The organism is Corynebacterium lujinxingii, assembly GCF_014490555.1.
Taxonomy (GTDB): Bacteria; Actinomycetota; Actinomycetes; order Mycobacteriales; family Mycobacteriaceae; genus Corynebacterium; species Corynebacterium lujinxingii.
In genome coordinates this window covers 395320-450645 of sequence record NZ_CP061032.1, presented here as the reverse complement: position 1 = coordinate 450645, position 55326 = coordinate 395320, and the positions used below count along the sequence as shown (strand labels likewise).

The window sequence follows — 55326 nt, the reverse complement described above, 5'->3', positions numbered from 1 at the left end:
GTCCGACATGAGTTCGTCGTAACGCGCGCGCAGCGGGGTGGTAAACGCCTCAAGCGCTTCGGCGGTGTCCACCTTGAGCGCGCCGTAGCCCTGGCCCTCGTAGCCGGTGACGAGGTCGTCGATAGGCTTGCCCGTCAGCGCCGACTGGATGACCAGCAGGTTGGACACGCCCGGCTTGTTTTCCTTGTCGTACGCGATTACACCGTCGTTGTCGGTGACGGCGGAGCGGATGCGCTTCGCGGAGGTCTTCGGTGCGTCGAGAAGATTCACGATGCCCTTCGGGTTCGCGCCGGACTTGGACATCTTCGACGTCGGCTCCTGCAGGTCGTAGATCTTCGCCGCGCCTTCGACGATCATCCCCTCCGGCACCGTGAACGTTGTGCCGTAGCGGGAGTTGAACCGCTCCGCCAGCGTGCGGGTCAGCTCCAGGTGCTGGCGCTGGTCCTCGCCCACCGGCACGACCTGCGGGGAATACAGCAAGATGTCAGCCGCCATGAGCACCGGGTAGGTAAACAGTCCTACCGAGGTTCGGTCCTGGCCCTGCTTGGCGGACTTGTCCTTGAACTGCGTCATGCGGCTGGCCTCGCCGAAGCCGGTCAGGCACTGCAGCACCCAGGTCAACTCGGCGTGCTCCGGCACGTGCGACTGCACGAACAAGGTGGAGCGCTCCGGGTCGATGCCCAGCGCGATCAGCTGCGCGCAGCCGGCGAGCGTGCGGTTTCTCAGTTCTTCCGGGTCCTGGTCCACGGTAATCGCGTGCAGGTCCGGGATGAAGTAGAAGGCGTCGTAGCCGTCCTGCAGGCCGATCCATTGCTTCAGGGCCCCAAGGTAGTTCCCCAGGTGGTAGGAGTCGGCAGTGGGCTGGATTCCGGAAAGCACGCGTTGCATGGGGTTCATAGTAGTGGGCCGGTCCGGGGAGGGAACCGGTGGCATCGCATGGACGGGTGTCTCTTTAACCGTCTCGAACGTCCAAAGACAAGACCGAATCAAAGAATGGCACGACGATCTGAGGTGGGCTGTTGAGTTAAGCACGTCCGGCAATGAGACCGCCGTTCTTACCGGTACTAATCGTCCTCGCGGCTATCGAGGACCTTCCATTTCTTACACCAAATCAGAATGTGCTTATCGACGCGGTTCTTATGACCGGGTTCGCCCACTACGATGAAACCAGCGAAAGGAGTAGCGATGACTGTGAGTAACCGTCCGAGACTCGAGCAAAAAGCCGAGGAAACTCGACCCCCTAGCGGTCAAATCGCCATCGCAAAGCTGATCCTCAAACGGGATCGTGAAGGAAGAGGCAACATCAAAGTCACAGACGAAATGCGTCGCGTCGCATCATTCGACCTCTGACCGTCGTAGCTGACGAGTAGCTTTCATGCCCTAACCGGATTCACCCGGCACGTCGAGATATTAAGGGTTGACGCGCCGGGTTTTCACGTTCTATGGTTACCCACATGAGTGGTAAACCCATATACCTAAAGATCGCGGATGAGCTACGCGACCTCATCGGCGCAGGCACCCTCGCCCCCGGCGGCCGAGTGCCGTCTACCAACGAGCTCTCCGCCTACCACTCTGTAAATCCCACCACTTCCGCCAAAGCGCTCACCGAACTTTTCAACGAGGGGCTGCTGGAGAAACGTCGCGGGCTCGGAATGTTTGTCCTGGAAAGTGCCCGTGAGCAGGTGCTGCGTACGCGTCGTGAAGCATTCGTCCGCGATTTTGTCCAACCGTTTGTCTATGAGGCCAACCAGCTCGGCATTACTACCGAGGAGATGACCGCAATGATTGAAAAGGAGCGTGCCCAATGAACCCCGGCTTCTACGCGCTGGTCGGTCCGAATGCCGCCGGCAAAACCCACTACCTCCACACGCTCGTGGGCCCGCACGCCGCGTTTGTACCGGCTGGTGCAGACGCGAAGTTTGCGGGCACGACCGTGGACGATCACCTGCGCGCAGTCACGGCGGTCCACCCACACGTCGATCTCGACTTTCCCAACGCCCGTATCAAGGACCTCTCGGTTGGGCAGCGCCGTCTCCTCACCATTGAGGTAGCACTGGCCATGGGCAAGGATCTGCTGCTTCTGGACGAACCTTTTGACGGCATCGACACCAGCACCCGCAAACGTATTCGCCAGCGACTGATCGACTACATCGCAGGGAACCCACAGCGCAGCGTGGTGATGGCCTCGCACCGCCCCGAGGACTTCACTGGTTTGGCCACCCATGTCATGCAGGTGTTCGATCATGAGGTCTCACGCCCTGTCCCACTCGACGCCGCCCGCCTGTGCTTTCCAACGGTCACCGGCCCCACCGCCAAGATTGAAGAACTCTCCGCCCGCTTCTCCGTTGCCGAGTCAGCGAGCCTCGGGCCGATGACACGCGTCACTTTCGCCGAACCTATTGGAGAGGACGACATCCACCTGCCCATCGAATACCCAGACGATCCCGAACTCATCGACCTCCTCGCGACGGAAAGGCCCGAACGATGAAACTCTTCCTCAGCCCCTTCAAACCAGCGATGTACTTGGGCGTCTTTCTCGTCCTCTGCATTGCCGTTCCCCTTGGACGTTTCGAGTTTGGCGACGGCGGCCTGTGGACCATGGCGGGCGCTGCCGTGCTGTGGATCCTGTTCGCGATCGGGGGATCAAACTGGCCAGCAATGAACCAGCTGGGCACAAGTTTCACCCGGTGGATGAACTCAGCAGTGCTGACAGCGGTTGTGGCGGCAGTCGTACTAGCGCCACTCACTACTGCGTCAGCCGTGTACCACCAAGCGAAAAGCCCGTATTACGTGTGGTACGACCCGTTCATTGTTACCAACGGACAACCGATGCCCTGGATCGACGGCAACGGGGAACCGTATTTCGTTGAAGGCGCTGCACAAGACCTGTCATCCGTGACGGCAACGGCCCTGCTCCACTTCGTCGTCTTCTTTACGATGGCACTGGTCGGGGTGGCTATCGGCCTTGCTCGGGGCACCCGCATGCAGTGGTTCATGCTCTGCAGCATTTTCGTGGGTGGTTTCGTTGGCACCTTTGCGGGCGTTTTTAGTGCGGACGTGCTGGCCCCTTCTAACCCCGCCACCCCCAACATCATCCTTCTAACGGCGGCGGGGCTAGTCGTTTTGGCGGCCAGCGCAATCGTGTTCGCTCGAACCCGCCGTTTCGTGCGATGAGCGGGCTCGATCGGTTCATTCGAACCTACCGCTCCACCCACTCGGAGCGCAGCAGCCCGTGGCGGGAGCAGGCAGCCTCCCACGACATGGGCGAAATTTTCACCACCATGCGCCGGCCGCACAGCGGGCAGATGCGCGGCGCGTCGTAAGGCCTGGCTGGGTCGAGCGGCCAGGCGATCTCGCCGGAGAGCACGGCTTCGGCGAGTTCGTCGTTGTCCGGAATCTTCATTACAGCGACTTGATGGTGTCGTAGAGCACCCCGTGGCCGGAGTCGACCTTCTCGCCCACCGGGGTAATGCCCAAGTTCACGCCCGGGGTTGCGCCTTCCATCACACGGTCAACCGCGTCGCGGTCCTTTTCCATCGGGCGGCCGAAGGTGGTCAGGTAGTTGCCGCCGATGATGGCGTTGGCGCCGCCTTGGAGGCCGGCTTCGGTGCCGTCGTCGCCAAGCGCAAGCTCCGTGCCGCCGGCGAAACGCAGCTGGGTCGACGGCATGGCCAGGCGGAACGCGGCGACGGCGCGCAGTGCCTCGCCCTGCGGGACGAGCGGGCGGTCGGCGAACGGGGTGCCCGGGCGCGGGTCGAGGAAGTTCATCGGGACCTCGTGCGGCTGGATCTCGGCCAACTGGACGGCGAACTCGGCGCGCTGTTCGATGGTCTCACCCAGGCCTATGATGCCGCCGCAGCAGGTCTCCATGCCCTCTGCCAGCACGTTCTCCAGCGTGTCCTTGCGCTCCTGCCAGGTGTGGGTGGTGACCACGTTGGGGAAGAAGGACTCCGCGGTTTCGAAGTTGTGGTTGTAGCGCGACACGCCCATCTCAGCCAGTTGGTGGGCCTGATCCCGGGTGAGGATACCCAGGGAGGCGGAGATGGAAATGTCCACCTCGTCCTGGATGGCGGTGACAGCCTCGGCGACCTGGTCGAGCAGCTGCTGGGTCGGCCCCTTGACGGCGGCGACGATGCAGAACTCGGAGGCGCCCATCTTCTCGGACTGCTTGGCGGCCTCGACAAGTTCGGCGATGTCGAGGGTGACAGCGCGCACCGGCGATTCGAACAAGCCCGACTGGGAGCAGAAGTGGCAGTCCTCGGGGCAGCCGCCAGTTTTCAGAGAGATGATGCCCTCAAGCGAGACGTCGACGCCACAGTGCTTGATGCGCACCTGGTGGGCGAGGTCGAGCAGTTCCGGCAGTCGCTCGTCTTCGATGTTGAGGATCTGGACGAGTTCGTCCTTATTCAGACCTTCGCCGTTTTCCAGCGCTTTTTCGCGGGCGATGTCAAGGATGTCGGTCATTTCGGGGCTCTCCGTTCACGTCGGTCACGTCGCAATTGGGCATCAGTCTAGCGCGCGCCTGAACGGTGTTCAGTAGGACCCGCTAATTCACCGGATCGCCGATCTCGTCCTCCACCGGAACCCCCTCCAGCCCGTGCAGCGCCCACTTGTCGCCGTCCTGGACAAAACTCAGCACTTCGCCAGTGACGTCGCGGATTTTAGTGTGGTCGCCGAGACACAGATCGATGTGGGCCCGGTCGTAGGTCTCCGACAAGATCATGTTGTCGTTGCGCTGGTAGACGATCGCATTGACGTCGTCGCCAAGCGTGTCCACCACATCGGAGCCGAACACGTCGCGCACCCGCTGCGCATCGGCGGTGCACACCGTGAACACACCGCTTGCCGAGGGATAAACCGCCTTCAGGCGCACCTCCGCACTCCCCGACTCGCCCTCGAGCACCTGCTCTAGCGCGCCCTGCTCCGACGCGCAGCCCGCCAACATCCCCACGGCCACAACGCCGCATAGCACACGTTTCATACCCATCATTTGTACTCCACCAGCAGCGGCGAGTGGTCCGACCAACGCTGTTCCACCGTCGGCGCCTTGTCCACCCACGTGCGTTCGGCGCGCGCGAGCATCGCCTCGGTCGCTGCCTGGACGTCGATGCGCCAGCCAGCGTTGTTGTTGAACGCCTGCCCGCGGAACGTCCACCACGTGTACGGCGCGTCATCGGGGTGCAGCCTGCGCGCCACGTCGAACCACTTCGGAGCACTAGTTGCTTGACGACGACCCCCTGCCGCGTACTCCACAGCCCCCGCCCAAACTTCTGCGTCCTTCACATCCGCGTCCTGGGGCTCCTTGTCGGGGAAGCAGCCGAACACCGCATCCATGAATGCGCGCTCGTGTGGCAGGAACCCGGACTTTTTCCGGTTCGTCTTCCAGTTCTTCAGGTCCTCCCGGCGATGGCAGATGTTCCAATCGCCGCCGATGACCATGTTCGGGTACTGGTCTGCCCACTGCGCAAGCCGCGGCTCGAACTGGTCTAAGAAACGGTATTTCTCATCCTGCTTCGGCGTGTCCGCGGCACCGGAGGGGAGGTAGAGGGAGGCGACGCGGGTGTCGTCGTCAAGCGAAGCTGCGATGAAACGCCCGGCGTCCTCGAACTCGGGAATGCCCATCTCGACGTTGTGCAGCGGGGTACGCGACAGGATGCCCACACCGGCGCGGCCCTTCGCGCCTGGAGTCTCGGCGGGTGCGACCGCGAGGTGCCAGCCGGCCTCCAACGCCGGGGCGAGGGCGGTGCGCGCCTGGTCGCCGGTCGCGCGGACTTCCTGCATGAGGACGACATCGGCCGGCGTCTCATTCAGCCAGGCGAGCATGCCCAGGTTGTCCTCGTTGCGGATCTTCGTGGCGGCGCGGATGCCGTTAACGTTCACAGATGCGATGGTGAGGCTCATGGCACAAGACCCTACCTATCGCCGGACAGGCCTCGTGCTTGGCGGTACGCTGGTGGGTTGAAGTCAGGAACCTTACAAAAAAGGAGCATTATGGCGAAGATCATTTGGACCCGCACCGACGAAGCGCCGCTGCTGGCCACCTACTCCCTGAAGCCGATCGTGGAGGCCTTCGCTTCCCGCGCCGGCATCGACGTGGATACCGCCGACATTTCGCTCGCCGGCCGCATCCTCGCACAGTTCCCGGACCGCCTCGGCGACAAGAAGGTCGACGACGCGCTGGCACAGCTCGGTGAGCTGGCCAAGACCCCGGAAGCCAACATCATCAAGCTGCCGAACATCTCTGCTTCCCTGGTGCAGCTGAAGAAGGCCATCGCCGAGCTGCAGGCCGCCGGCTTCGACATCCCGGATTACGAGGATGCGCAGGATAAGTACGACGCCGTGAAGGGCTCCGCGGTGAACCCGGTGCTGCGCGAGGGCAACTCCGACCGCCGCGCCCCGGAGGCCGTGAAGAACTTCACCAAGAAGCACCCGCACTCCATGGGCGAGTGGTCCTCCGACTCCAAGACAAACGTGGCGACGATGGACGCTGGCGACTTCCGCCACAACGAGAAGTCCGTCATCATGCCGTCCGAAGACACCTTGACCATCAAGCTGGTCAAGGCCGACGGCGGCGAGGAGGTGCTCAAGGACGGCCTCAAGGTTGAGAAGGGCGAGGTCATCGACGGCACCTACATGTCCGCTCGCGCTTTGGATGAATTCCTGCTGGACGCCGTGAAGCGCGCCAAGGACGAAGACGTGCTCTTCTCCGCCCACCTGAAGGCCACCATGATGAAGGTCTCCGACCCGATCATCTTCGGCCACGTCGTGCGCGCGTACTTCAAGGACGTCTACGACAAGTACGGCGAGGAGCTGCTCGCAGCTGGCCTGGACGGCGAGAACGGCCTCGGCGCGATTTACGAGGGCCTGTCTGAGCTGGAAAACGGCGAGGAGATCCGCGCCGCCTTCGACCAGGCCCTGCAGGACGGCCCGGCCCTGGCGCAGGTGAACTCCGCCAAGGGCATCACCAACCTGCACGTCCCGTCGGATGTGATCATCGACGCGTCCATGCCGGCGATGATCCGCACCTCCGGCCACATGTGGAACGCCGACGACCAGGAGCAGGACACCCTGGCCGTCATCCCGGATTCCTCCTACGCCGGCGTGTACCAGACGGTTATCGACGACTGCCGCGAAAACGGCGCCTACGACCCGACCACCATGGGCACCGTCCCGAACGTCGGCCTTATGGCGAAGAAGGCAGAGGAGTACGGCTCCCACGACAAGACCTTCAAGATCCCGGCCGACGGCAAGGTCCAGGTCGTCAACTCCGCCGGCGACGTGCTGATCGAGCACGACGTCGAGGCCGGCGACATCTGGCGCGCATGCCAGACCAAGGACGCCCCGATCCAGGACTGGGTCAAGCTGGCCGTCAACCGCGCACGCCTGTCCGGCATGAAGACCATCTTCTGGCTGGATGAGGAGCGCGCCCACGACCGCAACCTGATCGAGCTTGTTCAGAAGTACCTGGCCGATCACGACACCGAGGGCTTGGACATTTCCATCATGTCCCCGGTCGAGGCCACCCGCGAGTCCGTCGAGCGCATCCGTCGCGGCGAGGACACCATCTCCGTGACCGGCAACGTGCTGCGCGACTACAACACCGACCTGTTCCCGATCCTCGAGCTGGGCACCTCCGCGAAGATGCTCTCCGTGGTCCCGCTGATGGCTGGCGGTGGCCTGTTCGAGACCGGTGCCGGCGGCTCCGCCCCGAAGCACGTCCAGCAGGTCGAGGAGGAAAACCACCTGCGTTGGGACTCCCTCGGCGAGTACCTCGCACTTGCCGAGTCCTTCCGCCACGAGAAGAACACCAACGGCAACGACAAGGCAGGCGTCCTCGCCGCCGCGCTGGACAAGGCCACCGAGAAGCTTCTCGACGAAGGCAAGTCCCCGTCCCGCAAGGTCAACGAAATCGACGACCGCGGCTCCCACTTCTGGCTCTCCCTGTACTGGGCAGAGGCACTGGCAGCCCAGACCGACGACGCCGAGCTGGCTTCCGTGTTCGAGCCAATCGCCAAGGACCTGCGCGACAATGCCGAGACCATTGACAAGGAGCTCTTGGACGCCCAGGGCAACTCCGCCGATCTCGGCGGCTACTACTGGCCGGACGAGGAGAAGACCTCCGCGGTCATGCGCCCGTCCGCGACCTTCAACAAGATCATCGACGCACTGGAGAAGTAACTCGCTGATCTGAGACCGGTCGGTGCCGGGGTTTCGCACCCCGGCACCGGACGGTTTTGTAGTCCTACACTCTCGGTCCCGTCCCTCCGTCGCCCAAATGTGAGGGGCAGGATGTGGTCCTAGAGAAGATGTGAGGGGCAAGATGTGAGGGGGTCGCCGTTCGCCGTCGAGGGGCATTCCTGACTACTCGACCCCCTCACATCTTGCCCCTCACAAGTAGAGCGGGCTCACATCCTGCCCCTCACATCTAGCCCAACATCACTGCGCGATGCGTTCTCCGACAAGTACGGCGCCGGCCAACGCGGCCCGGACCTCGGCGATGAACTTTTCCGGATGCTTCCGCAGGAACGACGGCGAGAACCGAAGGAATACATACCCTTTGTTGCCGATCCGCTTTTGACGATGACGCTCGGCGCGAAGCACTTCGTCGACGTCGTTGCCTTCGTATTTGATCTCCCCGTCGATCTCGATGATCAGCCAGCCTTTCACCAACAGGTCGGCGTAATACCGTTCGATTTGGGCCTGTGCGACGACGGGGCCAATGCCTGCTTCGATCAAGAGTGCCCTGGCCAGGGACTCGTACGGCGAATCTGAGTTGTCGATCGCATGCTCCAAACACCGCCGGGCCACCGCAATGCCCTTCGCCCTGCCCATCCGCCGGATTGCTTGTTCGATGTCACTGCGGTTCTTCCCACGCCGCAGCAGGTAGTCGGCGGCAATGAGCCCTTCGACAAAACCGTGGTGCCGGGCGATGTCGATGAAGGTGCGGATTGGGTTGGTCACGCGGTGGCCTTCGTAGACCAATTGTTCGTCGGCACGCAACGGCGAGTGATGGAACTTGTAGCGGCCACTTTGCCTGCGTTCTTTAGAAGATCCACGTGAAGGCAACGCCACCTCCACCCGCTCCTCCCCGGCGGAGATGACCCACATGCCCAACTTCCGCGCGGCGGAGCGTCCCACGAGCACGGCGCTTGCGCTGGTCATGGCGGCTGCTTCGACGCGCAGCCACTGTCTGTCGTGGTATGCGAGCCCCGCCCATTCGTCCGCGGGAAACCAGATCACCGGATCCAGTTCCACAAAATCGCCGTCGGGGAAGGACCCGTGTGTGAGCCGTCGCGTATCGACGACCAACTCCCGCAACGCTTCCTTCCTCGCGTCCCATCCGTCCAGCACGTCCTGTTTTTCTCTGTCGATCCCCATGCGTATTCAGACGCGCGAAACCCGCACACGGTTCCCAAACGGTTTTTATTCACTTAAACGCCAAGGCCACACCACACCACTAGACCGCTTGGTACACAACTGCAGACCAAGCGGACTAGATTGCGGTGCATGGCGAATCATAATCACCCCTACCCGCCCGTGGAGCTGGCTCCGGAAGGACAACTCGCCACCGTCGCGATCGGCGACCTCGCCACCGAGGCGGGCGCGGTGGTCGTCGATACGCACATCGCTTATCGACGATGGGGCACACCGAAAGGCGACCTCGACGGCAAGAACAACATCATCATCGTCGAGCACGCGCTCACGGGAGGAACGGAAGCCAACGACTGGTGGTGCGAGGCGATCGGCCCGGGCAAGGCGTTGGACACCGACGAGTGGTGCGTGATCTGCACCAACGCGCTGGGATCCTGCTACGGGTCGACTGGCCCGGCGAGCGAGCACCCGGACGGCGGGGTGTGGGGCTCGCGATTCCCGGCGGTGTCGATACGCGACATGGTGCACGCCGAGCACGCGTTTTTGGATGCGCTCGGTATCGGCCGGGTCCACGCCATCATCGGCGGATCGATGGGCGGGGCCCGCGTGCTGGAGTGGACGCTGCTCTATCCCGAGCAGGTGGACTACGCGCTGGTGCTGGCGGTGTCCGCACGCGCGAGTGCGTGGCAAATCGGTATCCAGACTGCGCAGATCACCTCGATCACCCAGGACCCGGACTGGCAGGGCGGCGATTATCACGGCAGTGGCCGGACACCGGATGCGGGGCTCGCGGCGGCGCGGCGCATCGCACACTTGACGTACCGCGGCGAGTTGGAGATCGACGAGCGATTCGGCACTAGCTCACAATCCGGCGAGAACCCCCTCGGCGCATTTCGGGAGGACGGGCAGCGTTTCGCCGTGCAGTCCTACCTCGAGCATCAGGGCACAAAGCTGACCAAGCGTTTCGACGCCGCCTCGTACGTCATCCTCACCGAAGCGTTAAACCGCCACGACCTAGGTCGCGGGCGCGGCGGGCTAAACAAGGCGCTGGCATCGTCGACTGTGCCGACGATGATCGTCGGGGTTGATACCGACATTCTCTACCCCTACCACCAGCAGGAACACCTCTCGCGTAACCTGGGCAACCTGCTCGCGATGGCGAAGTTGTCCTCCCCGGTGGGTCACGACGCGTTTCTTGTCGAGGCGCGCCAGATGGACCGGATCCTGCGTAACTTCATCACCCTCACCCACGAAACGCCGTCCGCGCGCGAGGTGGCTGCGGAACGCGGCGCCTACGACATTTAAGACCCCAGCGCGTCCACCGACCAGGACAGCCACATCATGGCCGCCCCGAGGACGGTGGTGAATAAGGCGTCGAAACGCTTGGAACGCACGGCCACCAGGCCGATCACCTTGGAGTCGCACATCAGGCGCACCAGGGTGAGCCACAGCATCGCCGCGCCGAGGGTGAACGTGGCGCGGCGCCAGTGCTCGGTGGCGGCATAGACGCCGGAGAGCACGAACGCGACGAGAAACACCCCGGCCATGGCGCGTTGCGCCCACAGCGGCAGCATGGACGGCGCGAGGCCGCGGTCGTGGGGGTTGTCCAGCGTCAAGCCGGACGGAGGGTTAAGCAAGTTGCTCCGCCTGGCGCTCGGCGCTTTCCACAATGTTGCGCACCAAGAACGTGCGGGTCATCGGGCCGACACCGCCCGGGTTCGGGGAAACCCAGCCGGCCTTCTCCCACACGTCCGGGTGCAGGTCGCCGACGGTTTTGCCGTCGACGCGGGAGACTCCGACGTCGAGAAGCGCGGCGCCCTCCTTGATCATGTCTGCAGTGATCATGTGCGGCTTGCCGGCGGCGGCGATAACCACGTCGGCGCGTCGGGTCTCCGCGGCCAGGTCCTTGGTGCCGGTGTGGCACAACACGGTGGTGGCGTTGACGTCGCGGGTGGTGAGCATCAGCGAGATCGGGCGGCCCACGGTCACGCCCCGGCCGATCACGCACACGATCGCGCCGTTCAGATCAACACCGAAGCGTTCCAGCAGCTTGATGGAGCCGTTCGGGGTGCACGGCAGGGGCGCGGGCTCGTTGAGGACCAATTTGCCCAGGTTGACCGGGTGCAGGCCGTCGGCGTCCTTGGCCGGGTCGATCAGTTCCAGAATGCGGTTTTCATCCAGGTGCTTCGGCAGCGGCAGTTGGACGATGTAGCCGGTGACGGAATCGTCGGTGTTGAGGTCGTCGATAAGCGCCTCGAGCTCTTCTTGAGTGCAGTCGCCAGGCAGTTCCTTCATGATGGACGCGATGCCGAGTTCTTCGCAGTCCTTGTGCTTCATGCGCACGTAGTTCTGGCTGGCGGGGTCTTCGCCGACGAGCACTGTCGCCAGGCCCGGGGTGATGCCCTGTTCTTTCAGCCGCGCAACGCGTTCGCGCAGGTCCGCGAAAATCTCCTCGCGGTAGAGTTTTCCGTCCAGTTTGATCGCAGTCACAGCTCCAATCCTAGACTGTCAGGCGTGCTCCACCTGATCTACGACAACCCGGCCATCGGCGGCAACGCCGGCGCAGCGATCCGCCTGGCCGCGAACACCGGCGCGCAACTGCACTTTGTCGAGCCGCTCGGCTTCAACTTCGACGACAAACACCTCAAACGCGCAGGGCTGGACTACCACGACCTGGCGGACGTGATCATCCACCCGAACATCGACGCCTGCTTCGACGCCATCCCCGATTCACGCATCTTCGCGTTCACCGCGCACACCGAGCACCACTACCACGAGGTGTCGTATCAGGACGGCGACGCGCTGCTGTTCGGCAACGAGGCCACCGGCATCCCCGAGGAGCACCTCGCCCACCCGCGGATCACGCGCGAGGTGCGCATCCCCATGCTGCCGGCGCGGCGCAGCATGAACCTGACCAACTCCGCGTCAGTCGCCGTCTACGAGGCGTGGCGCCAGCTCGGCTTCGTCGGCGGGATCTAGATACTCGCGTACCGATTCCAGACGATCCGCAACCAACAGCCGGACATCTTCGTCCGTGACCTCAGATGAGCCGACAGCGACCAAGAATCCCTCTTCGTTTCTCACGATTCTTGCGACCATGAGGACAGTTTAAGATGCCTGCTTCCAACTGAACAGTGGTAAGCGAACACTGCTTACGCCATCTACAAACGGGGGTAATAGTGAGTAATTTTGGCCAGCCCTCGGCTGTTAATATATATTCAAATTCAACGGTCCCCCTGCAAAGCCTCTCCACGATGCGCCACCAGGGGTCCTTTTCTTATAAAGCGAGCGAGAATATTGAGCATCAAGCCATATCTGACGACTCCCGAGCAAAAGGCTGCTCTAATAAAACAGAAGGGGTACTTCGGCAACGTTCCGCTTACCGATGACCAAACTTCCTCACTCGACCATATTAATTTCCATTACTTTCTTGGCTACGCCAAAAACTATGGAATGCTGCAACGCAGAGGGATTTACTCTGGCGCCCCCAATCCGCAAGATGTTTTCGACTTGATCGATATTGACAGACAGATCTCGGCGCTGCTTTTCAGCCTGATTAGAGATGCCGAGCTTCACTTACGCAACCTCACCGTTCAGTGTTTTTGCGAAGAAAACAGCCCTACTAGCTACTTGAACGAGGAGCGATTGCAGCCGTTATCGCGGGAATACACGGCTAGAGATGTTGTCGCAGGAATTCTTAAAGAACTCTACCGCTACGACGAAGACTACGTAGTTGAGAAGATCAAACTGCGTGCCGCAGAAATGGGGGTCGAGCCCCCACGCCGATACACCGCGGCAGACCACGACAAATGTCTAGAACTCGTAAGCGATATTGAACTTTGGGGTGCGATTGATGCATTCACTTTGGGTCAGCTAGGAAAATTCATCATGGCAAGCGACGCGCACACTGAAAGTGCCGCGAATCGAACTTGGCGGAAGATTGCGAGGGCGATGGAGATTAATGCTGGTGTCTTCTCGACCGGTGTTGAGTCACTAGCGGTCACTCGAAATCTGATTTGTCATCATGCGCGTTTATGGATGCGCCCAGCCAACAACTCGCCGAAAAAGCCCAAAGTTTTTAACAAAGATCTAAGATCTGTAGACCCGAAATCCCAGCTGATGGCATTCGCCAACATCGCACTTTTCCAGGTTCCATCGCGACGTCAAACTGCAATGGATCAAATCCTTGGCATCGTAAATTCCAATCCTCTCTACCGGTACGGAATCACGCAAACATCTCACAAAGAGCGAGGGAACACCGTGCTTTCTTGACCCTCTGAACTTACCTTAGTCTCACTCGCCGTCTACGAGGCGTGGCGCCAGCTCGGCTTCGTCGGCGGGATCTGACAACGGCGGAAGTTTGCGGGCGCGTAGCTTATCGACGACCTCCCGCGCCGCACCTTCCTCCATATCCCGACACGCCACGCGAAACGCCCCCGGGACCAGGTGCAGGTCCACATCCGCGATGCCGAGTTGGCGCTGCAGCGGGCCCTGTTCGTAGCTGAGTTCCTGGACGTGCGGGATGTCCACCATCTGGTACCACCGGCCTATGCGCCCCGCCGTCGCCGCGATCGCACCGTTGCGGACGGTCACCGTCTGTCGCTTCCAATCGATCGGCGAGACCCACCGGGCGCTGCGTGGAGAACGGTATTGCGCACTGTTCAGGTCGGTGAGTTCGTCGCCGGTCATGGGCCCGATCGCATCCACGACCGCCTTCGCCTGCTCCCACGTGCCCACCGGCAGGATCTTCGACGTGCCGGTCTGCTTGTTGCGCTCCGAGCCGTAGCCCGCCACCACCACGGACACCGTCCACCATCCGAACAGTCGCCAGAACATCGGCTGGCGCAACTGCACCGCGTGGATGCGGGTGCGGGGCATTGCTTGCCGACGACGATTCGCCAGCCCGTACGTCAAATGAAACACCTGCCCATCCTGCGTGGCCGTAAACCGCCACGACTGGTCGATGGTTCGCCAGATCCGGGGCAAAAATCCCACCACCACAGGGACGATCGCCGCCGCCGACAGGTCCGTCCACAGCGGGATCGTCGCCCACACGATGGTGAACAGCGTCGACATCTGGAACGCGGTGCCCACCAAAGAACGGTGGATTGGGATGGGTGGGACGAGCTCGCCGGTGCTGGGGTCGTCGTCAAGCAACTGTTTCGTGGGGCCGCCAATGCGGGCAAGGAGCTGACGGCGCACTTGTTCCGCCTCGTCGCGCGGCAGGTACGTGATGTCGATGGCGGAATCCGCGGTGCCGGCGGCCTCGATGCGCACCGACGCGAGGCCGAAGATGCGTGGGGCGAACGACTCGATGACGTCGACGGCCTGGACGCGGTCGTAGCGCGCCGAACGCACCTGGTTGGTCAGCACGCCCTTGCGCGTTTCCACTTCTTCGTCGCCGATTTTGAAGCCGCTGCGCCGCCACCAAATCTGCGACACCGCGAAAATCACCGCCAGCGCTGCCACAACCCCGCCGATGCCCCACGCGATCTGTGCTACCCCGACGTTTTCGCGCTGCACCCAGTGGTAGATCGGCATGGTGAAGTTGAACACGGCAATCGTGGCTAGGGCCAGCAGAAACGTCCACACACGAAGCAGCGGAGTCAGGCGATGGACGTGGCGGTAGCCCTCCATACCGGGGATCGTCGACACGCTTGTGCTCACAGGCCGCTCATCCGCTCGCGGGCCTTGACGGCCAGGCGGTCACGCAACGCATCCGCGTCACTTTCCAGCAGGCCTGGCAAATCCGAATTCGACGAACTCGACGCCGTATGCACCTTCAACTCCTTCAGCCCCAGAGAGCGCGAAATCGGGCCCGACTCCACATCCACAAACTGGATACGCCCGTATGGAATCACCGTGATGGTGTGGAACATCTTGCCGGTGCTCAGCACCAACTCGTTATCCGTCTCCAGCCAGCCCATGTTGTGCACCTGGAACGGGATGAGGAAAAACCGCCAAATGAAAAACACCGCGAAAATGCCCAACGGGATGAGAAAACCCCAGCCCCACTCCCGGTAGCACAGGTAGAGCCCGCCACAGACGATGACGAACCAAATGGCGTTGCTGACCAACTTCGGCCACATCAACTTCGGGGAGACCTTGTTCATCGTCTCTACCGAGGTGGGCAGGGGTTGGGGCGGGTTTTGCTGCTGTGGGTTCTGCTGTTGCGGGTTCTGCTGCTCAGGGGGCGCATCTGACATGGCGATTACGCTACCAGCCGGTTTTCATTTCGCCGTTGGTGTCGGCGGGGATAGCGGTGGCGGCTGGGTGTGCCGGGTCTGACCGAGGATGCTTACTTACTTACTTACTGCAGGATGATTACTCCTCGACATGGGATCTTCAGCGGGGTCCACTCGAGCAATAAGCGTTTAGAAGTAAGCATCCAGCCTGGTTTCCGGCCCCAGATGCGAAGGGCAGGATGTGAGCCGCCGCTACTTGTGAGGGGAAGGATGTGAAGGGGTCGCCATCGCCGAAAAACGGCCGGCACAGCGACGGCGGACCCCTCACATCCTGACCCTCACACGTAGAAACGGAGCGAAAAGGGAAATCGCTCTACCTGCTGGCAATTGAGCCACCCCGGGTAGTTACTGGCGTTACTCCCGCCTTCCCCTCTGGGGATTGGCGGTTTTTTGATCAAACGGGGTAGGGGAATTGAGGGTTAAGGGTCAAAAAGTGTGTCTGGCTCGGCGTGTCGCGGGGCAGAATGGGCGGGATGCGTCAAGGGGCTTCCACTTTCGTGGCAGTAAAATTGACGGTAGCCTAGTTTCGTGGAATGCCATCAAATTTTCCTCCGGCCAGAATATAGCCATCCAAGTTCCTTGTGGCCTTCTAAAGAACTAGTACTTACCGGTTCCGAAGGAAGGGGCTACTATCTTCCCGCGGATTTAGGCATAGAACCTGCTTTGGGAAACGAGATCCTTGAGTGGACGAGAGAATTTGGATTAAATTTCATCGAGGAACCTGACAGCTTTCGCGAGCGACCTAAGTGGAAAGAAGAATTCGATCGGTTTCGGTGGTACGACAAGGGTTGGGACATCACGTATAAGTTGAGGGAGGAGTTCCCAGCGGTGCAGATCGTCCCTCAATTTTCTCATTTCGTTTTTTCCATCAATGAAAGACGAGAAAATCTCGGAAAAAGCCCCATCTGCTTTCCGGGAGAAAACCTTACAGGTCACGTATCCGTAAGGGATATTGGAAAAAAATAGCTAACCCCCCTCACTCGTGCGTCGCCCGTTCACTGGCGCCATAGATCTAGTTGCGACGAACCGAAGAGCGAACCAGCCATACCCCGCTTGCTTGTATCACGGCCTCGTAAAGCACACCGCGCAGAGTTAGCGGTATCGGAGCGTCTTTCGGTGGTGAAGGCGCCACAGGTTTTACACCGCCACCGAGCGCGGTTGGCAGAGGTCTTTCCGTTGCGTTTCATCTCGCCGCCGCACACCTGGCAGCGAGGTCGATTCTTCGGCATTGATCAAGCCAACACCGGCTGTTACCACACACTGCTGTCACACCCCGGTATTTCGCCGCCATGGGGCAGATATAAGCCCCAGGAGCATATACTTTCCGGAAAACCCCTGATCATCTCAAACAAATCGACGAATCCAGACACACATTTTGTCGCTTAACCCGGAATTGGCTATGTGGAACAGAACGGCGCTTCGACCGCCGAGAAAATCCATGTCGTCATCGATTACGAGAATGCACGGCGGCTCGCGCCCGTCACCGGAAGTCCCGCGACCCGCGCGAGAGCAGCTCCCCCATCGCCAGCGGCTCCAGCCGATCCGCCACCACAGACACCGCCCCGGACGCGTTCTGCACGATCCCGCGCACAACCAGTGCTTTGGCGGTGCGGGCCAACACCCGCTGCTTGTTCCACAGCCCGACGGAGATGACCACGTTGATCAGCCCGGTCTCGTCCTCCATCCCCAAGAAGGTCACCCCACCCGCAGTCGCCGGGTGCTGACGGTGGGTGATCACGCCGGCCACGCGCACGCGGGTGCCGTCTTCCACGCCATGTAACAGCTCCGCGGCCGGCACCACGCCCTGCGCCGACAACGCGGAGCGCACCATCTCCACCGGCATGAGCCCGGGCGTGACACCGGTGGCCACCACGTCGGCGGCCATCAACTCGAACGGGTTCATGCCCGGCAGCGACGGCGCCACCACCGACGACAACCCCGGCAGCATGCCCTCGCGCTCGGTGGCAGCCACGCCCGCCTGCCACAGTGCTTGACGACGAGACACTGCAAAGCAATCCAGCGCCCCCGCCCGCGCCAGCGCCTCGACGTGCTCCACGGAGAGGTCAGCCCGGCGGGACAGGTCGGCGATGTCGGCAAACGGCGCGGACTGTTCAACCCGCGAAGCCGCGTTCACGCCTAAGCCCCGCACCAGGTTCAGCCCCATGCGGATGGTGGAGGAATCGATGCAGCGTGCCTCGCACCCGGAGTTGTTCACGCACACCGGCAGCACCTCCACCCCGTGCCGGCGGGCATCCTGGATGAGCGACTGCGGGGAGTAAAACCCCATCGGCTGCGCGCGTAAGAGCCCCACGCAGAACTCGGCCGGGTAGTGGCACTTGAACCACGCGGAGAAGTACACCAGCGAGGCAAACGACTGCGAGTGCGATTCCGGGAACCCGTAGGCGGCAAAGGCCACGATCTTCTGCCAGAGCCCCTCGGCGACGTCCGAGTCAATCTGGTTGGTGCGCCAACAGCCCTCGAAAAACCGCGACTTCAACGCCGCCATCCGCGCCGGTGAACGCTTCGATCCCATCGCTCGCCGCAGCGCATCCGCCTCGCGGCCGGAAAAGCCGGCGGCGTCGACGCAGATCTGCATGAGCTGCTCCTGAAACAGCGGGATGCCAAGCGTCTTGCCCAGGGACTTCTCCAGCACAGGGTGGTCGTAGGTCACCGGCTCCAACCCGTCGCGACGCCTCAGGTACGGGTGTACCGACCCGCCCTGGATCGGGCCCGGCCTGATCAGGGCCACCTCCACCACCAGGTCGAAAAACCGCCGCGGCTTGAGCCGGGGCAGGGTGCCCATCTGCGCGCGGGATTCCACCTGGAACACGCCGACGGAATCGGCGCGGCAGAGCATGTCGTACACGTGGTCGTCGTCAAGCGAAAGCTCCCACAGGCGCACTGTGCGGCCGGTGGTTTCCTCCACCAGATCCACCATGTGGTGCAGCGCTTCGAGCATGCCGAGGCCCAGCAGGTCGAACTTGACCAGCCCGGCCGAGGCGCAGTCGTCCTTGTCCCACTGCACCACCGAACGATCCGCCATGCGTGCCCACTCCACGGGCACCACGTCCGCGATGGGGCGGTCGCAAATCACCATGCCACCAGAGTGGATGCCCAGATGTCGCGGCTGGCCTTTGAACTGGGCGGCTAACTGTTGCACGGCCTCGGGCGGGTCGGAAAGCCCCTTCGACCAGCTGTCGGCGGCTCCTTGGGCGAACCCCAGCGCGCGGGCGGCGTCGCGCACCGCCCCCTTGGTCCGGTACGTGATCACATTCGCCACCTGCGCCGCGTTGTCGCGGCCATAACGCGAGTAGACGTACTGGATGACCTCCTCGCGCCGGCCGGATTCGATATCCAGGTCGATATCGGGCGGGCCGTCGCGGTCGGGCGACAAGAACCGCTCGAACAGCAGCCCCGCCTCAATCGGCTCCACATTGGTGATCCCCAGAGCGAAGCACACCGCAGAGTTCGCCGCGCTCCCCCGCCCCTGGCACATGATGTTTTGCGCGGAGCAAAACGAGACCAGGTCGTAAATGATGAGGAAATACCCGGGGAAGTTCAGCTCCTCAATCACGCCGAGTTCGTAGCGGATCTGCACCAACGCTTGACGACGAACCCCCGCCTCCCGCGACGCATACCTCACCTGCGCGCTCGCCAACGTGAGGTTTCTCAGGTGCTCCATCTCGCTGCGCCCGTCCGGGGTGGGATAGCGCGGCAACTCCGGCGCGACCAGGTCGAGGGTGAACGCACACGCGCGGGCAAGTTCCACGCTGTAGTCCAGCATCGACTCGCAGCCGGGCAGCATCTGCGCGAGCTGTTCGCCGGAGCGCAGCCAGTTCGCCCCCATCGGGTGCAAATCCCGGTGCGCCTGGGCGAGCACCTCCCGACGTGCCAGCGCCCGCTTCGCCGCCGCCAGCCGTGCCTGGTCCCGGGTGGCGGCCGCAGGCATGGCGGTCACCACGGCCGGCAGGTGGTCGAAACGGTCGAGCAACGCGTGTCTATCTGTATCCTCGGGCGTCATAGATACCTCGTATTCGCGCACGACATTGCCCTCACCGAACGCATCGACCAGGTGATCGATTTCATCCGCCCACGCCCACCCGGCGAGTACGACGCAGGTGCCGCCCAACTCCGCGCCGATCAACTCCAGCGGCGGGTAGGCCACTTTATCCTTCTCACGCGTGGCCATGTGCGCGTCCGCCATGAGGTGACTGAGCCGTTTGTAACCTTCCGGCCCGCGGGCGATGACGGGCAGCACCCTGTCGTCCAGTGTTAGCTCCGCGCCGAAGACGGTGTCGATCCCAGCAGCCGCGGCAGCCTCGGCGAACTTCACCGCACCGTAAAACCCGTCGCGGTCCAGCAGCCCGACCGCGCTCAATCCCAGTTCAGCGGCGCGAGCCACGAGGTCCTCTGGTTCGCTCGCCCCGCCGAGGAAGCTGTACGACGACACCGCGTGCAACTCTGCAAACGGGACCGTCGCTTGCCGACGACGCACCACCAGCACCTCCCGAGACACCGGCCCATAGGCCCCACCCGCCAGTGTGCCGGTGTGTCCGATCGGCACCGGCTCCGGGCCGGGGCGCCCGGAGAGGATGCGCTCGAGCCGCGACCACGACAGCGACGCTCCCCCGTTGAATCTCATGGCCGAAACGCTAACACAATTCGAAACTGTGTTCCACCCTTAGAACAGGTCGGCAAACTGCTTTGTACTAAAAAATAGACTAAGCGGTACACGGGGTGATAGATTTTCACCCGTCATACATTCCCTATACACAAGGAGACCCCCATGCGTATCAAGCGCACCCTCGCAACCGTGGCCGCAGCCGCTCTGGCGACCACCGGCCTGGTCGCCTGCTCCAACGAATCTGAGGACAACGCCACCACTACCGCCGCAGAGGGCGAGAACACCACCATCAAGATCGGCACCACCGAGGCCGACCAGGAAGCGTGGACGGTGTTTAAAGACCTCGCGGCCGACAACGGCATCGAGCTCGACATCGTGCAGTTCTCCGACTACTCCCCGGTCAACGAGGCACTCGCACAGGGCGAGCTGGACGTGAACAAGTTCCAGCACATCAAGTACCTCGCCGAGTACAACCAGTCCGCGGGCAAGGACCTGCGCGTCGTCGGCTCCACCGAGATCGTCCCGCTGGCGCTGTTCTGGAAGGACCACGACTCCCTCGACGGCATTGAGGGCGAGTCCGTCGCCATCCCGAACGACCCGTCCAACCAGGGCCGCGCCATCAACGTGCTGGTCCAGGCTGGCCTGCTCACCCTGAGCGACAACGTCGCGGATGAGCTGGCGCCGACCCCGTCGGACATCGACAAGGACGCCTCCAAGGTCACCGTCACCCCGGTCGACGCGTCCCAGACGCCGAACGCCTACAACGAGGGTCGCCCGGCGATCATCAACAACACCTGGCTGGACCGCGCCGGCATCGAGCCGGGCCTGGCCGTGTTCGAAGACGACCCGAACTCCGAGGAGGCCGAGCCGTACATCAACGTCTTCGCGGCCCGCTCCGAGGACATTGACGACGAAACCCTGAACAAGCTGGTCGAGCTCTGGCAGACCCCGGAGGTCGAGGAAGCCGTGGCAAAGGACTCCAAGGGCACCTCGGTTCCGGTCTACCGCGACAAGAGCGAGCTCAACGACATCCTCGACCGTCTGCAGGACAAGTAAGAAAAGGACCGCGTGAATATGCGTACCAAGCGTTACCTGGCGGCAGTGGCCGCCACCGCCCTCGCGGCGACGTCGTTGGTGGCTTGCTCGTCGGAGACGGATTCGTCGGCAAGCAATGGCGACGGCGATGCCGTGACCGTCAAGATCGGCACCACCGACGCCGACCAGAAGGCCTGGAGCGTGTTCGCTGACGAGGCGCAGAAGGCTGGCATCGATCTGGACATCATGCGGTTCACCGAGTACCCGCAGGTCAACCCGGCGCAGGTCGAGGGCCAGATTGAGATCTCGAAGTTCCAGACCATCAACTACCAGGCCCAGTACAACGCCACCGCCGGCGAGGACCTGCGCATCATCGGCTCCGGCGAGATCAACATCCTCGGCCTGTACTGGAAGGATCACGACTCCCTCGACGGCATCGAGGGCACCGAGGTCGCCATCCCGAACGACCCGTCCAACCAGGGCCGCGCCATCAACGTGCTGGTCCAGGCCGGCTTGGTCAAGGTGCGCGAAGGCGCGCCGAAGCTGATGCCGACCCCGGCGGACATCGACAAGGAGGCCTCCAAGGTCGAGGTCGTCGCAGTCGACGCCTCCCAGACGCCGAACGCCTACAACGAGGGCCGCCCGGCGATCATCAACAACAACTGGCTGGCGCGCGCGGGCATCGACCCGGCCTCCTCCGTGGCCGCGGACGACCCGAACTCGGAGCTGGCGGAGCCGTACATCAACGTCTTCACCGTCTCTGGTGATGACCTGGACAACGAGACGTACGCCAAGCTGGTCGACGTCTGGCAGTCTGAGGAAGTCACCGCGGCGCTCAACGAGGACTCCAACGGCACCGCCGTGCAGGTCCAGCGCTCCAAGGAGGACCTCAACGAGATCCTCGACCGACTCGTGGAGGAGTACAAGTAGATGGCAACAACCGGCACCCGGATTGAGTTCCGGAACGTTTCCAAGGTTTTCAAGAGCAAAGAGCGCGAGGTCAAGGCCGTCGACGACGTCACCCTGACCGTCGAGCCAGGTGAAATCCTCGGCGTCATCGGCTATTCGGGTGCTGGCAAGTCCACGCTTGTCCGCCTCATCAACGGCCTCGACATGCCCACCTCGGGCGAATTGCTTCTCGACGGCACCAACGTCGTCGGCATGTCCGAGCGCAAACTGCGCGACATCCGCCGCAACGTCGGCATGATCTTCCAGCAGTTCAACCTCTTTTCCTCCCGCACCGCCGCCGGCAACATCGAATACCCGCTGAAGCTGGCCGGTGTGGAGAAAAAGGAGCGCGCCCGCCGCGTCGAGGAACTCCTCGAGTTCGTCGGCCTCTCCGAGCGCGGCTCGAACTACCCGGAGCAGCTCTCCGGCGGCCAGAAGCAGCGCGTCGGCATCGCCCGCGCGCTGGCGACCAACCCGTCGCTTCTGCTTGCCGACGAAGCCACCTCCGCCCTCGACCCCGAGACCACCCAAGAGGTGCTCGCGGTCCTGCGCCGCGTCAACGAGGAGCTCGGCATCACCATCGTGGTGATCACCCACGAGATGGATGTCATCCGCTCCATCGCCGACAAGGTCGCCGTGATGGAGGACGGCCGCGTGGTGGAGTACGGCAGCGTCTACGACGTGTTCGCCGACCCGCAGACCGACGTGGCCAAGCGCTTCGCAGCCACCAGCCTGCGCAACCGCCCCGACGAGGTCGAGCGTGCCGAACTGCTGGCGAAACCCGGCCGCCTGTTCACCGTGGACCTCACCGAGGATTCTGGCTTCTTCGGCGCCGCCGAGGCCGCGCGCGAGCGTGGTGTGGCGATCGAGCCGGTGCACGCCGGCATCACCACCTTGCAGGAGCGTTCCTTCGGCAAGATGACGGTGCGCCTCAACGGCGACAACGCCGCCATCAACCAGTTTTTGTCCACGCTGCAGGCCACCACCGAGATTGAGGAGATCACCCGATGACTTCAGGCACCACCGAGTTCCTGCTCGCCGAGCCGAACTGGGACAACCTCGGCCCCACCTTCCTCGAGGCAATCGGCGACACCTTGTGGATGGTCGCGATCACCATGGTCGTCGGCGGCTTCTTCGGCCTGCTGCTGGGCATGCTTCTCTACACCACCCGCCCGGGCGGCATCCTGCGTAACAACGTGGTCTACACCCTGGTCAACGTGGCGGTGAACTTCTTTAGGCCCATCCCGTTCATCATCATGATCGCGATGCTCTACCCGCTGACCCTCGAGGTCGTGGGCACGACCATCGGCCGCGCCGCGGCAACCTTCGTGATGTGCTTCTCCGCCACCTTCACCGTGGCCCGCATCGTGGAGCAAAACCTGGTGGCCATCGACCCCGGTGTGATCGAGGCTGCGCGCTCCATGGGCGCAGGCCCCTGGAAGATCATCACCTCCGTGATCCTGCCGGAGGCGCTGGGTCCCTTGATCCTGGGCTACACCTTCATCTTCATCGCAGTGATCGACATGTCCGCCATGGCCGGCTACATCGGCGGCGGCGGTGTGGGCGACTTCGCCATCGTCTACGGCTACCGCGCCTTCGAACCCCAGGTCACCTGGGCGGCCGTGCTGGTCATCGTCGTCATCGTGCAGCTCGCTCAGTTCCTGGGCAACTGGCTGTCGAAGAAGGTCATGCGCCGGTAAGTTCGGGTGCCATGAAGGTAGCGGCGTTCGACTTCGATGGCACTCTCCACCACCCTCCCCACGGGTTCGATCCCGCGGGCATCGCCGCGATAGATGCCTGGCGTCAAGCCGGGCATCTTGCCATTTCTGCCACCGGCCGCTCCCGTACGGCTCTTGCCCGCGGCATGGCTGGCAGCGGGCTTGAGTTCGATTATCAGGTGCTGTCCAACGGCGCGTCCGCCACCGACGGCGCGAACCGCGAACTCATCTTCGGGCACGAAATCTCCGGGGACATTTTGCGCGCCGTACTCGCTGAGTTTGGCCACCGCGACGGCCTCGCCATCTTCGGCACCACGCTCGGCCACACTGACGGTGTCTTCGCCAACACCACCGCCCGCACCCACTCATTCACCGCGCACTTCGCGCCCATGCGTATCGACGACATCCCCCACCACCAGTTCGCCGTCATCCCCCTTTGGGTCCCCGACGATGCCGGCTTGCGTGCCGAGGTCGTTTCCTGGGCCACCACGCTCGGCTCGGTCGAGGTCGCCCAAAACCAGGACTACATCGACTTGATGGCGCCGGGGCGGTCAAAAGGCTCCGGGATCCAGGAGCTCTTCGGCGTACTCGGCATCGACCGGGCGGACGTGGAGCTCTACACCTTCGGCGATTCCTGGAACGACCTCACAATGCACGCTTTTGCCGACCACTCACATTCGTTCCGCCACTCGCCTGCCGACGTGCAGGCGGCGACCGACCACGTCATCGGGTCGGTATCGGAGGTGTTGGGCGGGTACATGTGACCCGCCCGGGCGGATCTGCTAGTTGCTCCTTACAACCAACTAGCAGATCAACCGTCCAACTTCTCCGTTTCCCCAGATCGCGTTGAACATTGCTTTCAACAACGCGCGAATCTGCTAGTTACTCCTTACATCAACTAGCAGATCTCGCCCGAGCAGATCAGGCCCGGCGCACCTCGACGGCCACCCAGGCCTCGCCGTCCTTCGGCTCCTTGCCACAGGAATCCACAATGCCGGAGACCGGGCGCCGCTCCAGCGTGACCGTGTACGCCGCGTCGGAGGCGGTGACTTGAACGGTGGCGGTGGTGTCGTCGATACGCGCGGGGGCCACGTCGAACTCCCCGTAGCGCGCGCCGGCGATCTCGGTGGCCACGGCGATCTCGGCGGCCTGCTCCACCGGGCCGAGGGTGCCGCGCCCGCGGTTGCCGGGCACGAAGTAGCGGCCGCGGGTGGCGGCTGCGAGCATCGCGTCGGTGGCCTCGACGTTCATGCGTCCGAAACTGTACGCCCACGGCATGAGCAGCATCGTCGGTGCGAAGCGGTGGCCCTTGATGTGCGAGGTTTCCCACACCACGTCGTTGCCAGGGCCGAACGGGTGGCGCTTGTGCAGCTCGTTGACCACGGGGCGGCCCTTGACCGCGCAGCACACGTCGCGCTTGGCGTGGGTACAGATCAGCAGCAGGGGACGCTCGCGGGTGTCCGCGCCGTTTTTGCCGGGCCCAGAAAGGTCGAGGTCCAAAATCGCCTCGGGCCCGTCGACGTGGAGAACCTCCGTGACGCCTTCGTCGGCGAAGACGAGATAGAGGTGGTGGTCGTCGATATCGCGCCCCTCCCTTGTTGGGTGGCGGATGAGCAGGATCGATGCGTCGTATTCGTCGAGGTGCGCGGCGATGTTCGGCGTGAGTTCGCTACCAAGCGCGTTATCGCCCAACACGTCCCGCGGCCATGCTTCCGGCCACTCGAAGAGGACGTAGGTGGAGCCGGGTTTCGCGGTTCCCGGAAGCGGTTCGACCTCAACATCTGAGCAGGGCAATTGTTGCATGCGCACCACCTTAGCTAAGTGTGCCCTAACCTCTTGGACGGTCATCCAGGTTGTAACAGTTGTGTAACTAATTCTGTTTTCGCCCGTTTGCGTTTGGCCTTGCCCGACCTGCTGGATACGGTGGCTGAATGCTTCGAATTTCCGGTTCCCTTCGTGCGACGCTTGCGGGCGTGTGCTTGGCGACGATCGCCACCTGCACCGCCTGCAGCATCCCCGGCGGTGGAACCGACGAGACGGTGGCCAGCAGCCTGTCGGGTGGCGGGCAACGCGTGGAGCCGCTCGGCACGGCTGACCCGTCGCCGAAGTCGTTGCGCCCGTCCGCCCCGTCGGAACTGGTGGTCACCGGTGTGCGCGTCGGTGCCCACGAGGGTTTCGACCGCGTGGTGGTGGACCTGGAGGGCACCGGCGACCCGGGCTGGTTTGTCGACTACACCTCCACCCCGATGCAGGAGACTGTCGCCCAGCCGCTGAAGGTGGCGGGCAACGCGTTTTTGAACATCAACGTCGACGGCACCGTCTACCCGTTTGAACTCGGCAAAGACCCGGACGTGCCGGTAAAGATGGCGGGCGATACCGGCAACGTCATCGACGTCATCAGCGCCGGCACCTACGAGGGCCGCAGCCAGGTCGTGGTCGGCCTGCGCTCCGCCCTGCCCTACTCGGTGCAGGTGCTCGAGGACCCGAAGCGCGTGGTCGTCGACATCGTTCAGAACTAGTGCAGAACTAGTGCAGAACTAATACACCGCCTCCACGCGCCAGCTGCGGCGGCTCCACACGAGCAGCCACCCGGTCACAGCGCCGTCGGGCCCACCTTCGCGGCCGACGACCTGCATGCGCGCGAGCCTTCCCGCGGGTATGTCGCTTTGCGTCCACCATCCCTCGTCCACGGGCCAGGGCCCTGCCCACCCGGTGACCAGGAAGCGCCGCTCACCCCATGCCATCGCGTACGGGGCTGCCGAGAGCAGGGCCTCGGCGGTGACGATGATGGGCTGCGCGGTGTCGTCGATAAGCGAAATGCGCGAGGCCGGGTGGTCGATGCCGCCGCCGAGGCGCGCGGGCAGTGGCGCGGGGATGGCGCCGGGCCACGCATGCGTATCTGCAGATGGCCCCGCCTCCCCGAACGGCACCATCTGCACCCGCTCTGCCACGCCGCGCCCGCCGACGAGCCGCGGCTGGACGACGGCTTCGATGCCGAGCTGGGACTGGACGCGCTCCACCACGCGGCGGGCGGTGTCGGTGGATGCGCCGTCGGCCCATAATTCGCCGACGGGTTCAGGCGCGGCGAGTTCGAGTGGTTCGAGGATGAGACTTGTGATTTCGCCGGCGCCGCCGCCGGTGAGCCAGCCGTCGAGTTGCCAGCGCACGCGGTCGGCGGTGGCGGCCTCGGTCAGCGCTTCGCGGGTGCGCCAGACGCGCTCGACGCGGGTACCGTCGCCGAGTTCCGCCGTCACTTTCAGCCGCAGGCAGTTGTGGCCGGCCTCTTTGAGCCGCTCGTGCAGGCTTGCGGCGAGGGCGCGGGCGGCAAACGCGGCGGCGTCGACACGCTCGATGGGATCCTCCGGGGTGATCGCCACGGCGAGGTCCTCCACCGGGATCTCGGGGGCGACCCGGCGGTCCGGCGCGGCCGCGGCGATGCGGTGGATGAGCATGCCGGGCTGGCCGAAGCGAGTGGTCATCGCCGCCGGGGGCAGCGACGCCAACTGGCCGAGGGTGGCAATGCCCAACTGTCCCAGCGCCTTGACGGTGCCGGTGTCCGCGCCGAGCGCCTCCTCGGCGACGAGCACACCGAGCGACTGCGTTTCCAGAAACGCTTTCGACTCCCCCGGCGCCACCACCTGCGACGAGCGTGCCGCGATCACGGCGGTGGCGATCTCGTCGGCGGCGCCGGCGAGGGCGTCGATGCCGCGGCGCGAGGCGGCGTCGATAAGCATCTCGAGAGCTTTGTCCTCGCTGCCGTGAAATTTCCCGGCCGCAGCCAAGTCAGCGACGATGAGCCCCGGGCGCAGTACCTCCACACTTGCCGCGACGTCGTCGAGCCCCGCCGCAAGGGCTGCGAACATGCGCCCGTCGCGGTCCGGGTTGTCGTCCACCACCGTCAACTCCGGGGCGGCGGCCTGGGCGTTGCGCACCTTCATCCCGCGGCGCACACCGACCTCGCGGGCACCCTGCGAGCACACCTTGATGCGGTGGTGCGCAGCGATGGCGACAGGCTCCGCCAACTCGTCGCCGGACTCCAATTTCACCGCCTGCACGGGCCAGTCCGGAAACCACAGCGCGGCGGTCCTCATGTGACCAGCCTCAACTTCCGCGGTTGCACACCAACGCCCAGCGTGACCCGCGCACTTGCCGGGCGGTACCCCTTGGTCTCGGCTCGCACGTCGAAGTCGATGCCGGTGATCCGCCCGGTACCCCGCCCGATGCCGTGGAACTGCGCGAGCGTGCCCGCAACCGTCAGCGCCGGCGAGGGCACCGCAACGTTGACGCACACAAGTGCGGCCTGGCCTTTTCTGATCCGGGCCAGCAGGGGCCGCGCACGCACCGGGGTGAGTTGCAGCGCGGTGCGGGTGCGCAGCACCACCAGGTCCAACCCCTCGGCGAGAACACCGGCGACAGAGAGGTCGTCGATGCCCGGCTCCGGCACCGCAACCACCCGCTCGAGCGCATCGGCGGCGACGGCGGCGTACGACAGCTCCGGCCAGCCCACCACCCCCGCGCAGCCGCCGGCACCCACCACCTGGCCGAGCAGCTCGACGACGAGCGCAGGCGTGTCGCTGACGTGCGTGACCGCCCGGCGCGGCAATCCGCCGTTCGGCAACACAGTCGAAAGACCACCGCCCACAGTGAGCGTTTCTGTATCGGCCGCAACCTCCTGCGGCACTTCCCCACCGAGCGCGGCCATGCGGGCGCGCAGGTCAGCGATCTGCTCGGCACGGGTCGGCTGAGCAGGCACTTCACCCGCTCCCCGCAGGTCCTCTACTGCCGTTGCAGTCGCTCGAATAGGTGTTCCACTCACGCCAAGTAGTATGCACCTCGGGTACGACACAGGCAACGTCAATGGTCGAACATATTTTCGCACACTGCGGGGTGGGTGAGACCTGGTAACGTCCCTCACCATGATCCCCATCAGCGCATCCGACGTCCAAAACCGCGTCACCCCGATCCCCACGCCCGCAGTCGTGCGTGCGGTTGGATCCGCCGGCGTGGGCGGATCGATCGGTGTGATGGTCTCGCAAGCGCCGCTGGGTATCAAGGCGGTTGTGGCGCTTATCTGCGTCGTGGCCGCCGTCACGGCCACGCTCGCACACCCCTACCGCAAGCAGCTCAAGGCGTTTGCGGAGGCGCACAACGTGGCCAGGGTGCCGTCGTTAAGCATGATGCTCCCGCCCATGCTGTGGTGGTTGGCGCTCATGCTCGCACCGCTCGTCGGGTGGTCCGCGGTGGCCTCGCTGCTTACCGGCATCCTCGCAGCAGGTGCCGCATGGCTGCTGTACCCGCACGTCGACGGCACGCGTCGGCTCGCGTACGCATAATGGGGCCCATGGCTAGCAACACATCCCTGCGGCACATGTGGCAAACCCGCCCGCGGCGCATCCCAAAAGACCAGGGCGGCAAAGCCGTGTTCGGCGGCGTGTGCACCGGCTTCGGCGCGCGCTACGGCCACGATCCGGTCGCGGTGCGCATCGCGTTCGTCCTCACCGGATTCGTCTTCGGCGGCGGCATCTTCGCCTACCTGCTGTGCTGGTTGCTCATGCCGCGCATCGGCGAGACAGCAAGCCCTGGCAGGGCCATCATGGTGCCGAAAAACACCCTCACCCCCGCCGAGCGCAAGGACCGCCGTACGGCGTGGTGGCTCATCCTCGGGCCGATCATCTTCGTGCCCACCGCGCACGAGGCTGGCGACAGCCGCATCACCCTCGGCGGCTTCGTCGTCTTCCTGCTGCTCTGGTTCGTCGCCTACGCCAGCCACCCCGAGCCGCCGCAGTCGCTTGACGACGACCTCGTGTGGCGCAACAACCAAACCAGGAGGTAACACCCAGTGGGAGCATCGATCGCCATTGTCGGCGCAGGCCCACGCGGCATTTCGATCACCGAACGCATCGCCGCCTTTCTCAACGAGCGCGGCGGTCAACCGCTCACCCTGCACATCATCGACGACGCCCAACTCGGCGCCGGCCGCATCTGGGACACCACCCAAACGCGCACGCTGTGCATGAACACCCTCGCCGGCGCCGTGACCTTGTTCACCGAGCCTGGTGCGACCGTCACCGCCCCCGTACTCCAGGGCCCGACCATGTTTGAGTGGCTGCAAACCCCGGACGCGCCGGAGTCATTCGCCGAGGAAATCCGCGACACCCGCCCCGAGTCCAACCCGTCGCGCGCCCTGTACGGCGAGTACTTGCGCTGGGTGTGGAAGGTCGCGCTCGCACAACTCCCCGACAACGTGGAAGTGATCGAGCACCACGCCCGCGCAGTGTCGCTCGAAGGGGACGCACTTTTGCTTGACGACGACACCGTCATCCACGTCGACGCTACCGTGCTGGCCACCGGCTGGGTCGTGCCCGCCCCATCGCCAGAACAGGAGAAGTTCGCCGCATCCGGCCTCACGTACATCCCCGCCGACAATCCGGTGGAGCAGGATGTGTCCCGCATCGGCGCCGGCGAACGACTGCTGGTACGCGGCATGGGCATGGGCTTTTTCGACCTCATGGCGCTGACCACCATCAACCGGGGCGGGCGGTTCGTCGAGGACGCCTCGACCCGCTCTGGCCTGCACTACGAGGCGTCCGGCGAGGAGCCACATTTCGTGGTCACCTCCGGGCGCGGCTACCCCTACCTGCCGAAGTCGGAGTACCACTCGCTGCCGCCGAAGGCCGACCTGTCGCGCCTGCGCGCAGCCATCGAAGTCTCCACCGCACCGGTGTCCTTCGGCCGCGACCTGTGGCCCGCGCTCGCCCGCGACGCCTACGCCGAGTACTACCGGGTCCTCGCCCGCGTGCGCCCGGAAGCACTGAAGGCGCCGCTCGACGAGATCCTCGCCGCCATCGACGCCGCGGACCTGAGCGCAGCTGCCAGCGCCGATGACATCGCACCGGTCGCCCGCGCGCTCACCGACACCACCGCGAACCTTTCCGACGAGCCGTTCGACATGGCGTTCTGGATCGACCCGCTCGCCGGCACGGCGGACCTGACGCTCGACGAGTTGCAGCGGCACATCACCGACGACATGGCGCGGGATATCGACGAGGCCGTCGCCGCCTGGGACTCCCCACTCAAGGCCGGGCTGTGGGCGATCTCCGCTGGCCGCAAGCCGAGCGCGATCGCCACGGAAAACGACCGCGGGCCCCGCGAACGGGCACTGTCGCAGTACATGGCGTTCGGGCAGATGGTCGGCTCGGGCCCACCGCTGTTCCGCACCCGCGAGCTGCTCGCGCTTGCCGACGCGGGCCTGGTGACATTTGTGGGCCCTGCGCCGGTCGTCGATACGAGCGACGACGAATACGTGGCCACCAGCCACGGGCGCACCACCACCGCCACCGCGCTTGCCGACGCCTTCCTGCCCTCCCCCGACATCCGCAACGCCGTCGACCCGCTGAGCCGCTCGCTTATCGACGCCGCCCGCGTCCGCCCGTTTAACTGCACCGCCTCCCCGGAAACCGACGACGCCACCCGCCGCGCCGTCCACCCCGACGGCACGTTGGATGCGCGCTTGCACATCGTCGGCATCCCGACTGGCTCGCAGTGGGCGGACACGACGATCTCGCCGATGCCGGGCACTGACCCGCTCATGCTGCAGGAAACGGATAAAACGGCGCTATCGCTGCTCACCCAGGCGGGCGTGCTCTAGCCCAAATCCCGCGCCACCGCCCACCTGGTGAGCTGGTGGCGGTTGGAGGTCTGTGTCTTGCGCAGGATGTTCGACGCGTGCGTCTCCACCGTCTTCACAGAGATGAACAGCCGCTCGGCGATCTCCTTGTACATGTAGCCGCGCGCGAGCAGCCGCAGCACCTCGAGCTCGCGGCGAGTCAGCGAATCCACCGCTGGGTCGTCCTCCTCCACCACCGGCCCGGAGGCGAAGGCGTCGAGGACGAACCCGGCCAGCCGGGGCGAGAAGTACGCGTCCCCGCCGCGCACCCGCTCAATCGCCTCTGCAAGCTCGGCGCCTGCGATGTTCTTGGTCACGTACCCGCGCGCACCGGCACGGATCAGGGCAATGACGTCTTCGGCGGCGTCGGAAACACTCAGCGCCAGATACGCCGGGCCGGGCGCCCGCTTGAGCACGGCCAGTCCGCCGCCGTCGGGCATGTGCACGTCTAAAAGCACCACGTCCGGGCGCGTGCGCTCGATCCCACGCACCGCCTCAGCAACCGTGCCGGCCTCACCGACGACCTCGAGCTGGCCGCTTGCGGCAGCCAGCTCCGCTTTCACCCCGGCACGGAACACGGAGTGATCGTCCACCAAGAACACACTCGTCATAGCTCTAACGCTATCTCCACCTCTGAGCCATCGCCTATCGACGACACCACGTGCACCTCTCCCCCAACCCGCCGAACGCGGCCCACGATGGAGTCGCGCAAACCGTGCCGATCGGCCGGGATGGCGTCCGGATCGAAACCGGCACCGCGGTCGCGCACAAACACCTCGAGCCTGCCCGCGAGATGCTCCGCGTAAACGTCGATGGTGTCCACACCGGCGTGCTTGGCGGCGTTGACCATTGCCTCCCTCGCGGCCAGCACGATCGCCTCGGTGCGTTCGTCGAAGGCGACATCCTCGCCCACCGTGACCGGTTGGATGACTACGCGGAAGGCGTCCTCCACTTCGCCGGCCGCTTTCTGCAGGGCGGCGAAGGTGGTGGTGTGGTTGGGCACGGAGTCGTCGAAAAGCCAGGCCCGCAGCTCGCGCTCCTGGGCGCGCGCGAGGCGGGCGACCTCATCCGCATCGCCCGCCTGCTTCTGTATCAGCGCGAGGGTCTGCAGCACCGAATCGTGCAAGCGTGAGGCAATCTCCGCGCGCTGGTCCGCGACCGCCTTCGCCTCCCGCTCCGCGACGAGCGAATTGGCCAGCTTGGCTATCAGCGGCACAACCAGCACCGCCACACCCACCACCGTGACCAGCACGGAGACCACCACGCCGCCAACCCCGGCGCTTTCGCCCACAAACGCCACTGCCAGCACCCCGGCCATAACCAGCAGCGCACCCAACATCAGCGCGGCGATGTTGCCCCACGACCCCGTGCCGCGGTCGTAGGCCTGCAGCGCAATCACCGCCCCGACAATGAGCACGCCGAGCACAAACACCACCGTGGCGCCCGCGCCCGAGGACAGCTGCAGCGCAATAAGCGCGCCTGCAAACCCGAGCACCACTAGCGCAAGATCCATCGTCCCCGGGCGCTGGCGCTGCGCCCCACTGTCGTCCAGGGGCGTAAACATCCACAAACCGGCGTAGAGCAGCGCGCCGAACCCGCCCGCGAAACTCGCCGCGACGAAGAACAGGCGCATCCATTTGTCCTCCACCCCCAGGTGGTCGGCCACACCGGAGGCCACGCCGGCCACAACGCGGCGGGAGCGGTTCCGGGTCAGCCGGGGATACAACGCAGACATAACGCCCATCGTTGCACGGGTGCGCCTGAGGGCACATCGGGGGAAACCCTGAAACGAAAAATCAGGGTCGTTCCCGATACCGCGGCCCGCGCTCCCGCGGGAGGATGGAGCCATGGAAAACAACACACTCACGCAGATGTGGGAGACCCGCCCGCCCCGCATCCCGGAGGACCAGGGCGGCAAGGCCGTCATCGGCGGCGTCTGCGAAGGCATTGGCGCCCGCTTCCACATCGACCCCACGTTTGTCCGCGTAGTTTTCGTCGCGCTCTCGCTCGCGTTCGGTGGCGGCATCTTTCTTTACCTGCTGTGCTGGATCAATATGCCCCGCTTCGGGCTGACCCGCAGCCCGTGGTCCGCGATCATCACCCCGAAACAGCAGCTGACCGCAGCGGAGATAAAGGATCGCGACACCGGCTGGTGGCTGCTGCTCGGGCTGTTCCTGTTTCTACCGTCCGTTTCCGTCGCAGGTGATCTGCGGGCAGTGCTGGTCACGTTCATCCTCTTCGCCGCCGGCTGGTACTTCCTGCACCAGCGCCAGCCCGAGCCGCCGGCTGGGTTGCTGGTGGGCGAGCCGGAGGAGGCCCGTACAAGCAACCGCCCCGCTGTGGACACCTCCCACCTGACGGTGCCCGAAGGACACGAACACCCCGGCCAGCGCCCGCCCGCCTGGGACCCGCTCGGCGCCGCGCCGGAGCTGTGGCACCTGCCGGAGCCGAGCGAACCGGCGCCGCAGCAGGCGAAGAAACGTAACTGGTTCTGGATCCCCGTCACGGTCGTGCTCACAATACTGACCATGGTTGCACTGTCGTTCATCAGCGAATGGAGGGTCGGCAACTACGGCAAATTCGGCAGCGCAGATATCACCGTGTCGGACATCGACCACCTCCCCGACCTCGACGGGTTTATCGGGGAAACACGCCTCGACCTGTCCGAACTGGAACCGCTTGACACGCCGCGGACGGTGGAGATCAGCAACGTCGCCGGCAACGTCGAGATCATCCTGCCGGACAACGTCCCGGTCGACGTCAACTGCAAGGTCTCCTTCGGCGACACCGCATGCCCCGACGACACGCAAAACGCGGACACAGACGGCGAACTGCTCACGCTCAACGTGACGCAGCGCGCCGGATCCGTGTCCGCGTTCTACGCCCGCGACAACCCGGGCGCAAGGGAGTGACTTACTCCCACTCGATGGTGGCCGGCGGCTTGGACGTCACGTCCAGCACCACACGATTGACGTCGGCGACCTCGTTGGTGATGCGGGTAGAGATCACTTCGAGGGTGTCGTACGGGATGCGCACCCAGTCCGCGGTCATGGCGTCCTCGGACGCGACCGGGCGCAGCACGATCGGGTGGCCGTAGGTGCGGCCGTCGCCCTGCACACCGACGGAGCGGACGTCGGCAAGCAGCACGACCGGGCACTGCCAGATCTGCTCGTCCAGGCCGGCCTTGGTCAGCTCCTCGCGGGCAATGGCGTCGGCGGCGCGCAGGGTCTCCAGGCGCTCCTCGGTGACCTCGCCGATGATGCGGATACCCAAGCCCGGGCCCGGGAACGGCTGGCGGTTCACAATCTCCTCCGGCAGGCCCAACTCGCGGCCGACCGCGCGGACCTCGTCCTTGAACAGAAGACGCAGCGGCTCGACCAGCTCGAACTCCACGTCGTCCGGCAGGCCGCCGACGTTGTGGTGGCTCTTGATGTTCGCGGTGCCGGTGCCGCCGCCGGACTCCACCACATCCGGGTAGAGGGTGCCCTGAACCAGGTAGTCCACCTGCTGGCCCTCGAGCACACCGGCGACGGCGCGCTCGAAGGAGCGGATGAACTCCGCGCCGATGGCCTTTCGCTTCGCCTCCGGCTCCGTCACGCCCGACAGTTTGTCCAAAAACGCCTTGCGCTCGTCGACTGTGACCAGCTTCGCGCCGGTGGCTGCGACGAAGTCGTTTTCCACCTGCTCGCGCTCGCCCTGACGCAGCAGGCCGTGGTCCACAAACACGCAGGTGAGCCGGTCGCCGATGGCGCGCTGCACGAGCGCTGCTGCCACGGCAGAGTCGACACCGCCGGACAGACCGCAAATGGCGTGGCCGTCGCCGACTTGGTTGCGGACGTCGTCGATAAGCTGCTCCGCGATGTTGGACGCGGTCCAGTTTTGCTCCAGCCCGGCGATCTCGGTGAGGAAGCGGGTGAGCACCTCCTGGCCGTGCGGCGAGTGCATCACCTCCGGGTGGTACTGCACGCCGGCGAACTTGCGGGAGGTGTCCTCGAACGCCGCCACTGGCGCGCCCGGGGTCGAGGAGGTGACCTCGAAACCTGCCGGTGCCTCTGTGACCGAATCGCCGTGCGACATCCACACCGGGTGCTCGTCGAGACCCGCGTGCAGCACTCCGCCACTCACCGTCATCGCGGTGCGACCGTACTCACGCGCACCGGTCTTGGCTACCTTGCCGCCGAGCGCCTGGGTCATGATCTGGAAGCCGTAGCAGATGCCGAAAATCGGCAGGCCGAGCTCGAAAATCTCCGGGTCCAACTGCGGAGCATCCTCGGCGTACACCGAAGACGGGCCACCGGAGAGCACCAGCGCCTGCGGGTCCTTCTCCCGGACCTCAGCGGCGGTAATGGTCGACGGCACGACCTCAGAGAACACGTTCGCCTCGCGCACACGGCGGGCGATCAACTGCGCGTACTGCGCACCAAAATCAACGACAAGAACAGGGCGTGTTTGAGCGGTAGTCACAGCGCCAAATAGTAGCTGACCGAACCCTGACAGCTAAAAAACCGTCGCCGCTCGGTCAATCAGGCTAGGGCGCCTCTAGCGCACCGCGGCGCTGAGCCGGTCGAGGGCTGCGCGCACCTCGTCGGTCGACGGGGCCTGCGCAAGCTTCTCGGCGGAGCGCTGCAGCTGCGCAATCGACGCGTCCGCGGCCTCCATCGCCTTGTTGACCTGCTCGACGAGCGGGGTGACTTCCTCACCCATCGCAGACTCGTTGGTGTTCTGCGACCAGCGGCGAATCATCTCCAGCGGAATCTTCGTCAGCTCGGAAATCGAGTTGACCTTCAGCTCCACACGACGACGGAACGACGAGTGCAGGAACACGGCGTCGTCCATGTGGCGCACGTCCTCCTCGAGGGCGTCGACAAGCAACTGCATCGATTCCAGCGCACCCGACTCGGTGGAGAATTGCGCGGTCTGCGCGGTGTGGAGGCGCGCAAGAGCGATCGCCATACGCGCGTTCGCGGTCTTGGCGAAGAGCTCCTCGGCGACCTCGGCGAGCGACTGCGCGTTTTCGTCGATAATGCCACGCATCGTCGCCCACACCTGCAGCGGAGCGAGCAGCAGCGTGCGGGAAGCGCCCTCGGTGACCACGTTTTCCATCTCGGCCTTGACGTTGTTGGTCACCGCGTTCTCCTCGACGAGCGTTTCACTCGCCTTGCGGAGCTCCTCTGCGGCTTCCTTAATCTCCGTCTGGGTGGTCATGAAGGTGTCCAGCTCGCGGTAGAGGGCGGAGGCGGCGTCGTAAATATCGCCGGAGCCCTCCGGCAGCGTGAAGCCGGCGTCCTCGCGCGCCTGCACCTCGTTAGGCAGCACTTCGCGGATGAACGCATCGTAGTCCGGCAGCAGCTCAGCCAACTTCTCGGCGCCGGCGACGGCGCGCTCGCGGCGGCCCACGCCGTTCGCCTTCGCCTCGTGCTCAACGGCGTTAGCCTCTTGGTACAGTTCACCGGCCGCGGCGAAGGCGTCCGTCATCGGACGGGTACGCACAGACAGGTAGCCACCGTTCGGCAGCGGAGTCACAGTGGCGAGCACGTCGTAAGCAGAGCCGCTCTTTGCCCTGTTGCGCACGTACCCGGCGAATGGGCGACCGTCCTCGATCGTGTCCCACATCAACTTGAACGTCGCTCCCGGCATCTCATCGTGACGGATGAGATTGTGGGGCTTCCCGATCATTTCTTCGGCCGAATACTGCGCGTAGTCGATGAACACGTTGTTCACATGAGTCATCACACCCTTCGCATCGGTCACCGAAAAGAAGATGTCGTTGACATCAACTTCGTGGGATGGCCCTTTGGGGGCGTCGCGAAGAATGGTTACACGGCTAGGCATAGGTCGAATTCATCCAGTTTCTTAGTCGCGGATTGCCAAGTCGGCTTTCTGGAAAGCTTTGATGTCAGTATACCCACACTTTGCCATCATTCTCTTCAGACCTCCGACAATGTTGAGCCCACCGTACGGAACGCTCGACGGGCCGAACAACACCGTCTCCAGTGCGGTGTCGGTGCTGACAACCGGATCCTTGCTCACATCACCGCGAGGGAAGCGGGGGTGGGCGGCCTGTGCCTCCCAGTACACGCCGTTCGCCGCTGCTTCAGACGCCTGCGCCAAGTTGCGGCCGAGCATGACAGCATCCGCGCCGCACGCGATAGCAAGAGCGATGCTGTCAGCGTCCCAGATGGGCACATCCGCGAGAACATGCACGTAGCGTCCGCCAGTCTCATCCAGGTAGTCGCGGCGGGCGGCCGCCACATCTGCGATAGCCGTCGCAGCCGGGACATTCACCACGGTGCTCGAGGAACCAGAGCCCACAATCACGCCGGCCACTCCGGAGCGCATCAGGTGGGTTGCCGTGGAGTAGTCGTACACCCCGCCCGCGATCACCGGCACGTCCAGTGAGCCGACGAACTCCTTCAGGTTCAGCGGCTCACCACCCTGCTGCACGTGTTCGGCGGAGATGATGGAGCCCTGGATGAACAGGATCTCCGCACCAGCCGCAATGACAACCGGGGCCAACTCGCGCGCGTTCTGCGGGCTGACCCGCACAGCGACGGTCACACCGGAGTCGCGCACCTGCGCGATGCGCTCGGAAAGCAGATCGGTATCCAGATCCGCGGCATGTAGCTCCTGCAGGGTGCGCAAGGAGCGCTCACCAGAGTCGACGAACTCCTGGTACTTCTCCTCCGAGTCGATGCCCCAGTGGTCCTGGCACGAGTCCACGACCTTCTTCACCGCGGCCTCGAAGTCGGCGTGCCGGCCCCACAGCCCTTCGGCGTCGATCACGCCGAGGCCGCCCTGTTTGCCCATCTCGATGACGAACTCGGGGCTGGCCAGAGCGTCGGTCGGATGGGACACGAGCGGGATATCGAAGGTGTAGGCGTCGATGTTCCAAGTGGTGTCCACGTCCTGCGAGGAACGGGTGCGCCGCTTGGGCACGATCGAAAGGTCGCCTAGGTCGTAGGCCTTGCGGGCCTCGCGGCCGATGCCAATTTCCACGTAGTCGCGCATGCTGGTCCTCTACTGGCGGTAGTTCGGTGCCTCGACGGTCTGCGTGATGTCGTGCGGGTGGGACTCGCGCAGGCCGGCAGCGGTGATTTGAACGAACTGCTTGGTCTGCAGCTCCTCGATTGAGGAAGCGCCGGTGTAGCCCATGGCCGCGCGCAGGCCTCCGACGATTTGGTGGGTGATGGAATCGAGCTCGCCACGGAACGGCACGCGGCCCTCGACACCTTCCGGCACCAGCTTGTCCTCGCTAGTCACGTCGGCCTGGAAGTAGCGGTCCTTGGAGAAGGAGCGCTTCTCCCCCGTCAGGCCGCGGCCCTGCATGGCACCCATCGAGCCCATGCCGCGGTAGCGCTTGTACTGCTTGCCGCCCACGACGACGATGTCGCCCGGGGCCTCGGCGGTGCCTGCGAGCATGGAGCCGAGCATGACGGTCGACGCGCCGGCGGCCAGGGCCTTGGCCACGTCGCCGGAGAACTGCATACCGCCGTCGGCGATGATCGGCACGCCCGCGGCCTTTGCTGGCACGGACGCTTCGAGGATGGAGGTAATCTGCGGCGCGCCCACACCTGCGACGACGCGGGTGGTGCAGATGGAGCCTGGGCCGATGCCGACCTTGATGGCGTCGGCGCCGGCGTCGATCATCGCCTTCGCGGCGCTGCGGGTGGCCAGGTTGCCGCCGACGACGTCGACACGGTCACCGAAGTCCTTCTTCACGCGCGAGACCATCTCGAGCACGCGGTTGTTGTGGGCGTGCGCGGAGTCGACGACGAGCGCGTCAACACCCGCCTCGACGAGCAAGCCGGCGCGCTCGAACGCGTCCTCGCCGGTGCCCACACCTGCGGCGACGAGCAGGCGGCCGTCGGCGTCCTTGGACGCGTTCGGGTACTGCTCGCTCTTCACGAAGTCCTTCACGGTAATCAGGCCCGCGAGCTTGCCCTCGGCGGTGACGATCGGCAGCTTCTCCACCTTGTTAGACGACAGCAGCGCAAGTGCTTCCTGCTTGTCCACGCCCTCTTCCGCCACGACGAGCGGCATCGGGGTCATGACCTCGGCGACCTTACGGCCGAAGTCCGGCTCGAAGCGCATGTCGCGGTTGGTGATGATGCCAACCAGACGCTCATTGTCGTCGACCACCGGAAGACCGGAGATGCGGAAGCGGGCGCAGAGCGCGTCGACGTCGTCAAGCGTCATGTCCGGGGTTGCGGTAACCGGGTTGGTCACCATGCCGGACTCGGAGCGCTTCACCACGTCCACGTGCTCGGCCTGGTCCTGAGCGCTCAAGTTGCGGTGCAGCACGCCGATTCCGCCCTGGCGCGCCATCGCGATAGCCATGCGCGACTCAGTGACGGTGTCCATCGCGGCCGAAATGATCGGCATGCCGAGACGGATGTTGCGGGTGAACTGCGACTCCGTGCTCACCTCAGACGGGACAATGTGGGACTCGGCCGGCAGCAGCAAAACGTCGTCGAACGTCAGCCCCCGCAACGCGACCTTGTCGGGATCGTCTCCACCAGTCCATACACGTGCCTCAGACATCGACAAGTTCTCCTCTCCCGCGCGGATGTTTTCCGCAATGATATAACGTCGCGCAAAACGCGGTCTATGCGGGGATTGGGGCGGGATTGGCCTTGTCTGCGGGGGCTTAATAGGCTGAGGGGCGTGAATTTCGACGACATGATGCCGCTGGATCCGTTCGCGGACGACCCCAACGATCCAGCCTCCTTCATCGACGACGATGAGGTTGTGGAGCCCCTATCCGCCCAGGAGCGCGTCGCCGTCATCCAGGACCTTTCCCATGTCCGCGACGCGAAGCGCTTGCTCAAGCCGCGCGGAATTTTGGGCATCCACTTCCTCTGCGAGGATTGCGACCAGTTGCACTATTACGACTGGGAGATCATGGAGCAGAACATGATCGCAACGCTCAACGGCGAGTTACCGCCGGTCCACGAGCCGAGCGCCGAGCCGAACATCGACGCCTACGTGCCGTGGGATTACGCGATGGGCTACCTCGACGGGCTCGAGGGCCGCTAGAGCATTCCGCTTGCCGACGACCCCATGTCGGCCCCAGCCGCCCCCTGCTGAGGCGCACCCTCGGCAGCCGACGGCACACGGTTGCCGCCGTACTCCACCGCCGTCTGATCCGGCGCCGGCTGCTGCTCGCTTGGCTGCGGCGCGGTCGCTGGAGATGTCGCGCTCGGTGCCGGGCTGGACTGCCGCGAACTCGACTGGACCGCACTGGACGGCACCGGGCTGGATTGGGCAGCGCTCGGTTGCGGCGTAGGCTGCTGTGCCGAAGGCTGCTGCGACGCTACGGTGCCCGGCGCCGGGTTGGCCGGGGCTGGGCTGCTCGGCTGCTCGTGCGGCCGCGTTGTCACCTCGGGCACCTCGCTCACGGTGGTCGTCGCGGTCACCGTGCGCGGCGCCGGGGTGGCGTGGGCGCCACCGTGGCGCGACTCGCGGATCTTGATGTTTGCCAGCAGACCACGCGCCTGCTCGAGCAGTTCGCGAGCCGCGGCCTCATCGCCGCTTTCGTTGGCCGCTTCCAACTCGTCGAGCGTGGTCGCAAGTTCCACCATCGTCGTCTCGTTCGACGAGTTTTCCGCGCTGAGCACCGCGGCACCGGTGCCCAAGATGACCGTCGACGCGGCAGCCGCGCCGACCAGACCGGCAACCCATGGGTTGGAGGTGGGGCGACGGCGCGCGCGGGCCTGGTCAAGGGAGGCCACCGTCGCCGGTTCCTGCACAACCGCAGGCGGCGCCGGCATCGGACGGTCGACGTCGTCTTTCAGCGCGAGCAGCGCCGCCGCGAGCGGGTCGGTGCCGCCGCTGGGGTCCACCCCGCGCGCCAACTCGTCGATAAGTGCGTCATCGCGCGCGTAATCATCCGGAAACGCTTCGCCGAATTCACGCTTCATCGCCCGAATGACCTCCTTCCAACTTCTCCCGTAACTTGGCCAGCGCACGGTGCTGCGCCACGCGCACTGCACCAGGTGTACTGCCCACCACTTCTGCCGTTTCTTCCGCCGAGAGGCCCACGAATACCCGCAGGATGATGATGTCGCGGGCCTTGTCATTTAATGAATCGAGAAGTTGGCGCACTTCGTTACTTCCCGCAGTTACCAGCGCCGCGTCCTCCGGCGTGAACGCGGAAACCTCGTGCTCAGGCACCTCGTCCGTCGGTGTCGTCTTATCGCGCACCATACTGCGGTGCGCGTCCGCCACCTTGTTGAACGCGATGCCGTAGACGAACGCCATAAACGGCCGGCCGGTGTCCACGTAGCGGTCAATGGAGGTGGCCACCGCTAGGCAGATCTCCTGGGCGACATCCTCCGCGGTGGGCATCCGGCCGCCGCCGATGCGCGCGCGACAGTACCGCAGCACGCGCGGATGGACGACCGCGATGATGCGCTTAAGCGCCCGCTGGTCCCCCGCCGCGGCATGCGGAACGAGCGCGGCGAGTTCGTCCTCGCCGTCGCCAGGTTCTGCGCTGGGGTTGGCATTCACAAGCAAACACTATAAACGCACCGGCTGGTTCCAACGCGACACCGATGTTTTGCCAGGAATTCACCCTCCCGTAACCATCGAGGTACACGCAGCGTGCGCGATATATTTTCACGCCTTTTGACGTTTGTAAACGATGCGGTAACTCACGGGCAACCCGGCGTTAACCCAACGCGTCCACACTGCTTGTCGGTTACACGTCCGAGATCACCCACAAGGAGCTCTCCTCAATGTCTTTGCCGCATCAACTCCCCGGGCCGAACGCCGACTTTTGGGACTGGCAGCTGCACAGCGCGTGCCGGGGGGAGGCGTCCGAGATCTTCTACCACCCGGACGGGGAGCGTGGCCGCGCCCGCACCCAGCGCGAGAACCGAGCCAAGGCCATCTGCTTCGAGTGCCCGGTGCTCTCCCAGTGCCGCGAGCACGCCCTGCGCGTCGCCGAGCCGTACGGCATCTGGGGCGGCATGAGCGAGTCCGAACGCTCCGCCGTGCTGCGCGGCGCGGCCGGCGGTATGAAGGTCGCCGCGGCTTCCGCTAAGTAGCAAAAAATGCCCCGTCGTTGCGGGGCATTTTTGCGTGATGACGACGCCTAGTGGGCGTGGCCGTCCTCTTCCTCTTCTTCCGGCTTGGTCACCACGGACGCCTCCGTGGTCAGCACCATGCGGGCCACCGACGCCGCGTTGACCACAGCGTTGTGGGTCACCTTCACCGGGTCGATGATGCCCTGCTCGATGAGGTTGCCGTACTCGAGCGTGGCGGCGTTGAAGCCCTCACCGTTGCTCATCTCGGCAACCTTGGAGACGACAACCGCGCCGTCGAGGCCGGCGTTGTCGGCGATCCAGAAGGCGGGCTTGGACAGCGCGCGGGACACGGCCAGCACGCCGATCTTCTGCTCACCCTCGAAGCCTTCGGCGAACTCCTCGAGCTGCTTGGCAATCTGCACGAGCGCTGAACCGCCGCCTGCGATGATGCCTTCTTCCGCCGCCGCGCGGGCGGCGTTGATGGCGTCCTCGACACGCAGCTTGCGCTCGTTCTGCTCGGTTTCGGTAGCCGCGCCGACGCGCAGCACGGCAACACCGCCGGAGAGCTTCGCCAGACGCTCCTCGGCCTTTTCCTTGTCCCAGGTGGAGTCGGTGGTGGCGATCTCGCGGCGGATCTGCTCGCGGCGCTCCTCCACTGCCTCGGCGGTGCCGGCGCCGTCGACGATGACGGTGTCGTCCTTCGTCGTCGTCACGCGACGTGCGGAGCCGAGGTGCTCCAGGGTGGCGTCCTTCAAGTTGACACCGACCTCCGGGTCGATGACGGTCGCGTTGGTGACCACGGCGAGGTCGTCCATGAACGCCTTACGGCGCTCGCCGAAGTACGGCGACTTCACGGCGACAACCTTGATCACCTTGCGGATCGAGTTGACTACGAGCGCCTGCAGCGCCTCGCCCTCGATGTCTTCGGCGACGACAAACAGCGGCACCGACTCGGACGCGACCTGCTCCAGAAGCGGCAGGAAGTCCGGCAGCGAGGAGATCTTGCCGCGTACGAGCAGCACGCGGGCATCCTCGAGCACGGCCTGGCCGGCGTCCGGATCCGTCATGAAGTACGGGGAGAGGAATCCCTTGTCAAAGGAGATGCCCTCGGTCAGGTCCACGTAGGAGTCGATGGACTGGGACTCCTCGACGGTGAGCACACCGTCCTTGCCCACTTTGTCCATGGCGCCGGCGACCATCTCGCCGACCTCCGGGTCGCGAGACGACACGGTGGCCACGTTCGCGATCTCGGTGGAGGACTGCACGTCGGTGGCGCGGTTTTTCAGCTCCTCGACGGTCTTTTCGGCCGCGGCGAGGATGCCCTTGTTCAGCTCGATCGGGTTCGCGCCGGCTGCGACGTTGCGCAGGCCCTCGGCGACGAGCGCCTGGGCGAGCAGCGTCGCGGTGGTGGTGCCGTCGCCGGCGATGTCGTTCGTCTTGACTGCGACGGACTTCACCAGCTGCGCGCCGAGATTCTCAAACGGATCCTCGAGGTCGATGTCTCGCGCGATGGTCACGCCGTCGTTGGTGACGGTCGGCCCACCCCAGGACTTCGACAGCACAACGTTGCGGCCGCGGGGGCCCAGGGTGACCTTCACCGCGTCGGCGAGCGTGTCCACGCCGCGCTGGATGCCCTCGCGAGCTTCCTGATCAAATGCGATGAGTTTTGCCATAGCGGTGCTTACTTCTCGACGACGGCCAGCAGGTCACGAGCGGACAGCAGCAGGTACTCCTCGCCGCTGTACTTCAGCTCGGTGCCGCCGTACTTGGAGAAGATGACGGTGTCGCCCTCCTTGACGTCCACGGCGACACGGTTGCCGTTGTCGTCCAGGCGGCCCGGGCCGACAGCGATGACGACGGCCTCCTGCGGCTTCTCAGCGGCAGAATCCGGGATAACCAGGCCGGAGGCGGTGGTGGTCTCAGCCTCGGCGATCTGGACGAGGACCTTGTCCTCCAGCGGCTTGATGTTGACGTTTGCCATGATCAAAAACCTTTCATTGGTGAATGATTCAACAGTTCAGGTCTGAAGAGGCGCAGCCGTCGTCGCGGGTGAACAACTGTGCTTCACACAACCTGCTTTGGCACTCTACCCCCGAGAGTGCCAGTCAACAACAAGGGCGCGGTTTAACGGTTTTTCACCGCGTTACGCCACAGTTCGAACTCCTCGGCGTTGTCCGTGCGGTAGTTCTCCACGGCGCGAATGGCCTGGATAACGGCGTCGATGGTGCGCTCGTCGACACTGTGGCCCTCACGGGAGGCGAAAATGACCGGGCCGGAAATCGCGCGCGTCGGATCGGTGAGGAACTCCGGGTTGTCGGTCTCCGCAGTGTTGCGCGCCAACGATGCCACCGGGTTCGGCTCCTCGCCCTGCTCCAGCGCGTCCGGGCGGAAGATGGCGTGGAAGCGGTTGCCCTCCTGATCGAAAGCGACGTCGACGACATCGTCGGCCACCCCGCCCAGCAATTCGCGGGCGGAGTTCTCGTCGAACACGATGCGCTTGTACGACAGATCCGGGTTGACCAGGAACCCGAAACGCTCGCGGTCGGCCTGATCTTGGTTGAACTGCTCGGTGGTCACGTAGGTTCCTTTCATCACGGCGGATTACCGGTGCTCAATGTATCCGCAACCACGCGTTCCCGCGCGCCGAGCGAATCAGACCAGCGGAACCTCGACCTCCAGCGAGGTGTCCGTGGCGGCGCCGAATCCGGACGGCTGCGCGCCCTCATGAATCAACTGGCCGGCAAGCGCTGCGATCATCACCCCGTTGTCGGTGCAGAGGTTGAACCGGGGTACGCGCAGTTCGATGCCGCGCTCGTCGCAACGCTGTTGCGCCAAATCGCGCAACCGGCTGTTCGCTGCCACACCACCGCCGAGCAGCAGCGTGTTCGCGCCGGTGTCTTCGCAGGCCATGACCGCTTTCGCGGTGAGCACGTCGCAGACCGCCTCCTGGAACGAGGCGCACACGTTCTCCAGCGAGATCACGCGGCCGTCGCGCTCGGCGGCTTCGACGTGGCGCGCGACCGCGGTTTTTAAGCCCGAAAACGAGAAGTTGTAGCGGTGCTCGCCGCGCAGGTCCTCCGCGCGCGACAGGGCCCGTGGGAAACGCACGGCCTGAGGGTTCCCCTGCGCCGCTAGCTTATCGACGACCGGCCCACCCGGATACCCCAACCCGAGCAGACGGGCGACTTTGTCGTAGGCCTCGCCGGCGGCGTCGTCAAGCGTGGTGCCCAGTTCCTTCATCGGTTTGCCCACGGCATCGACCTCGAGGATCTGGGTGTGCCCGCCGGAGACCAGCAGCGCGATGGAGTGCGGCAGCGGGTCGCCGTCGAGGTTCGCCACCGCGACATGCCCGCCCAAGTGGTTCACGCCGTAAAACGGCACGCCCCAAGCCGCGGCATACGCCTTCGCCGCCGAGGCGCCGACGAGCAGTGCGCCCGCCAGGCCCGGCCCGATCGTGGCCGCGACGGCGTCCGGCTTCTCAATCCCCGCATCCGCCAGCGCCTTCTCCATCACCTGCGGCATCGACTCCAGGTGCGCGCGCGAGGCGATCTCCGGCACCACGCCGCCGAAGCGGGCGTGCTGCTCCATGGAGGAGGCGACGACATCGGCGAGGATGTCCATCGTGCCGTCTTCGTGAAGCTCGATAATGCCCACGCCGGTTTCGTCGCACGAGGACTCAACGCCTAAGACGATCATTGCTCTGCAGTCCTTTCGCTCTTGCGCGGGCGCGTCATCGTGTACGCGTCCATCCCGGAGGCCTGATAGTAGTTCTTGCGCACACCGGCGGTGAAAAACCCGAAGTCCTCGTACAACGCGATCGCAGCGGCGTTATCCACGCGCACCTCGAGATACACCGGCCCGTCGAGCAGGTCCGCGGTATGCATCATCTGGTCCATCAGCGCGCGGCCGAGTCCCCTGCCCTGCTGTGCGGGCGCAACACCGATGGTGTGGACCTCGAACTCGGGGTCGTCGCGCGGGCCCAGCACGGCAAGGCCCGCGTACCCGAGCATGTTCGCGCCGTCGAACGCGCCGAGGTAAAACGTGTAGGGCGCGCCGATCTCGGAACGGAACGCGGCCTCGGACCACGGGCTGTCGCCGGCGAATAAGACGGCTTCGATCGCGGCGGCCGCGGGGGCGTCGGCAAGCGTGAGTTCCCGAAACGCCGTCATGGCAGCGCGGGCGACTTCGGCGCCTGCTTCGGCGGCACCGCATCCGGGCGGCGCAGATACAACGGCACGAGTGGCTCCGGTGCCTGGTCGAGGCGCGCTACGGCCACCAGTCCCGCAGGCTGCGGCGCCTGGTAGGTGCTCTCAGCGGCGTCGACCGCGACCTCGATGTTGTCGGGCACACTCAGCACGTCGACCGCATCTACCGGCAGGTCCGCCGGCTTGCACACCTCAGGCCCGGCAACACGGGCGCCGTCGGTGTAGCGCGCCCAGTACACCTCGCGGCGGCGCGCATCCGTGACCACGAGCGCGTCCCCGGCAAGGCCTGCGCCCACCGCGTCGTGGGTGCACACCCCGTGCACCGGGATGGAAAGCGCCTGGCCGAGCGCGGACGCGGTGGCCATACCGACGCGCAGGCCCGTAAACGGCCCGGGCCCGCAACCGACGACGATCGCGCCGAGGTCAGCGAAGGTGCGGCCGGTGTCGTCGAGAAGCGACTGCACCGTGGGCACCAACTGCTCGTTGTGCGCGCGGGTCGCCGTGACTGCCTCGGCGAGCGTGTCACCAGTGGCGGTGTCCACGACGCCGGCGACCAGGTCAGTGGTCGCCGTGTCGATGGCGAGGACAAGCATTACTGGCCCATCCCAAGCACCCAGCGGCCCTGGTCGACGTGGAACGGCATCGCCGTGTTCAGCGGGAACGTCTCCGACTGCGGCACGGTGCAGATATCCACCTTGTCCAGGTCGACCGGGTCGATGGTGGCGGCGTCGCCCTGTGCCGGGATGAGCAGGACGTAGCCCAATTCGCCGTCGAGGTTCACGTCCTCGTCGGCAAGCTCGAAGGCCTGCTTCTTCGCGTCCACCAACTCGGCCGGCTCACCAGGGCACAGGGTGGTGTAGCCGAGGTAGGCCTCCGGGTCGTACACCTTCGCCGGGTCCACCAACTGCGCTGCCACCGCGTCGCCGCCGGGGCGGGTCTGCAGCAGCGACTTCGTCAGCGAGTTCGTCGGCTTGACCTCGTTGTACGCCTCAGAACCACGGGAGAGCGGAATGAAGATGATGGCGGCGAGGATGACCAACCACAACACCGCCGCGAGAATGATCCAACCACGGGCTTTGCTTGTCGTCTTCAGCATGCGGTTAAGCCTACATCCCGTCCACGACACGCCAGGAGATAATGCGCCCCTCCGTTGCCGCGAGCGTTTCTCGGTCCAACGTGATCAGGATGTGACTGCCGCCCAACTGCTCCATCAGACCCTCACCCCACTCCGCGACGACGACCGCGTCCTCCAAGTCCGTATCCAGGTCGAGCGCGTCGAGTTCGCCGAGCGGGTCGTCGCCAAGCCGGTAGGCGTCGACGTGCACAAGCGCTGGGCCGCCGACGGTGGAGGCGTGCTGGCGCGCGATGACAAACGTCGGGCTGGTCACCCGGCCTTTGACCTGCATTCCGCGCGCGACGCCCTGGGTGAACGTGGTTTTCCCTGCGCCGAGCGGGCCGTCCAGGATCACCACGTCACCCGCTTCAAACGCCGCCCCCAGCTCTGCGCCGAGCTCTTGCGTATCGACGACCCCCTCACACACCCGCCGACCTTCACGCGCAACCGTGTCTTTCACCTAGCTCTCCTCCCCCGTGTAGGTGCGGTGGGTGCGCCCGCCCGGCGCGCAGACCACCTCGTAGTTGATGGTGCCGGCGGCCTTCGCCAGGTCGGTCGCGCTGCGGCCGCCAGCGCCGAAGATGATGGCCTCGTCGCCGGCCTTGACGCCAGCGGCGTTGTCGCCGAGCCAGATCACGATCTGGTCCATACTCACACGCCCCACCTGCTGATACGTCTGGTCGCCGATGGTGATCTCGAGCGCGCCCTGCCAGCTGCGGTGCACCCCGTCGGCGTAGCCCACCGGCACCACCGCGGTAAAGCCGTCCTCGGGCGCCTCCCAGGTGCGGGCGTAACTTGTCGGCTCGCCCTGCTTCATCGGTTTGACCGCAACGACTTGACCGGTCCACGTCATCGCGGGTTTGAGTCCGTGTTCCAGGCCCCCGACCGGCTCTAGGCCGTACAGGCTCACCCCGGGACGGACCATGTCAAAGTGCAGGTCCTCGCGCGTCCAGGTGGCCGGTGAGTTGGCGATGTGGTTGCAGGGCACCGCAAGCCCTGCCTTGCGGGCGGCGGCGATCGCCCGGCGGAACGCGTCCGCCTGCGCGTCGGTGTACGGGTCGAGCGGGTTGTCGGCGCAGGCCAGGTGGCTCATCAGGCCGGCGACTTCGATCTGACCGCGCTGTTCGGCCTCGCGGGCTCGTCGAAAAGCATCGGCCCATTGCGCCTCGTCGATGCCGGAGCGGTGCATGCCGGTATCCACCATGAGGTAGACGGTGCGGGGCGTGGGGTCGTCGATAAGCACCTGCAAGTGCTCGGTGGTGGGAACGCCCACGTGGATGCCGTCCGGGATCTCCTCGCCGATACTCCACAGCCAGGCGAGCACCGGCTTGTCGGTGAGCTCGCGGATGCGGCGGGCCTCGCCGAGGGTGGCCACGCCAAACGCGTCGGCGCCGTTGGATTCCATCACGGGCACGCAGCGCTCCACGCCGTGGTTGTACGCGTCGGCCTTGATCACGCACATCAGTGTCGCATCGCCGGCCTGCTCGGCGAGTAAACGGGTGTTGTGCGCGATCGCGCCGAGGTCAATCGTGGTGCGCAGTGGAAACATGGCCCTATTGTGCACGACCTAGATCAGGTGGATGACACCAAGGACCGTCAGCAGCGCCGCCACCGCCCACGTGGCCGCCGCGGTGACCTGCTGCGGGTGCTCCCGCGCCCACGCGAAGCCGCGGCCGGCCGCACTGTTCGGTTTCGCGCGCACGAGGGCGACCAAAAACGCACACAGTGTCGGCAGCGACAGTGCGACCGAGGCGTAGAGCGGAATCGCCGCGTAGCGCACCGACTGCTCCACCCCGGATGCCGACAGCAGGGCGAGCCCGCCGTAAAACGGCGCCGACGTCGCCGACTGCACAAGCCCCAGCACAAGGCCGGTCACAACCGTCAGTGGTCCTGGGGTGTTCAACTGCCGCATGATGCGCTGAGTCAGGGCCTGGTTGTCGCCGCCGCGCATGGCGAGCACCGCCGTGAGCACGCCGGTTGCGATGAGCAGCACGCCGAAGATGGGGCCGTTGACAAAGCGCTCGACCGCCTCGCCCAGGCCGTCGAAAATGACGAGCATGAGCAGCGCAAGACCAGCCACGCCAAGCCAGTCGCCGGCGATGAGCAGCGCGGTGGTCTTGCCGTAGCGGCCGCTGCCGCGCGGCACGGCGACGCCGACCGCCACGATGACGCCGATGAGCAGAAGGTTCACCGAATCGACGAACGCGAGCTGCAACGCACCGCCCATCGCCGCCTCCTTAACCGTCGTCGCGTGCAATGACGGACTCACGATAGTCCAACGCGCAAATACAGTAGGATCGTCGGCGTGTCTGCGAAGCTAAAGAAACTTTCCGACCTGTCCAAGCGCGGCCCGCACCGCGTCCTCGAAGGCGACTTGGGCTACACCGGCCTGCCCGGCAAGGTGTACACCCCCGCCGAGGGCAAAAACCTGCCTGGCATCGCCTTCGGCCACGACTGGATGAAAAAGGTCGACGACTACCACGGCACCCTGCGCCACCTGGCCAGCTGGGGCATCGCCGTGGCCGCGCCGGACACCGAAACCGGCTTCCGCCCGGACCACCGGGGCTTCGCGGCCGATTTAGAGACCAGCCTGCAGATCCTCGCCGGCGTGCGTTTGGGCAACGGCAACATCTCGGTCGCCCCGAGCAAGCTCGGCATCGTCGGCCACGGCATGGGCGGCGGCGCGGCAGCGCTCGCCGCGGTGGACAACGAGAAGGTCAAGACCGTGGCGTCCGTGTACCCGGCCAACGTCGCCCCGTCCGCTGTGGAGGCCGCGCGCACCCTGTTCATCCCCGGCATGGTCGTCGGCCCCGGCGAGGACGGCGACGCGCTGTTCGACCCGGGCAACCCGGCAAAGCTCGCCTACAACTGGGCTGGCGACGTGGTCTACCGCGCACCGAAAAAGGGCGACCAGCAAAGCTTCTCCGAAGACGGCATGATCAAGCGCGTCCTCGGCCTGGGCAAGTCCGACCGCGCCCTGCAAGAGACCGTCCGCGGCCTGCTCGTGGGCTACCTGCTCGCGGTGCTTGACGACGACAACACCTACGCCGGCTACACCGACCCCGAGGCCGCAGGCTCCGGCGTGGAATCCCTGTCCGGCGAGAAGCTGGTCAAGGCCGCCGGACTGACCCGCGACAACGCCGGCTTCTCCCTGTTCTAGGCTTCCTCCGCCTGCGTCCCGCGGGCGCGGCTTTGCAGCACGGCGCGCACCTGGGCCCGCTTCGCGCGCTGGGCGGCGGACACCCGCGAGCGCTCCAACGTGTAGTCCCCGCGCGGCGCGACCGGCTTTGGCCGCTCCAACGTCTCGCGTGCGCGGGCGTGATGCTGCGCCGCCTTTTCCATCTTCACCTGCGTTTCGCGCATCATGGCCTCGAAATCGGCCATGCGTTTTTCGGTCCTGCGCTGGTACTGGATGACGAATTCTTCAAAATCCATCGCTTACCACTCCCCCGTTTTCTTTATCCCCCAGGGATCTTGCCCCGCCACGCCGTCGCCCGCAACTGGATCGTCCCCGCCGATCGACGCCGCCTGGGTATCTAGGTTCTGCAACTTCTTCGGCGGCGGTGCAGGCTCCTCCACCTGCGACAGTTCCGGCGGCGGGGCGATCACGCCGTCGCCAGTCGGCGTCTCAGGTGCGGACGCAGGTTCCGGTGCCGGTTCTGGCTCTGGTGCCGGTGGCGGGCACTCCTGTTCGGCCCCCACCGCATCGCAATCCAGCGCCACGTCCAGGTCAAGGCCTAACTTCAACCCCACGTCGACCGAGAGATTCAGTCCGGCCGCGGCGGTGCCCACCGACGAGCTTGCGACCTTCGCCCGGTCGATCTCCACCGGCGGCGCGGGCTGGGGTGCTGACGCTTCCCCGGCGCACTCCGCGACGACATCCAAGCAGTTAGCGATCACACTGTTGCGGTCGGTGGTGGTCTGCTTCGCGCACCGCAGCGCCTCGATGATGACCTCCACGGCCGGCTCAATGAGCTGCTTGATGCCGCAGCGCTGCGCAAGGTCGAACATGCGCTGCGCCGGCTCGAGCACCGCGCCGACCGCCATCTCCGCCGAGTGCACCACCTGTTCAATCGCACTCGAGCACTCGCCGATGCGTTGACCGACCTGCGCGACCTGCTCGAAGAACTCGGTCTCCCGCGTCTCGTCGCGCTGCTCGCGCGAACGGATACCCACCTCGTCGAACCAGGCGCTGTCGTCGGCAGAGCACGTGCGTGCCGGCGTGTCCGGCCGCTCGCACCCGCATCCGAGCTGGAGGCCGGCCTCTGCGAACAGCGACACGTCCAGCCCGTCGACGCAGGAAGCCTCCTTGATCAGGTCCCCGGCCAGCCCGCGGACCTCGTCGCGCTGGCGCTCCGGCACGTCCGGGGCGGCGTCTACGGCCTCAGCGATGTCTTGCACTGCGGGGATCACAGCTCACCCACCCCTCCCAGCATTTCGGCGGCTGTGGAGTCGGCGGCGGCGGTGTCGTCGGCAAGCGAAAGCACGCGCTCCCAGTTGTCACTGCGCGCCTCCAAAAACCGCCGCGACGTCACGTGCAGCGCATCGAGTGCATCCGCGATGCGGCGGCCCTGGTCGGTAAAGCCGGCGCCAAACGACGACGGCGCCACCTCGACGCGCCGCGCGTCCAAATCACGTACCGCGCTCCGATACGCCTCGATGGCGTCGACGTAGTGCGTCCGAACAGCGTCGACGTCGATGTCGAGCCCTTTTTGAGTCATTTCCCCCACCCCCGAAAGGATTGCAGTCCAACAAGTTTCCTACCTAGTTAGACTCCCCAAGAGCCCCGGCGGTTCCATGCCGGGGCGAAAAACTTTTGCGGCTACACCGCAGCGACGACCGCCGCGAGCTGGCCCGCCACCTTCCGGGCCTGCTCCTCCTCGGCCGCCTCCACCATCACACGGAAGAGCTCCTCGGTGCCCGACGGGCGCAGCAGCACGCGGCCCGACTCGCAGAGTTCGGCTTCGGCTTCGCTGATCGCAGCGCGCACGGAGTCGTCGTCAAGAATGCGCGACTTGTCGGACACCGGCACGTTGATCAGGGTCTGCGGCAGCACCGTCATCACGCGCGCGAGTTCCTCGAGCGACTTGCCCGTCTCCGCCATGCGCGCCATGAGCAGCAGGCCGGAGAGTACGCCGTCGCCGGTGGTGGCGTGCTCCGGGACCACGATGTGACCGGACTGCTCGCCGCCGAGGGAGAAGTCGCCGCGCTCTAGCTCCTCGAGCACGTAGCGGTCGCCAACCTTCGTCTCGCGCATCTCGATGCCTTCGCGTTTCATCGCCTGCTTCAGCCCCAGGTTGCTCATCACCGTAGCGACGAGCGTGTTCGCCTTCAGCGAGTTCGAATCGCGCATCGCAGTGGCCAGCACCGCCATAATCTGGTCACCATCGACGATGTTGCCGTGCGCATCCACCGCCAGGCAGCGGTCGGCGTCGCCGTCGTGGGCGAGGCCGAGGTCCGCGCCGTGCTCGACGACGGCCGCCTGGATCTGGTCCATATGCGTGGAGCCGGAGCCGTCGTTGATGTTGTATGCGTTCGGCGTGTTGTGGATCGCGGTTACCGTCGCGCCCGCCGCAGCGTACGCCATCGGCGCTACCTCGGATGCGGCGCCGTTCGCGCAGTCGACGACCACCTTGATGCCGGAAAGATCCGCGCTGACCGCCTCCTTGAGGTGGGCGAGGTAGCGCTCCTGCGCGTCCGACGCCTCCTCGATCACACGGCCGATGCTGGTGCCCGTCGGGCCGGTATCCTCCAGCGCCGCCATCGTGCGCTCGATTTCATCCTCGATGTTGTCAGGCAGTTTGCGCCCGCCCGCGGAGAAGAACTTGATGCCGTTGTCCGGCATCGGGTTGTGCGACGCCGAGATCATGACGCCGATGTCGGCACCGTAGTCGTCGGTAAGAAACGCCAGGCCAGGCGTGGGAATGACACCGACGCGCAGCACGTCGACGCCCTTCGACGCCATGCCTGCCGCCATCGCCGCCGCGAGCATCTCGCCGCTAACGCGCGGGTCGCGCCCAATCAGCGCCACCGGGCGACGCTTCTCCGAACGGCGGTCCTTCGTCAGCACCGTCGCAGCGGCCGCACCAAGTTTCAGCGCGAGCGGGGCAGTCAACGTCTCGTTCGCGAGACCGCGGACACCATCAGTTCCAAACAATCGAGTCATGCGCCCAATTATGCACGCCGTGCGCGATTGCTTGACGACGAACCCCTGCTACCTCGACAATCTCAGGTTATCCACAGGGTGCGAAACCGAAATTCCACAAGCTGGACGGGTCGTGTCGTGGGCGTGGTTTAACGTTTGGGCCATGAACCTGTTCGAATCGTTCGCTCACGCGCTGGCTGCCGGCGCGATCGACATGCTTGCCGCGTTCGACCGCGGCATGCTCGTCGATCTTGGCGCCAACCCCACGCGCGTGCGCGAATGGTCGAAGATCCGCGATGTCTACTACGGCCCGACCAGGTTTAAGCGCCAGCAGGCCAAAGCGGTGTCATTGGCGCGCTCCCACGGGGCGAGTTTGGACAAGTTGGCGTTTATCGAGCGTTCGCTGCGCTTGCTTGACGACGACACCGAGCGCTGGCGCCTGCGCCACCGCCTTTTGGAACTGCGCGGGCCGTACAACTCGTTTACCCGCCGCGCCAAAGAGATCCTGCCGGCGCAGGAGCCTTCGGTTCCGGAGGACTACATCAACTTCTCCGAGTCCAAAGACGGCAAGCGGCGCTTTTGCGGCTCCGGCGACGAGCACCTGTTGGCAGCGTTAGAGCACCGGCTGCGCGACGGGCTGGATACATCAAAGCCGTCGGGCCCGCAGATGATGCGTAACTTCGCCGACATCCTCACCGGTGAAGGTGGCGGGGTGCAGGTGCCGGTGCCGCGGCCGATCCTTGCGGTGGGGCTGCCGGACTTTGTGCGGATTATGGCCGGCGAGGGCGACGACGTGGTGCTCGCCTTGTCGGACGGCACCACGATGACGGGCGCGGAGTTTCTTACCGCCCAGTTCGGCGACATTCTCGAGGTGGCCGCGTTTCACCCGGAGGCCGGTGCGGTGAACTTGTACCGGACCGAGCGGCGGGCGAATCAGAAGCAGCGGGATTTGGCGAAGATGGTTTCACCCGTGTGCGCCTTCCCCGGCTGTCGACATGGGGCGGATGCGTGCGAGTTGCATCACGTCACCGCGTGGAAACACGGCGGCGAGACCAATCTCGACAACCTGGCGCCGCTGTGCCGCTACCACAACCGCATCAACGACGACGACCCGTGGCGTAAAAGACGCGGCCGGATCGTGATGATCCGGGGCGCCCCGGTATGGATCTCACCCCGCGGCTACCCGGTGAAAAACACCAACCACGGGGTGATGGACCGGTTGTTCCG

General features: G+C 65.1%; 57 protein-coding genes and 1 pseudogene (2 of these 58 cut by a window edge). 21 read left to right on the top strand and 37 right to left on the bottom strand.

The window, feature by feature from the left end; all coding sequences use genetic code 11:
* A protein-coding gene (gene trpS / locus IAU68_RS02180) for a tryptophan--tRNA ligase (RefSeq protein WP_171194259.1) crosses the window boundary here: on the bottom strand, positions 1–897 show its 5' portion. The gene continues 114 nt to the left of window position 1, outside the view; only the first 897 of its 1011 coding nucleotides appear in the window; it begins with the start codon at positions 895–897; its stop codon lies beyond the left edge, outside the window.
* A 557-nt stretch (positions 898–1454) separates the two neighbouring features.
* On the opposite strand from trpS, the gene IAU68_RS02175 reads away from it, so the two are divergent.
* The 3 genes from IAU68_RS02175 to IAU68_RS02165 are packed head-to-tail and all read left to right on the top strand — an operon-like array spanning position 1455 to position 3174.
* Positions 1455–1808 (top strand): GntR family transcriptional regulator, encoded by a 354-nt coding sequence (locus IAU68_RS02175; RefSeq protein ID WP_171194260.1) that lies wholly within the window; start codon positions 1455–1457, stop codon positions 1806–1808.
* On the top strand, positions 1805–2488 hold the full coding sequence (locus IAU68_RS02170) for an ATP-binding cassette domain-containing protein (protein ID WP_171194261.1): 684 nt from the start codon (positions 1805–1807) through the stop codon (positions 2486–2488). Before IAU68_RS02175 ends, IAU68_RS02170 begins: the two co-directional genes overlap by 4 nt.
* A complete protein-coding gene (locus tag IAU68_RS02165) occupies positions 2485–3174 on the top strand; it encodes a hypothetical protein (RefSeq protein WP_171194262.1) in 690 nt (229 codons plus the stop codon). The genes IAU68_RS02170 and IAU68_RS02165 overlap by 4 nt, the downstream gene beginning before the upstream one ends.
* Before the next feature lie 25 nt (positions 3175–3199).
* Here IAU68_RS02165 and bsaP read toward each other — a convergent pair whose 3' ends face one another.
* The 4 genes from bsaP to IAU68_RS02145 all read right to left on the bottom strand — a co-directional run bounded on the left by bsaP (position 3200) and on the right by IAU68_RS02145 (position 5901).
* Positions 3200–3403, bottom strand: a complete 204-nt coding sequence (bsaP, locus tag IAU68_RS02160) for a biotin synthase auxiliary protein BsaP (RefSeq protein WP_171194263.1) — start codon at positions 3401–3403, stop codon at positions 3200–3202.
* Positions 3403–4464, bottom strand: a complete 1062-nt coding sequence (bioB, locus tag IAU68_RS02155) for a biotin synthase BioB (protein ID WP_171194264.1) — start codon at positions 4462–4464, stop codon at positions 3403–3405. The genes bsaP and bioB overlap by 1 nt, the downstream gene beginning before the upstream one ends.
* Positions 4465–4546: 82 nt before the next feature.
* Positions 4547–4981 carry a hypothetical protein gene (locus tag IAU68_RS02150; RefSeq protein WP_171194265.1) on the bottom strand — a complete coding sequence of 145 codons (435 nt, stop codon included), beginning with the start codon at positions 4979–4981 and terminating at the stop codon, positions 4547–4549.
* A gap of 5 nt (positions 4982–4986) precedes the next feature.
* Entirely contained in the window at positions 4987–5901 is a 915-nt protein-coding gene (locus IAU68_RS02145) for an exodeoxyribonuclease III (protein ID WP_171194266.1), read from the bottom strand.
* A 90-nt stretch (positions 5902–5991) separates the two neighbouring features.
* On the opposite strand from IAU68_RS02145, the gene IAU68_RS02140 reads away from it, so the two are divergent.
* Positions 5992–8178, top strand: coding sequence for an NADP-dependent isocitrate dehydrogenase (locus IAU68_RS02140; protein WP_171194267.1), 2187 nt, complete (start codon positions 5992–5994; stop codon positions 8176–8178).
* 258 nt (positions 8179–8436) lie between these two features.
* Here the strand turns inward: IAU68_RS02140 and IAU68_RS02135 are convergent, their stop codons facing one another.
* Positions 8437–9378 carry a hypothetical protein gene (locus IAU68_RS02135; protein WP_171194268.1) on the bottom strand — a complete coding sequence of 314 codons (942 nt, stop codon included), beginning with the start codon at positions 9376–9378 and terminating at the stop codon, positions 8437–8439.
* Between the two features lie 129 nt (positions 9379–9507).
* Here IAU68_RS02135 and metX point away from each other — a divergent pair, with 129 nt between their 5' ends.
* Entirely contained in the window at positions 9508–10677 is a 1170-nt protein-coding gene (gene metX / locus IAU68_RS02130) for a homoserine O-acetyltransferase MetX (RefSeq protein WP_171194269.1), read from the top strand.
* Here the strand turns inward: metX and IAU68_RS02125 are convergent.
* Positions 10674–10946: a DUF3017 domain-containing protein gene (locus IAU68_RS02125; RefSeq protein ID WP_171194384.1), complete on the bottom strand. Its 273-nt coding sequence runs from the start codon at positions 10944–10946 to the stop codon at positions 10674–10676. The two genes, metX and IAU68_RS02125, sit on opposite strands and share 4 nt — an antisense overlap.
* A 55-nt stretch (positions 10947–11001) precedes the next feature.
* On the bottom strand, positions 11002–11862 hold the full coding sequence (locus IAU68_RS02120) for a bifunctional methylenetetrahydrofolate dehydrogenase/methenyltetrahydrofolate cyclohydrolase (RefSeq protein ID WP_186337536.1): 861 nt from the start codon (positions 11860–11862) through the stop codon (positions 11002–11004).
* 15 nt (positions 11863–11877) lie between these two features.
* On the opposite strand from IAU68_RS02120, the gene IAU68_RS02115 reads away from it, so the two are divergent.
* On the top strand, positions 11878–12351 hold the full coding sequence (locus IAU68_RS02115) for a tRNA (cytidine(34)-2'-O)-methyltransferase (protein WP_171194386.1): 474 nt from the start codon (positions 11878–11880) through the stop codon (positions 12349–12351).
* A gap of 318 nt (positions 12352–12669) precedes the next feature.
* Positions 12670–13644 carry an Abi family protein gene (locus IAU68_RS02110; RefSeq protein WP_171194270.1) on the top strand — a complete coding sequence of 325 codons (975 nt, stop codon included), beginning with the start codon at positions 12670–12672 and terminating at the stop codon, positions 13642–13644.
* 21 nt (positions 13645–13665) lie between these two features.
* On the opposite strand, the gene IAU68_RS02105 is transcribed toward IAU68_RS02110, so the two are convergent.
* From IAU68_RS02105 to IAU68_RS02090, 4 genes and pseudogenes are all read right to left on the bottom strand, one after another.
* Entirely contained in the window at positions 13666–15039 is a 1374-nt protein-coding gene (locus IAU68_RS02105) for a PH domain-containing protein (RefSeq protein ID WP_171194271.1), read from the bottom strand.
* Entirely contained in the window at positions 15036–15578 is a 543-nt protein-coding gene (locus IAU68_RS02100) for a PH domain-containing protein (RefSeq protein WP_231699065.1), read from the bottom strand. Before IAU68_RS02100 ends, IAU68_RS02105 begins: the two co-directional genes overlap by 4 nt.
* A 1115-nt stretch (positions 15579–16693) precedes the next feature.
* Positions 16694–16846 (bottom strand): annotated as a pseudogene (locus IAU68_RS02095) (transposase-like zinc-binding domain-containing protein); the annotation flags it as partial.
* A 251-nt stretch (positions 16847–17097) separates the two neighbouring features.
* Positions 17098–20259 (bottom strand): error-prone DNA polymerase, encoded by a 3162-nt coding sequence (locus IAU68_RS02090; RefSeq protein WP_171194272.1) that lies wholly within the window; start codon positions 20257–20259, stop codon positions 17098–17100.
* A gap of 144 nt (positions 20260–20403) precedes the next feature.
* Between IAU68_RS02090 and IAU68_RS02085 the strand changes: the two genes are divergently transcribed.
* Genes IAU68_RS02085 through IAU68_RS02065 form a run of 5 tightly spaced genes read left to right on the top strand, consistent with a single transcriptional unit; the run spans position 20404 to position 24706 of the window.
* Positions 20404–21297, top strand: a complete 894-nt coding sequence (locus tag IAU68_RS02085; RefSeq protein WP_171194273.1) for a MetQ/NlpA family ABC transporter substrate-binding protein — start codon at positions 20404–20406, stop codon at positions 21295–21297.
* A gap of 18 nt (positions 21298–21315) precedes the next feature.
* Complete coding sequence (locus tag IAU68_RS02080) at positions 21316–22206, top strand: MetQ/NlpA family ABC transporter substrate-binding protein (protein ID WP_171194274.1); 891 nt, start codon at positions 21316–21318, stop codon at positions 22204–22206.
* Positions 22207–23235 (top strand): methionine ABC transporter ATP-binding protein, encoded by a 1029-nt coding sequence (locus IAU68_RS02075; protein ID WP_171194275.1) that lies wholly within the window; start codon positions 22207–22209, stop codon positions 23233–23235.
* Entirely contained in the window at positions 23232–23924 is a 693-nt protein-coding gene (locus tag IAU68_RS02070; protein WP_171194276.1) for a methionine ABC transporter permease, read from the top strand. Before IAU68_RS02075 ends, IAU68_RS02070 begins: the two co-directional genes overlap by 4 nt.
* Positions 23925–23935: 11 nt before the next feature.
* Entirely contained in the window at positions 23936–24706 is a 771-nt protein-coding gene (locus IAU68_RS02065) for an HAD family hydrolase (RefSeq protein ID WP_171194277.1), read from the top strand.
* A gap of 157 nt (positions 24707–24863) precedes the next feature.
* Here IAU68_RS02065 and IAU68_RS02060 read toward each other — a convergent pair whose 3' ends face one another.
* Positions 24864–25745, bottom strand: a complete 882-nt coding sequence (locus IAU68_RS02060) for a sucrase ferredoxin (RefSeq protein WP_171194278.1) — start codon at positions 25743–25745, stop codon at positions 24864–24866.
* 128 nt (positions 25746–25873) lie between these two features.
* Here IAU68_RS02060 and IAU68_RS02055 point away from each other — a divergent pair, with 128 nt between their 5' ends.
* Positions 25874–26461, top strand: a complete 588-nt coding sequence (locus tag IAU68_RS02055) for an AMIN-like domain-containing (lipo)protein (protein ID WP_171194279.1) — start codon at positions 25874–25876, stop codon at positions 26459–26461.
* 18 nt (positions 26462–26479) lie between these two features.
* On the opposite strand, the gene IAU68_RS02050 is transcribed toward IAU68_RS02055, so the two are convergent.
* Positions 26480–28033 (bottom strand): Y-family DNA polymerase, encoded by a 1554-nt coding sequence (locus IAU68_RS02050; protein WP_171194280.1) that lies wholly within the window; start codon positions 28031–28033, stop codon positions 26480–26482.
* Complete coding sequence (locus IAU68_RS02045; protein ID WP_231699064.1) at positions 28030–28758, bottom strand: hypothetical protein; 729 nt, start codon at positions 28756–28758, stop codon at positions 28030–28032. Before IAU68_RS02045 ends, IAU68_RS02050 begins: the two co-directional genes overlap by 4 nt.
* 100 nt (positions 28759–28858) lie before the next feature.
* Between IAU68_RS02045 and IAU68_RS02040 the strand changes: the two genes are divergently transcribed.
* Genes IAU68_RS02040 through IAU68_RS02030 form a run of 3 tightly spaced genes read left to right on the top strand, consistent with a single transcriptional unit; the run spans position 28859 to position 31590 of the window.
* Positions 28859–29275: a hypothetical protein gene (locus tag IAU68_RS02040; RefSeq protein ID WP_171194281.1), complete on the top strand. Its 417-nt coding sequence runs from the start codon at positions 28859–28861 to the stop codon at positions 29273–29275.
* Between the two features lie 8 nt (positions 29276–29283).
* Positions 29284–29775, top strand: coding sequence for a PspC domain-containing protein (locus tag IAU68_RS02035; RefSeq protein ID WP_231699063.1), 492 nt, complete (start codon positions 29284–29286; stop codon positions 29773–29775).
* A 6-nt stretch (positions 29776–29781) separates the two neighbouring features.
* Positions 29782–31590, top strand: a complete 1809-nt coding sequence (locus IAU68_RS02030; protein WP_171194282.1) for an FAD/NAD(P)-binding protein — start codon at positions 29782–29784, stop codon at positions 31588–31590.
* Here the strand turns inward: IAU68_RS02030 and IAU68_RS02025 are convergent.
* Together IAU68_RS02025 and IAU68_RS02020 are read right to left on the bottom strand one after the other, a co-directional pair.
* Positions 31587–32219: a LuxR C-terminal-related transcriptional regulator gene (locus tag IAU68_RS02025; RefSeq protein ID WP_171194283.1), complete on the bottom strand. Its 633-nt coding sequence runs from the start codon at positions 32217–32219 to the stop codon at positions 31587–31589. The two genes, IAU68_RS02030 and IAU68_RS02025, sit on opposite strands and share 4 nt — an antisense overlap.
* Positions 32216–33343 (bottom strand): ATP-binding protein, encoded by a 1128-nt coding sequence (locus IAU68_RS02020; RefSeq protein WP_171194284.1) that lies wholly within the window; start codon positions 33341–33343, stop codon positions 32216–32218. Before IAU68_RS02020 ends, IAU68_RS02025 begins: the two co-directional genes overlap by 4 nt.
* A 112-nt stretch (positions 33344–33455) precedes the next feature.
* Here IAU68_RS02020 and IAU68_RS02015 point away from each other — a divergent pair, with 112 nt between their 5' ends.
* Positions 33456–34520, top strand: coding sequence for a PspC domain-containing protein (locus tag IAU68_RS02015; RefSeq protein ID WP_171194285.1), 1065 nt, complete (start codon positions 33456–33458; stop codon positions 34518–34520).
* A gap of 1 nt (position 34521) precedes the next feature.
* Here IAU68_RS02015 and guaA read toward each other — a convergent pair whose 3' ends face one another.
* The 4 genes from guaA to guaB form a co-directional block, all read right to left on the bottom strand.
* Positions 34522–36072 (bottom strand): glutamine-hydrolyzing GMP synthase, encoded by a 1551-nt coding sequence (gene guaA, locus IAU68_RS02010; RefSeq protein ID WP_171194286.1) that lies wholly within the window; start codon positions 36070–36072, stop codon positions 34522–34524.
* Positions 36073–36147: 75 nt separating this feature from the next.
* Entirely contained in the window at positions 36148–37440 is a 1293-nt protein-coding gene (locus IAU68_RS02005; RefSeq protein WP_171194287.1) for a PAS domain-containing protein, read from the bottom strand.
* Between the two features lie 21 nt (positions 37441–37461).
* Positions 37462–38616, bottom strand: a complete 1155-nt coding sequence (locus IAU68_RS02000; protein ID WP_171194288.1) for a GuaB3 family IMP dehydrogenase-related protein — start codon at positions 38614–38616, stop codon at positions 37462–37464.
* 9 nt (positions 38617–38625) lie between these two features.
* Positions 38626–40149 carry an IMP dehydrogenase gene (gene guaB, locus IAU68_RS01995; RefSeq protein ID WP_171194289.1) on the bottom strand — a complete coding sequence of 508 codons (1524 nt, stop codon included), beginning with the start codon at positions 40147–40149 and terminating at the stop codon, positions 38626–38628.
* A 114-nt stretch (positions 40150–40263) separates the two neighbouring features.
* Between guaB and IAU68_RS01990 the strand changes: the two genes are divergently transcribed.
* The gene (locus tag IAU68_RS01990; RefSeq protein ID WP_186337537.1) at positions 40264–40644 is read left to right on the top strand and encodes a DUF5319 domain-containing protein; all 381 of its coding nucleotides are present in this window, start codon (positions 40264–40266) and stop codon (positions 40642–40644) included.
* Here IAU68_RS01990 and IAU68_RS01985 read toward each other — a convergent pair.
* Together IAU68_RS01985 and IAU68_RS01980 are read right to left on the bottom strand one after the other, a co-directional pair.
* Positions 40641–41528, bottom strand: a complete 888-nt coding sequence (locus IAU68_RS01985) for a hypothetical protein (RefSeq protein ID WP_171194291.1) — start codon at positions 41526–41528, stop codon at positions 40641–40643. The genes IAU68_RS01990 and IAU68_RS01985 overlap by 4 nt on opposite strands.
* On the bottom strand, positions 41518–42117 hold the full coding sequence (locus IAU68_RS01980; protein ID WP_171194292.1) for a sigma-70 family RNA polymerase sigma factor: 600 nt from the start codon (positions 42115–42117) through the stop codon (positions 41518–41520). Before IAU68_RS01980 ends, IAU68_RS01985 begins: the two co-directional genes overlap by 11 nt.
* Positions 42118–42344: 227 nt before the next feature.
* Here IAU68_RS01980 and IAU68_RS01975 point away from each other — a divergent pair, with 227 nt between their 5' ends.
* Positions 42345–42656 (top strand): WhiB family transcriptional regulator, encoded by a 312-nt coding sequence (locus IAU68_RS01975; protein WP_171194293.1) that lies wholly within the window; start codon positions 42345–42347, stop codon positions 42654–42656.
* A gap of 47 nt (positions 42657–42703) precedes the next feature.
* Here the strand turns inward: IAU68_RS01975 and groL are convergent, their stop codons facing one another.
* The 10 genes from groL to IAU68_RS01925 form a co-directional block, all read right to left on the bottom strand.
* Positions 42704–44308, bottom strand: a complete 1605-nt coding sequence (gene groL, locus IAU68_RS01970; RefSeq protein ID WP_171194294.1) for a chaperonin GroEL — start codon at positions 44306–44308, stop codon at positions 42704–42706.
* Positions 44309–44316: 8 nt separating this feature from the next.
* A complete protein-coding gene (groES, locus tag IAU68_RS01965) occupies positions 44317–44616 on the bottom strand; it encodes a co-chaperone GroES (RefSeq protein WP_171194295.1) in 300 nt (99 codons plus the stop codon).
* Between the two features lie 143 nt (positions 44617–44759).
* A complete protein-coding gene (locus IAU68_RS01960) occupies positions 44760–45212 on the bottom strand; it encodes a hypothetical protein (RefSeq protein ID WP_171194390.1) in 453 nt (150 codons plus the stop codon).
* Positions 45213–45287: 75 nt separating this feature from the next.
* Positions 45288–46331: a tRNA (adenosine(37)-N6)-threonylcarbamoyltransferase complex transferase subunit TsaD gene (gene tsaD, locus IAU68_RS01955; protein WP_171194296.1), complete on the bottom strand. Its 1044-nt coding sequence runs from the start codon at positions 46329–46331 to the stop codon at positions 45288–45290.
* On the bottom strand, positions 46328–46804 hold the full coding sequence (gene rimI, locus IAU68_RS01950; protein ID WP_171194297.1) for a ribosomal protein S18-alanine N-acetyltransferase: 477 nt from the start codon (positions 46802–46804) through the stop codon (positions 46328–46330). Before rimI ends, tsaD begins: the two co-directional genes overlap by 4 nt.
* Entirely contained in the window at positions 46801–47433 is a 633-nt protein-coding gene (gene tsaB / locus IAU68_RS01945; protein ID WP_171194298.1) for a tRNA (adenosine(37)-N6)-threonylcarbamoyltransferase complex dimerization subunit type 1 TsaB, read from the bottom strand. Before tsaB ends, rimI begins: the two co-directional genes overlap by 4 nt.
* Positions 47433–47936 (bottom strand): hypothetical protein, encoded by a 504-nt coding sequence (locus IAU68_RS01940; protein ID WP_171194299.1) that lies wholly within the window; start codon positions 47934–47936, stop codon positions 47433–47435. The genes tsaB and IAU68_RS01940 overlap by 1 nt, the downstream gene beginning before the upstream one ends.
* 10 nt (positions 47937–47946) lie before the next feature.
* Positions 47947–48414, bottom strand: a complete 468-nt coding sequence (tsaE, locus tag IAU68_RS01935) for a tRNA (adenosine(37)-N6)-threonylcarbamoyltransferase complex ATPase subunit type 1 TsaE (protein WP_171194300.1) — start codon at positions 48412–48414, stop codon at positions 47947–47949.
* The gene (alr, locus tag IAU68_RS01930) at positions 48415–49503 is read right to left on the bottom strand and encodes an alanine racemase (protein ID WP_171194301.1); all 1089 of its coding nucleotides are present in this window, start codon (positions 49501–49503) and stop codon (positions 48415–48417) included.
* Between the two features lie 18 nt (positions 49504–49521).
* Complete coding sequence (locus IAU68_RS01925; protein WP_171194302.1) at positions 49522–50181, bottom strand: GAP family protein; 660 nt, start codon at positions 50179–50181, stop codon at positions 49522–49524.
* 78 nt (positions 50182–50259) lie between these two features.
* Between IAU68_RS01925 and IAU68_RS01920 the strand changes: the two genes are divergently transcribed.
* Positions 50260–51114, top strand: a complete 855-nt coding sequence (locus IAU68_RS01920) for a poly(ethylene terephthalate) hydrolase family protein (protein ID WP_171194303.1) — start codon at positions 50260–50262, stop codon at positions 51112–51114.
* Here the strand turns inward: IAU68_RS01920 and IAU68_RS01915 are convergent.
* The 4 genes from IAU68_RS01915 to glmM form a co-directional block, all read right to left on the bottom strand.
* Complete coding sequence (locus tag IAU68_RS01915; RefSeq protein WP_171194304.1) at positions 51111–51389, bottom strand: hypothetical protein; 279 nt, start codon at positions 51387–51389, stop codon at positions 51111–51113. The two genes, IAU68_RS01920 and IAU68_RS01915, sit on opposite strands and share 4 nt — an antisense overlap.
* 3 nt (positions 51390–51392) lie before the next feature.
* Positions 51393–52367 (bottom strand): hypothetical protein, encoded by a 975-nt coding sequence (locus IAU68_RS01910; RefSeq protein WP_171194305.1) that lies wholly within the window; start codon positions 52365–52367, stop codon positions 51393–51395.
* On the bottom strand, positions 52364–52675 hold the full coding sequence (locus IAU68_RS01905; RefSeq protein ID WP_171194306.1) for a hypothetical protein: 312 nt from the start codon (positions 52673–52675) through the stop codon (positions 52364–52366). The genes IAU68_RS01910 and IAU68_RS01905 overlap by 4 nt, the downstream gene beginning before the upstream one ends.
* Before the next feature lie 101 nt (positions 52676–52776).
* On the bottom strand, positions 52777–54120 hold the full coding sequence (gene glmM / locus IAU68_RS01900; protein WP_171194307.1) for a phosphoglucosamine mutase: 1344 nt from the start codon (positions 54118–54120) through the stop codon (positions 52777–52779).
* Positions 54121–54262: 142 nt separating this feature from the next.
* Here glmM and IAU68_RS01895 point away from each other — a divergent pair, with 142 nt between their 5' ends.
* Positions 54263–55326, top strand: the 5' portion of a protein-coding gene (locus IAU68_RS01895; protein ID WP_171194308.1) for an HNH endonuclease signature motif containing protein. The gene runs 4 nt beyond the window's last position; 1064 of the gene's 1068 nt are visible here — the first part of the coding sequence; its start codon is at positions 54263–54265; its stop codon lies beyond the right edge, outside the window.

Bases quoted from the DNA above. Each gene is read 5' to 3' on its own strand.
- IAU68_RS02175 (WP_171194260.1), top strand. From the start codon at position 1,455: ATGAGTGGTAAACCCATATACCTAAAGATCGCGGATGAGCTACGCGAC.
- IAU68_RS02170 (WP_171194261.1), top strand. From the start codon at position 1,805: ATGAACCCCGGCTTCTACGCGCTGGTCGGTCCGAATGCCGCCGGCAAA.
- IAU68_RS02165 (WP_171194262.1), top strand. From the start codon at position 2,485: ATGAAACTCTTCCTCAGCCCCTTCAAACCAGCGATGTACTTGGGCGTC.
- bsaP (WP_171194263.1), bottom strand. From the start codon at position 3,403: ATGAAGATTCCGGACAACGACGAACTCGCCGAAGCCGTGCTCTCCGGC.
- bioB (WP_171194264.1), bottom strand. From the start codon at position 4,464: ATGACCGACATCCTTGACATCGCCCGCGAAAAAGCGCTGGAAAACGGC.
- IAU68_RS02150 (WP_171194265.1), bottom strand. From the start codon at position 4,981: ATGAAACGTGTGCTATGCGGCGTTGTGGCCGTGGGGATGTTGGCGGGC.
- IAU68_RS02145 (WP_171194266.1), bottom strand. From the start codon at position 5,901: ATGAGCCTCACCATCGCATCTGTGAACGTTAACGGCATCCGCGCCGCC.
- IAU68_RS02140 (WP_171194267.1), top strand. From the start codon at position 5,992: ATGGCGAAGATCATTTGGACCCGCACCGACGAAGCGCCGCTGCTGGCC.
- IAU68_RS02135 (WP_171194268.1), bottom strand. From the start codon at position 9,378: ATGGGGATCGACAGAGAAAAACAGGACGTGCTGGACGGATGGGACGCG.
- metX (WP_171194269.1), top strand. From the start codon at position 9,508: ATGGCGAATCATAATCACCCCTACCCGCCCGTGGAGCTGGCTCCGGAA.
- IAU68_RS02125 (WP_171194384.1), bottom strand. From the start codon at position 10,946: ATGCTGCCGCTGTGGGCGCAACGCGCCATGGCCGGGGTGTTTCTCGTC.
- IAU68_RS02100 (WP_231699065.1), bottom strand. From the start codon at position 15,578: ATGTCAGATGCGCCCCCTGAGCAGCAGAACCCGCAACAGCAGAACCCA.
- IAU68_RS02090 (WP_171194272.1), bottom strand. From the start codon at position 20,259: ATGAGATTCAACGGGGGAGCGTCGCTGTCGTGGTCGCGGCTCGAGCGC.
- IAU68_RS02085 (WP_171194273.1), top strand. From the start codon at position 20,404: ATGCGTATCAAGCGCACCCTCGCAACCGTGGCCGCAGCCGCTCTGGCG.
- IAU68_RS02080 (WP_171194274.1), top strand. From the start codon at position 21,316: ATGCGTACCAAGCGTTACCTGGCGGCAGTGGCCGCCACCGCCCTCGCG.
- IAU68_RS02075 (WP_171194275.1), top strand. From the start codon at position 22,207: ATGGCAACAACCGGCACCCGGATTGAGTTCCGGAACGTTTCCAAGGTT.
- IAU68_RS02070 (WP_171194276.1), top strand. From the start codon at position 23,232: ATGACTTCAGGCACCACCGAGTTCCTGCTCGCCGAGCCGAACTGGGAC.
- IAU68_RS02065 (WP_171194277.1), top strand. From the start codon at position 23,936: ATGAAGGTAGCGGCGTTCGACTTCGATGGCACTCTCCACCACCCTCCC.
- IAU68_RS02060 (WP_171194278.1), bottom strand. From the start codon at position 25,745: ATGCAACAATTGCCCTGCTCAGATGTTGAGGTCGAACCGCTTCCGGGA.
- IAU68_RS02055 (WP_171194279.1), top strand. From the start codon at position 25,874: ATGCTTCGAATTTCCGGTTCCCTTCGTGCGACGCTTGCGGGCGTGTGC.
- IAU68_RS02050 (WP_171194280.1), bottom strand. From the start codon at position 28,033: ATGAGGACCGCCGCGCTGTGGTTTCCGGACTGGCCCGTGCAGGCGGTG.
- IAU68_RS02040 (WP_171194281.1), top strand. From the start codon at position 28,859: ATGATCCCCATCAGCGCATCCGACGTCCAAAACCGCGTCACCCCGATC.
- IAU68_RS02035 (WP_231699063.1), top strand. From the start codon at position 29,284: ATGGCTAGCAACACATCCCTGCGGCACATGTGGCAAACCCGCCCGCGG.
- IAU68_RS02025 (WP_171194283.1), bottom strand. From the start codon at position 32,219: ATGACGAGTGTGTTCTTGGTGGACGATCACTCCGTGTTCCGTGCCGGG.
- IAU68_RS02020 (WP_171194284.1), bottom strand. From the start codon at position 33,343: ATGTCTGCGTTGTATCCCCGGCTGACCCGGAACCGCTCCCGCCGCGTT.
- IAU68_RS02015 (WP_171194285.1), top strand. From the start codon at position 33,456: ATGGAAAACAACACACTCACGCAGATGTGGGAGACCCGCCCGCCCCGC.
- IAU68_RS02005 (WP_171194287.1), bottom strand. From the start codon at position 37,440: ATGCCTAGCCGTGTAACCATTCTTCGCGACGCCCCCAAAGGGCCATCC.
- IAU68_RS02000 (WP_171194288.1), bottom strand. From the start codon at position 38,616: ATGCGCGACTACGTGGAAATTGGCATCGGCCGCGAGGCCCGCAAGGCC.
- guaB (WP_171194289.1), bottom strand. From the start codon at position 40,149: ATGTCTGAGGCACGTGTATGGACTGGTGGAGACGATCCCGACAAGGTC.
- IAU68_RS01985 (WP_171194291.1), bottom strand. From the start codon at position 41,528: ATGAAGCGTGAATTCGGCGAAGCGTTTCCGGATGATTACGCGCGCGAT.
- IAU68_RS01975 (WP_171194293.1), top strand. From the start codon at position 42,345: ATGTCTTTGCCGCATCAACTCCCCGGGCCGAACGCCGACTTTTGGGAC.
- groL (WP_171194294.1), bottom strand. From the start codon at position 44,308: ATGGCAAAACTCATCGCATTTGATCAGGAAGCTCGCGAGGGCATCCAG.
- groES (WP_171194295.1), bottom strand. From the start codon at position 44,616: ATGGCAAACGTCAACATCAAGCCGCTGGAGGACAAGGTCCTCGTCCAG.
- tsaD (WP_171194296.1), bottom strand. From the start codon at position 46,331: ATGATCGTCTTAGGCGTTGAGTCCTCGTGCGACGAAACCGGCGTGGGC.
- rimI (WP_171194297.1), bottom strand. From the start codon at position 46,804: ATGACGGCGTTTCGGGAACTCACGCTTGCCGACGCCCCCGCGGCCGCC.
- tsaB (WP_171194298.1), bottom strand. From the start codon at position 47,433: ATGCTTGTCCTCGCCATCGACACGGCGACCACTGACCTGGTCGCCGGC.
- IAU68_RS01940 (WP_171194299.1), bottom strand. From the start codon at position 47,936: ATGCTGAAGACGACAAGCAAAGCCCGTGGTTGGATCATTCTCGCGGCG.
- alr (WP_171194301.1), bottom strand. From the start codon at position 49,503: ATGTTTCCACTGCGCACCACGATTGACCTCGGCGCGATCGCGCACAAC.
- IAU68_RS01925 (WP_171194302.1), bottom strand. From the start codon at position 50,181: ATGGGCGGTGCGTTGCAGCTCGCGTTCGTCGATTCGGTGAACCTTCTG.
- IAU68_RS01915 (WP_171194304.1), bottom strand. From the start codon at position 51,389: ATGGATTTTGAAGAATTCGTCATCCAGTACCAGCGCAGGACCGAAAAA.
- IAU68_RS01905 (WP_171194306.1), bottom strand. From the start codon at position 52,675: ATGACTCAAAAAGGGCTCGACATCGACGTCGACGCTGTTCGGACGCAC.
- glmM (WP_171194307.1), bottom strand. From the start codon at position 54,120: ATGACTCGATTGTTTGGAACTGATGGTGTCCGCGGTCTCGCGAACGAG.